This is a genomic window from Campylobacter sp. CNRCH_2013_0855 (assembly GCF_025773025.1).
In the GTDB taxonomy this organism is placed as follows: Bacteria; Campylobacterota; Campylobacteria; order Campylobacterales; family Campylobacteraceae; genus Campylobacter_D; species Campylobacter_D jejuni_C.
Genome location: NZ_JAKMTE010000002.1, coordinates 114,718 through 172,388, shown reverse-complemented (window position 1 = coordinate 172,388; position 57,671 = coordinate 114,718). Strand labels below are relative to the sequence as shown.

The window sequence follows — 57,671 nt, the reverse complement described above, 5'->3', positions numbered from 1 at the left end:
AATGATAAAATCAGTGCAAAAAAGATCAATGTTTTTACAACAAGGGCTGAGACTATTTATGGAGTGTCTTATATTGCTTTAGCGCCTGATCATGAAATAGTAAATGAATTAATTGATAAAAAATTACTAGATCAAGATACTATCATAAAAATTCAAAATATACAAAATCAAACACCACGTCAAAGACAAGCTGCACCAAAAGAAGGATATTTTTTAAATCTTTATGTAATCCATCCACTAAGTAAAGAAAAAATTCCTTTATGGACAGCTAATTTTGTTTTAAGTGATTATGGTAGTGGTGCTGTTATGAGTGTACCTGCTCATGATGAAAGAGATTATGAGTTTGCAAAAACTTATAATTTAGCTATAAAAAAAGTAATTTATAAAGATGAAAATGATGCGCAATGCTATACTTTAAAAGAAGGTGTTTTGATTAATAGTGGAGAATTTGATCAATTAGAATGCAATGAAGCTAGAGAAAAAATTAGTTTAAAAATTGAATCTTTGGGTATTGGTAAAAAGGTTACCAATTTTAAAATTCGTGATTGGGGTGTTTCTAGACAAAGATATTGGGGTGCTCCTATACCAATGATTAAGTGTAATTCTTGCGGTATAGTTCCTCAAAAAATAGAAAATTTACCTATTACCTTACCTGAGGATGTGGTGATAAATGGAGAAGGAAATCCACTAGATAAGCACGAAACATGGAAAGAATGCGTTTGTCCAAAATGTGGCAAAAAAGCACAAAAAGAAAGTGATACTTTAGATACTTTCTTTGAAAGTTCTTGGTATTTTGCACGTTTTGCAAGTGATGATAAAACATGGCAAGAAAAAGCTGTAGATGAAAAGAGTGTAAATTATTGGATGAATGTTGATGAGTATATTGGCGGGATTGAGCATGCGATATTACATTTACTTTATGCAAGATTTTTTCAAAAAGCACTTAGGGATTTGGGTTATTTAAAAGATGATGAGCCTTTTAATAGACTTTTAACCCAAGGAATGGTGACCAAAGATGGTGCTAAGATGAGTAAATCCAAGGGCAATGTAGTTGATCCTGATTATATTATAGAAAAATATGGAGCAGATAGTGCAAGATTGTTTATATTGTTTGCTGCACCACCTGCTAAAGAACTTGAATGGAATGATAGTGCGCTAGAGGGTGCGTTTAAATTTATCAATAGGCTTTATGAAAAGGCTATGAGTTTAGAATGTGGAAAATTGCAAGAAATTAATCATCAAAGTCTAAATAAAGAAGAAAAATATGCTAGATTAAAAGTTTATGAAGCTTTGAAAAAATCTTTCGAAGTTTATGAAGAAAGTTTTGCTTTTAATACCTTAATAGCTGCATGTATGGAAGCTTTAAATGCCTTAAATGCTATAAATCATAAAGAAGTTTCAAAAGAAGCTTTTTATATTATTTTAAATATTTTAGAGCCTATCATCCCTCATGTTTGTTTTGAGCTTAGTGAACATTTGTTTAAATGTGAAAATTTTAAAGTATTAAAAATAAAAGATGAAGTTTTTGTAAAAGATAGTTTTAATATAGCTATTAGTGTTAATGGTAAAAAAAGAGCTCAGATTGAAATAAATTCAGAAGCCAAAGAAGATGAGATTTTAGCTTTAGCTAAAGAAAATGTCGCAAAATGGCTAGAGGGTAAAACCATAGTAAAAGAAATTTATGTTGATAAAAAATTGGTTAATTTGGTGGTTAAATGAAAAAATATCTAGTATTGTTTTTTGCTTTTTTTATCATATCTTGCGGGTATATCCCATCATCTCAAATGGCAAGCAGAGTTTTGGGTGAAAATGTATTTTTGAAAATCAATATTAGCAAACAAGATCCTGAAAATAGTGTTTATATAACAGATGTTTTAAGAGAAGCTATGTTAAATAAACTTGGTAGAAAAATCACAGATGAGTATAATGCGGATAGTTCCATTGTTGTCACGATGAAAAGATTGGAATTTCTTCCTATGGTATACGATCAAAATGGTTATGTGATTAATTATAAAGCAGAGCTTTATTTAGAATTTATATTGCGTTATAAAAGCGGAAAAGAAGAAATTGTAAACACCAAAGGTAGTTATAATTTTGATATTAATCCAAATTCTATTATCAGTGATCAAGCTAGATTTGAAGCGATTAAAAATGCATCAAGTGAAGCTTTTGATGAGTTTATTTCTATTATAGCTATTAGGGGTTATAAATAATGGCGAGCCATATCAATGAGATTGCAAAAGAAACATTGATAAAACTAAAAGAACGTAAATTACATCCAACTCCCGAAAATTATAGCGAGGTGTTTGAAGAGTGCGCTAAAAAAGCAGGAGTTATGAGTTTTAATAAAGCAAGAATAGAAAAATACACCAATCTTTTAGATGATATTTATAAACAAGAACTGAAGAGAAAAAACATACGAACTATTGATGAGTTTTTGATGTTTTTGGTTTCTAGACTTAATAGGCAAGTAAGCAGAAAATATGAAGATGTCTATGCTTTACTCGGCTTAATTATTCAACAACTTAGTATTAGTAAAGATAAAAAAATTAAAGAGCTTGCACAAATTACTCAACACAGATTATCTCAAGCTATGGATTTAGAAACCATATATCTTTTAAGAGTCAAATGGAAAGAGCTTGAAAAATCTTATGAAGATCACGAGTTTTTAAAAAAATTAGAAGAATTTAATATTCGGGCATTTTTAGATTTTCATACTTTAATAGAAAAACTTATTGTTATGTTAAAAGAACGCTCTTATGAAAAGCAAGCTGAACTTTTACTAGCTTCTTTGGAGCCTTTATTTGGCGAGAGTAAAGAAGTGGAACAATTTAAACAAAATTTAAAAGATAATCCTAGATTGATTGCCAGAAAAGAATTTGCACATGAGTATTGTTTAATGTTGCAAAAAAAAGAAGCAATAGATAAATACTATATACAAAAAAATCTTTCTTTTTTTAATCAACATTTGGAAAACTTAAATGAAATGGTGTCAAAGCTTTATGATAATAGCCAAGAAGATGTGAAATTTATCAACGCTTTAACTAAAGATGAAAATGGTAATGTGCAGATTAATTTTGACACATTAAAAGATAAGCTTTTATACGTAAATGAGCAAATAGCTCAAATTAAAACTCAAATTCAAGCTACAAGTGATGATGAGCAAAGAGAACAGTGGAATTTAGCTCAAGAGCTTAAAAAACTTGATGAAAATTATAGACTTTATGCGGTCAATTATGCCCTATCTTTTTTTAAAATCAATAATATAGAACACATTATTAATACATATGGTCTTGATAGTTTTAAGACTATTAGTGAAAAATTTAAAAAAATACTTAAAGATTTATGTAAAAATTTGGCTGAAATTTGGATTTTAGATGAAAGTTCTTATTTAGTTATACTTCCAGGTAAAAATTTAGAAAACGCTCAAATTTTTACAGAAAAAGCTTTAAAACTTATAGATGATTATAAATTTATTTATAAAGAAGAAGTAGTTAAGCTTGTTTTATCATCTTCTTGTATAGAAAAAAAAGAATTTCCAGATGGCGATATTTTAAAAGAATTAATGCAAAAAGCTTAGTATGAAATTTCAACAAACGCTCTCACAAAAAACTATGTATGTGCAAAAAATTAGTAGATTTTTTATGTTTAGTATGTATGAAAAGTATAAAAAATTTATTCCAAAAACTAAAAATATCCAAATTATTGGCACTAATGGCAAAGGAAGCACGGGTAGATTTTTAGCACTTTTACTTTTAGAGCAAGGATATAAAGTAGGTCATTATACTAGTCCTCATATTTTTGAATTTAATGAAAGATTTTGGTTAAATGGTAAAATTGCAAGTAATGAGCTTTTGGAAAAGGCGCATGAAGAATTAGAAAGTGTTTTTTTAGATGATGTGAAAAAACTTAGTTATTTTGAGTATGCTACTTTTTTAGCTTTTTTTATTTTTAAAGATTGTGATTATGTGATTTTAGAAGCTGGAGTAGGTGGAGAATATGATGCTACAAGTGTTTTTGAAAGAGATTTTAGTGTTTTTACTAAAATAGGATTTGATCATCAAGACTTACTAGGTAAAAATTTAGAAGAAATAGCAAGAACAAAATTAAAAGCCATGAGTGCTAAAGTTTTAATTAATCATAAGCAAGAAACAAAAGTGTTAAATTTGGCTCAAAAAATAGCTAATTTAAAACAAGCTAGTTTAGATATTGGCGTGTTAGATGAAAACAAGACTATTTATCCTTATGTGCAAGAATATATTCAAAAATATAATTTAGCAATTTTTTTAAAAGATAATCTTTTTTTAGCTTTGGAAGCTTTTTCTAAAATTTGTGTTAAAAATGAAAAAGAATTAATTCAAAGCATTAATAATTTACCAAAACTTGATTTAAAAGGAAGATGTGAGCAAGTAAGCCAAAATATTTTTGTTGATGTAGGACATAATGAAATGGCGGCTTTAGCTTTAGCTGAAATTTTTAAGGAAAAAAAAGTTCATTTAGTTTATAATTGCTTTTTAGATAAAGATTCTTATAAAATTTTAAGGGCTTTACAGCCTATAATAAAAATAGTTGAAATTTATGAATATGAAAGCAAAGATAGGCCTTTGGCGGGTTCTGTTTTGCTAGAAAATTTAGAAAAATTAGATATTGTTTATCAAAAATTTGAACAAATAAAAAAAGATGAGTTGTATTTGGTTTTTGGTTCTTTTATATTGGTAGAAAATTTTTTAAGAGGCTATAATGAAAGATAAATTTACGCTAACTATCACGGATGTAAATGGTTCTAGACATTTTTTATTAAGTCAGATTATAAAAAAAGTAATAATTTATTTTACTTCTTTTGTTTTTGTTGTTATAGTTTTAGGTGCTTTGTATATCAATTATTTAGCAGATAAACGTTCAGAGCTTTTAAAAGAGCAAGAAGCATTATCTTCAAAAAATACTAAATTATTTTCTCAAAATGAAAGCATGCAAAAAAGTTTAGAGGAAAAAACAGCCTTATATGATGAACTCCAAACTCAACTTGCAGATATTGAAGAAAATTTAGGTTTAAAGCAAGATGAAAGTTTAGATATACCAGAAAGATTAGAAAAAGTTAAACTTACAAATGATCAAGCTTATTTATTTTTAACACAAATTCCAAATGGCCATGTGATAGAAGATAATGGAGTTACAGGTAATTTTGGATGGCGTCATCATCCTATACTGAATAAAAAAGAATTTCATCCAGGTATTGATTTAAGAGCGGCTTTAAATACTCCCATTTATGCACCGGCAAATGGAGTGGTTGAATATGCTGCATATAGCAATAACGGTTATGGCTATTCAGTGATTTTAATCCATAATTTTGGTTTTAAAACAGTATATGCACATATGATGCGTAAAGATGTTGTCAAAGCAGGGCAATTTGTAAAAAAAGGTGATTTATTGGGTTATACAGGAAATACAGGACTTTCTACAGGCCCACATTTACATTATGAGGTTAGATTTATTAATAAACTTTTAGATCCTAAGATTTTTATAGATTTAAACCGAAAAAATTATGAACAAATTTTTGAAAAAGAAAGGAGAGTTCCATGGCAATCTTTAATAAAGGCTCTATTGCTACAGTATCCGAAACTACAGTCATTTCAAACGGAGCAAAAATAGAAGGAAAATTTTATTTTGACTCTATGCTTCATTTAGATGGAGAAATCACAGGAGTGATTAATTCTTCTAATGTGATAGTAATAGGCAAAAGTGGTATTTTAAAAGGACAAGTTAAGGCAAGTAAGATAGTGATTAATGGGATTTTTGAAGGAGAAATGCAAGTTGATTCTTTAGAAATTTTATCCGGCGGTGTGCTTAATGGTAATATCATAGTTAAACAATTAAGCATTGAAAATGGTGGAAAATTTAATGGAAGTAGTAAAATAATTGAAAAAGATGAAGAACTTGCAACTATCGATGTGAGTATAGAAAATTCAGAAAATGCAAGCTAAATTATATGAATATTTACTAAGCAACAAAACTGAGTTAATAGTTTGTGAGAATGATAAAGAAGCAGACGAATTAGCTCAGGTTTGCTTATTTTTAAATTTCAAAACCTTTGTTTTACCTGATTTTAGAGCAGAATTTGGTAGCGATTTACGTTCTTTTTCTAAAGAACTTTTTGAAATATGTAAAGTATTAAATGCTTATCATAAAGAAGATGAAAATAAAATTTTAATATCCCCTATAAAAACAATTTTACAAAAACTCCCTGGAAAAAAGCATCTAAAAAACATTACTCTTAAAAGAAATTCACTTCTTGCTTTAGAGAAATTTAAAGAAGAAATTTTACATAGTGGGTATGAGTTTGTAGATATAGTTCAAGATAAGGGCGAAGTTTCAATACGTGGGGATATTATAGATATTTTTGCGATCAATGAAGAGCAACCTTTTAGAATTTTGCTTTTTTCAGATGAGATAGAAAGTATAAGATATTTTGATATTCATACGCAAAAATCAATCCCAAATGAACTTTCAAAGATTGAGATTTGTCCATTTTTGAGCGCTTTTAATCAAGATCAATATGAAAATTTACAAGAAAAGATTCAAAATTTTCAAAGTCAAAGCATTATTAATGATGTTAATTCTTTAGGTTTTTGGTGTATTGATGATTTTTGTGATTATTTGGATTTAAATTTTGTGAGTATAAAAAAATTTGATGTAAATGATTTTGAAGAAGATATTAGCAAAATCAATCAAAATATTTTACCTGAACCAAAATTTTATAAAGATTTAGTAAGCTCTTACAATCACGATTTTTTCACTTTTCATAAAGATAAGAAAATTACTATTTTAGCTAAAAATGAAGCTTTGTTTAAAACTTTAAATATACAAGAATTTCCAAATATTAAATTAAAAATATCCCAAGAAAGAATTAATTTAAGCACTCAAGATGAGCTTATCATCTCTTTAAATAAAAAAGAAAAAAATAAAAGAGTTAGAAAAGCAAGTTTGGTAATAGATGAGCTTAGGGTTGGGGATTTTGTTGTGCATGAAGATTATGGTATAGCTAAATTTTTAGGTCTTGAGATAATTGCAATAGCAGGAGCAAAAAAAGAATTTGTCGCTCTTGGGTATTTAAATAATGACAAGCTTTTATTGCCTGTTGAAAATTTATATATGATTGATAAATATATCGGCGCAAGTGGTGGTGTGCCTTTACTTGATAAGCTTGGAAAAGGAAGTTTTCTAAAAATCAAAGAAAGATTAAAAGAAAAATTATTTGCCATTGCTTCAAATATAGTTTCTTTAGCAGCAGCTAGAGCTTTGATAAAGGCAAAAGAATTAAAAATTTCTCAAGAATTACAAGATGAATTTATCAATAAGGCCGGATTTTTTTATACTAAAGATCAAAGTCAAGTTTGCCAAGAAATTACTCAGGATTTAAAAAGTATGCAGGTAATGGATAGGCTTTTAAGTGGTGATGTGGGTTTTGGTAAAACAGAAGTTGCTATGAACGCTATATTTACTTGTGTGAAAAGTGGTTATACGGCTTTATTTTTTGTGCCAACTACTTTGCTTTCAGCCCAGCATTTTAAAACCTTAAAACGAAGATTTGATTCTTTTAATATAGAGGTTTTTAAGCTAGATCGTTTTACTAGTGCTAAAGAAAAAAAACAAGTTTTGGCATTTTTAAAAGAAAATAAGCCTTGTGTAGTGGTTGGAACGCATTCTCTTTTAGGGGTTGAGTGTGAAAATTTGGGTTTAGTCGTGATAGATGAGGAGCATAAATTTGGTGTAAAACAAAAAGAAAAACTCAAGGAACTAAGTAAAAATTCACATATTCTATCTATGTCGGCAACGCCTATACCAAGAAGTTTAAATCAAGCTCTTAGCTCTTTAAAGTCATATAGTGTTTTACAAACTCCACCTGAGGATCGTTTGGATGTGCGTACCTTTGTTAGAGAAAGTAATGACGCTTTGATTAAAGAAGCTATTTCAAGAGAATTAAGAAGAGCAGGACAGATTTTTTATATACACAATCATATAGCAAGTATTGATGGGTGTAAAAAATATCTTTTAGATTTGTTTCCAAATTTAAAAATTTTAATCTTGCATTCTAAAATTGATGCAAAAACTACTGAAGAAGAAATGATTAAATTTGAAAATAAAGAATATGATTTATTGCTTTGTACTTCTATAGTTGAAAGTGGTATTGATTTGGCAAATGCAAATACTATTATAGTAGAAAATTCAGATCGCTTTGGTATGGCTGATTTGCACCAACTTAGAGGAAGAGTAGGGCGTAGCGCTAAGCAAGGATATTGTTATTTTTTGATTGAAGATAAGGAAAAAATCACAAAAGATTCTTTAAAAAGACTTACGAGCTTAGAGAGTAATTCTTATTTAGGCTCAGGAAGCGTGCTTGCTTATCATGATTTAGAAATTCGTGGGGGTGGAAATTTATTAGGCGTGGATCAAAGTGGGCATATAGAGCAAATTGGTTATAGTTTGTATCTTAAAATGTTAGAAGATGAGATTAATAAGCTAAGTAAAAAAGAAGAAATTAAAGAGAAAAAAATAGATTTAAAGCTTAATATCAATGCCTTTTTAAATAGTGAGTATATTAGCGAAGATCGTTTGAGATTAGAACTTTATAGAAGACTTAGTAAGTGTATGAGTGTTAATGAAGTTTATGAGATAGAAAGTGAGATGAATGATCGTTTTGGAAGGCCTGATGTTTTTACTAAGCAGTTTTTGGATTTAATCATCATAAAAATTTTAGCTAGCAAACATTATAAACTAGTGAGCAATTATGAGCAAAATATTTGTTTTGTAAAAGATGATGAGAACAAGGAAGTCATTAAGGCAAAAAGTAAAGATGATGATGATGTGATTGAGGCTATTTTGATGCATTTAAGAAAGAGTGAAAAAGCATGAGTGGATATGAAATTTTTAAAGCTTTAATTAATGCAAATATTGACTATAAAGATTTTGAGTGGCTAGAAAATAATACTTTAAGCGAGTTTGAAATTTTAATTTCTGTGGTTTTAACTCAAAATACAAACTGGAAAAATGTGTTAAAAGCTTTGACAAATTTAAAACAAGCAAATATTACCAAGATAGAAGATTTATCAAATTTAAACACTCAAGATTTAGCGCTTTTAATAAAGCCAAGTGGATTTTATAATACCAAAGCAAAATATATTAAAAATTTTACTCAAAAATATTTTCAAGATTTTAATTCTTTTGAACTTTTTAAAGAAGAAGTAGATAGAGAATGGCTTTTAGGTATTAAAGGCTTGGGTCAAGAAAGTGCAGATGGAATTTTAAATTATATATGTAAAAAAGAAGTTTTGGTAGTTGATACTTATAGTGCAAAAATAGCTAATTATTTAGGCTATGAGTGTCAAAGTTATGATGAATTGGCAGATTTTTTTAAAAAAGATATAGCTAAGAATCAGCAGGAATTGTGTGTTTTACTAAAAAAAGAATGTAAATTATACGAGCTTTATCAAATTTTTCATGCCTTAATTGTTTCTTTTTGTAAAATATATTTTCAAGGTAAAAAACTTTCAGTAGATGGTGTGCTTATTTTAGACCCTTTAAAATTTTAAATTTATTTTTTATTTAAAAAGTTAATTTTTTTACGATTAAAGTGCTATAATGTATTTAACTTCATAAAAAGGAGAAGTAATGAATACAAGTATAGTTGGAAAGCAATTTGAACTAACAGAGTCTATAAAAGAGTATGTGGAAAAAAGCTTTGATACTTTAAGTAAATATGGCTTAGATGTGATTTCTGCGCGTTGTGTTATAAGTGCTGATGAAAGGCATGGAAAGAAAGGGTTTTGGGCTGAATTTAGCATTAATCTGGCTGGCATTAATACAGTAGTGGTTAAACAAAAAGATAAAGATTTATATGCTGCTATAGATTTAGCTATCGATAGAATTTCTAAGGTTTTAAGAAGATTACATGATAAAAATATCACCCATAAGCATCAAGATGAGATAAAAGAAAATTTAGTATTACCAAGCGTGATCGAGGAAGATGAGATAGTTCCAACAGAACTTGAGTTATATAAACCTTTAGAAATTGAAGAAGCATTGGAAAAATTAAAAGCAAGTAAAGATATATTTTTAGTTTTTAATGATATAGATGCAAAAATGAGGGTGCTATATAAGAAAAAAGATGGTAAATTTGGTTTATTTTAAAAAATCTAGCCTTTTTTAAGGCTAGATGTATTAGAAGAGTTTGTTAAAGATTTTATCTATTGCTTGATCTACTTTTTTACCTGTATTTTTAGTGCCATCACTAGCATTACCACCTATTGTATTAACAATAGAATTTACCACACTTTTTGTATCAAGACTTACTTTAGGATCTTGTGTTGTTCCTTTTATAATTCCTTTGAAATTTGCTCTATCAATGACGATATTAAAAGGAATGTTTAATTTAGTGCTTTTTGTATCAACCTTACCTTTGCTAATATTTATATTGCTTCTATCAGCTATTAGGTTTAAATTTAAATCTATGAGATTTTTATCGATATTTATTTTGGCTTCACCATTGCGATATACATCTTGAGTAATATCCTTTTGTAAAAGTAGCATTAAGGCACTTGTGATGAGGTTTTTCTTAAGTTGTCCATCGGCTAAGTTTATTAACACTACACCGCTTTCTTTTAAAAGATTATAATCAATGCTTAAATTTGATTTTGCTTGGTAATAATCAGGTAAATCTAAACTTTGAGCTAAATTTGAAAGATCGGTATTTTGCATTTTAGCGTTAAAAATATTATTTTTTAAAGTGGCATCTAATGAACCATTGAATATATTTTTACTATTAATGCTTGCATCTATTAAAGCGTTTTTAAAATCAAATTTTCCTTCAAAATCAGCTTTGCCTTTTAAGTTTCTATCAACTAAAAATCCTAGCTTAGAAAAATCTTGCAATGATATATTATAAGTGCTTGCTAGAGCCATTTGATTAAGATCAAATTTACCTTTTAATGAATTAATATTCGCAAATGAGCTTAGAGCTTTAGCATTAAAATCAATGATTGATTTAGAAATTTTTCCATCAAGATTGATTTTTGCTGAAGTATTCTTTGGAAATTTTTTCTCTAAAAGCTTAGATAATTCTACCTCATTAAAAGAAGAATTAATAATTGCTTTAAAATCACCATTAATATTGTTAAAATCAAGTGATTTTAAGTCAATATCTGCATTTACATCTCCATAAGCTAAAACTTTTTGTCCTATCAAAGGAAAAAGTTGTTCTAATTTTATATTATCAACCTTTGCTTGTAAACTTTTTCCATTAGATTTTGCATTGATAAGCCCTTGCATGATTTTAATATTTGCATCAAGATTTTGAATTTGATTTGCCTTGAGATCAACTTTGGCATCTAAATTTAAAGGCCCATTGAGATCTTGTTTGATTAAAGGTTTTAATTTGTTAAGATTGTCTACAAAAGCACTAATTTGTGCATTTAAATCTTTGTTTGTAAGATTATATGAGCCTTTTAGTTGAGGTATTTTTGCTATGTTTGAATCAAGCAAAGCTTCATAATCAATTAAAGAATTTTTCGCATTTGCTTTAGCTTGTAAGTTAAAAGTTGTTTTTGGAAAATCAAGATTACTTAGTTTTTTAAATTCTATAACATTTATATTTGCATTATTTAACCTAGTATTTAGATTGAAATTTTTAAAATCAAGCCCTTGTGCTTTTAAATCTAAAACTAATTTAGAATTAATAAAAGTAGGCATAGAGATAGTCTTTAAAAGCTCTGCTACTTCTATATTAGTTGTATTGATATTAAGATTATTATTTTCTAAAACAGCTTTTAAGCTACCACCAAATCCAAGTAAGTTAGCATCTAATTTTTGCAATTGATTATTTGCAAAAAGTAAATTACCTTGAATTTGACTTTTACCTTGGAGTTTCATTTTGGCTAGAGATGAAAATTGATTAAAATCATCTATTTTGATATCAAAATCGCTAGTTAAGCTTTGTTTTGTTATATCATAAATACTTTTTTGTGTATAAAGTTTGAAGAAGTTGCTTAAAATTTCACTTTTAGAAATAACTTCATTGTTTTGGATTAAAGATCTTATCTCGCCTTTTATATAACTTTGTTTTGGCAAGCTTAGATTAAAATCTTTTTCGATTAGTGTATTGTTGATAGAACTTGTGTAAAAATTAATCAAAGCATTACCATTTGGTTTTAAATCTTTAGCTTGTATATCGCTTATAATACTAATTTTTCCTTGAGCGTATCTTGGTAGATTAGCAAAATCTAAAATTTGAGCTAAATCTATATTTTTTCCAATAAATTCAAGATTTATAGGAGAAAAATCAACGATTTTTGCATCTAAACTAAGATTAGAATCAAACAAAAATCCATTGCCTTTTACCGAAAAATCACTACTTTTACCTGCAACATTACCCTTGAATGTAAAATCTTTATCGCTTTTTAAGCCAAGATTTTGAATATAATTTTGTTTGAGTCCTAAAAGATAGTTTAAAGCAAACCCTAGTCTTAAAGGTGATATACCACCTTCTATATTAGCAAAAAATTTATCATCAATATTTGCTTTAATGTCAAGTTGTGAAAAACTAATTTTAAAATTTTCAAATTTAACATTCATACCGCTTTTTTGAGCAATAATCGTTTCGATTCTTGGTTTTAAAAAAGCATTACCTATACTTGTAAATAATAATGTATATATGGTTAGCAATACTACACATACTATACCTAAAAGAATGTAAAGAATTTTTTTCATAAGAAACCTTTATAATGATATATCATATAAATTTAGTGTAATAGACTAAACTTATATGATATATTTTACTTAATTTATTGACAATTAACTTTCTTTAATGTATAATTCTATCACTCAAAAACAAAGAGTGCTAAAAATAGCACATTTTAGAAAGGATAAAAAATGAATTTTCAACCTCTAGGAAAGCGTATTTTGGTAAAACGCTTAGAAGAAATGAAAACTACTGCTTCTGGGATTATTATACCAGATAATGCTAAAGAAAAACCATTAAATGGTGAAGTTGTTGCAGTAAGCAAAGAAATAGAAGATATTAAAGTAAATGATAAAGTAATGTTTGCAAAATACGGTGGAACTGAAATAAAACTTGACAATGAAGAGTATTTAGTTCTTAATGTTGAAGATGTTTTAGGGATTATTAAATAAAAAAGGATAAAAAATGGCAAAAGAAATATTTTTTTCAGATGAAGCAAGAAATAAACTTTATGAAGGTGTTAAAAAACTTAATGATGCAGTAAAAGTTACTATGGGGCCACGTGGTCGTAATGTATTAATCCAAAAAAGTTTTGGTGCTCCTACTATCACAAAAGATGGTGTGAGTGTGGCTAAAGAAGTAGAATTAAAAGATTCTTTAGAAAATATGGGTGCTTCTTTAGTTAGAGAAGTAGCTAGCAAAACAGCTGATCAAGCAGGTGATGGAACAACAACAGCAACAGTTTTAGCGCATGCGATTTTCAAAGAAGGTTTAAGAAATATCACAGCAGGTGCTAATCCTATCGAAGTAAAACGCGGTATGGATAAAGCTTGCGAAGCTATAGTAGCTGAACTTAAAAAACTTTCTCGTGAAGTTAAAGATAAAAAAGAAATTGCTCAAGTTGCAACAATTTCTGCAAATTCAGATGAGAAAATCGGAAATTTAATTGCCGATGCTATGGAAAAAGTTGGAAAAGATGGTGTTATCACTGTTGAAGAAGCAAAATCAATTAATGATGAATTAAATGTAGTTGAAGGTATGCAATTTGATAGAGGTTATTTAAGTCCATATTTCATTACAAATACTGAAAAAATGACAGCTGAATTGCAAAATCCATTTATTTTGTTATTTGATAAAAAAATTGCTAACTTAAAAGATTTATTACCAATTTTAGAACAAATTCAAAAAACAGGAAAACCACTTTTGATTATAGCTGAAGACATTGAAGGTGAAGCTTTAGCAACTTTAGTTGTAAATAAATTAAGAGGTGTTTTAAATATTTCAGCAGTTAAAGCTCCTGGATTTGGTGATAGAAGAAAAGCTATGCTTGAAGATATTGCTATTTTAACAGGCGGTGAAGTGATTTCTGAAGAGCTTGGAAGAACTTTAGAAAGCGCTGGTATCCAAGATTTAGGTCAAGCTTCAAGCGTGATTATTGATAAAGACAATACAACTATTGTAAATGGAGCAGGTGAAAAAGCAAATATTGATGCAAGAATTAACCAAATAAAAGCTCAAATTGCTGAAACAAGCTCAGATTATGATAGAGAAAAACTACAAGAAAGATTAGCTAAATTAAGCGGTGGTGTAGCGGTAATTAAAGTTGGTGCAGCTACTGAAACTGAAATGAAAGAGAAAAAAGATAGAGTTGATGATGCATTAAGCGCTACAAAGGCTGCTGTTGAAGAAGGTATAGTAATAGGTGGCGGTGCTGCATTAATTAAAGCAAAATCAAAAATCAGCTTGAATTTACAAGGAGATGAAGCTATTGGTGCAGCTATTGTAGAAAGAGCTTTAAGAGCACCTTTAAGACAAATTGCTGAAAATGCTGGATTTGATGCTGGTGTAGTTGTAAATACAGTAGAAAATAGTAAAGAAGAAAATACTGGTTTTGATGCTGCAAAAGGTGAATATGTAAATATGCTTGAAAGTGGTATTATCGATCCTGTTAAAGTAGAAAGAGTGGCTTTACTTAATGCAGTTTCAGTGGCTAGCATGCTTTTAACAACTGAAGCTACAATTAGTGAAATTAAGGAAGACAAACCTGCTATGCCTGATATGAGTGGCATGGGCGGTATGGGAGGCATGGGCGGTATGATGTAACCCATTCTTAATTTTTTAAAAGCAAGGATTTTCCTTGCTCTATTTGTATTATCTCTGAGGTTAAAATGCTTATTCAACCAAAACCTATTACAAGAAAGTATGAAGATATAATTAGAAATATAAATGAAGGTTTTTATCAAATTCCAAAATTTCAAAGGGATTTTGTATGGAAAAAAGAGCAGGTTGCTAAATTGATTGATAGCTTAATCAAGGGATTTCCTATAGGAAGTTTTATTTTGTGGAAAACCAAAGAAAGATTAAGATCATTAAAAAAAATTGGTAATTATTTTCTAAATGATATAAAAGAAGGTGATTTTGTTTTATATGTTTTAGATGGCCAACAAAGAATGACTTCGTTATATCTTGCCATAAATGGCGTTCAAATAGAAAAAGAAGATTACAAAGAACTCTATATTAATTTAGATAAACTTGAAACAAATGAAGAAATTTGCAGTATAGAAAAAGGCAAGGGAAATTATATAAGTTTTTATGATTTAATGAATGCTTCTATTGTGGATTTGGTAAATAATTTTAATAAAGACTTAGATAAAATACACAAAATAGAAAAAATAAGAGATTGGATAAAATCGTATGAATTTTCAACTATAGAGATTGATGATACTTCTATAGAAAGAATAACTGAAATTTTTACAAGAATTAATACAACGGGAAAAGATTTAACATTATTTGAAATAATGAATGCTAAAGTCTATGATGAAAATAAAAAATTTGATTTAGAAGATAGTTATAATAACCTCATAAGAGAATTAGAAATTAGTGCATATGAAACAATAGCCGAAAATAAAACTATTATTTTACAATTATTATCTTTAAATTTGATAAAAAATTCTAAAACAAGTGCAATTTTATCTATAAATAAAAATCAATTTATAGATGAATGGGATAATACAATTAAGGCATTAAAATTAGCGATTGATAAAATAAGAGATTATTTTAAAATAGAAGTATCAAAACTTTTACCTTATTATGTTTTAATAGTTCCAATTGCTTATTTTTATAGAATTAATGATTTTAAACCTCCAACTAATACTCAATTAAAACAAATTGAAAGATATTTTTTTAGATGTGCAATTAGTTGGAGGTTTTCTTCTTCTGTTGAAAGTAAATTAAATTCTGATATAAAAATAATTGAAAATATCAAAAACAATATAAATGTAAATTTTGATAAAGAATTACCATTGCAAAACAAACAAAAAGATTATTTTATTGAACTTTTAAAAGAAGATTTTTCATCATCAAATGCTTTTGATAAAGCAGTTCTTTGTATATTAGCTTATAATGAACCTAAAAAATTTAGCGACAATTCAAAAGTAAGATTAGATAATTCTTATCTCAGTATAGCTTCTTCTAAAAATTATCATCATTTTTTTCCAAAAGCATATTTGAAAAGAATAAACAACACCGATAATGCAAATGCATTAGCTAACATAACACTAGTGGATGATTATTTAAATAAAAGAATTATAAGGGATAGAAATCCTCAAGAGTATATAAAATATTTTGAAAAAGAAAATAGTAATATCGATGAGGCATTAAAATCTCATTTTATTATACACGATGATTTTGTAGACTATAATTTGTTTTTAGACAAAAGAGCTAATGCGTTAGCTGAAGAAATTTTAAAAAGAATTTAATTGCAAAAAGGTATCATAAAGTGAAAAATTTACAAGAAGAACAATTTTCCAACTCAAAATACATTAAACCTAAAAGATACACTTATATAGGTAAAGATAACAAAAAATACACTTGGGATTTTATAGAAGCAATGGATAGTGTTTCTGTTTTTTTATATCATACTCAAAAAGATTCTTTTGTTTTTGTAAAACAATTTCGAATTCCTTTGTGGGATTATCAAAAACGTAATTGTTTGCAAATTGCTGAGATGGGTTTTAGTATAGAACTTTGCTCAGGACTTGTTGATAAAAATTTAAGTTTTGAGGAAATAGCTCAAGAAGAATGTATTGAAGAATTAGGTTATGCGCCTAAACATGTAGAAAAAATAGGGGAATTTTATACAGGTTTTGGTTCAGGTGTAAGCAGACAGTTTTTATTCTATGCTGAAATTAATGAAGATGATAAAATTGGCCATGGTGGTGGAATTGATGGAGAAGATATTCAAGCAGTGTGGATAAAAAGAAAAGACTTTGAGCAATTTTCAAAAGAAAATCCTATTAAGACTCCTTTGCTTGAATATGCTTATTTATGGTTTAAAGGTAAGAAATAAATCTTACCTTCTATTTTTCATCTTTATTTTCAATGTTTGGATCTTTTTCATTAAGCATTTCTTGGAAAATTACAAATAGTTCTTCTGAAGCTTTTTCTGCGTTAGAGCATTTATCTAGAATTTGATTTTGAACTAGATTGTTATTGGTATCTTCACCATGAGCTAAGGCTATAGCATGGTTTATATTTTCGTGAACCTTTTGATGTGGTAAGTTAAGTTTGCCAAAAGCTCTTCCGCTAGAAAATCTTTCTTTACCAACTCCTGCAATCCATTTTGCAAGTCTACAACTTAAATGATCAGATAAAGTTTTACCAGAAGCATGAATAATTTCATTGTAGCCGTTGAGTTTAAAAGCAACGTGATCTAGTTTAGCTAAAGAAACAAAAATTTCAGAAGCAATGCGTTTAGCATGTGAGCTAGTTGAATTTGCATTTGAAATAAGCTGAGTAAATTTGCTAGAAAATTGCACTATATGCTCATTTGATTCTAATGAAACCTTTTCTACTTGTTCGCTTTGTCCATACATTTCATCCGCATTTTGTTTGAGTAGATTAATGTTTAATTCTACTTCTGATGTTGCTTTTTGTGTTTTTTCGGCAAGTTTTCTTACTTCATCTGCAACTACAGCAAAACCTCTTCCATGTTCACCTGCACGTGCAGCTTCAATAGCAGCATTTAGTGCTAATAGATTAGTTTGATCAGATACGTCTTTGATTAAGTTAATAACATTAGTAATCTCATCTACGCTACGATGTAAATTTCCTGCTGTATCTCTTGAGCGATTAGCCGATTCAATAATGCTCTGAAGTGAAGATATGATAGAGTGTGTGATAGAGTTTAGTTCTTGCATATCCGCCAAAGAAGAATCAGAGTATTGTGAAATCATCTCAGCTTTATTAACATTTTCCTGCATATCACCTTGGACATTTGATATACCTTTTAAAACACCATTTAAGAGCATTTCTAAAAGATGAGTTTCTAATTCAGTTTTGCCACAATTATCTTGTAATTTTTTTTCATAGTTTTCAATCAATTCTTGCTTTTCTAAAAGAAGTTTTTGATTTTCTTCTTCTAGTTCTTTGATTTTATTTTGTAGTTCTTCGCAATTTTTGCTTTGATTATTTTTACCAAACATATTTAATCCTTAGAAATAACCTAAAATATAATTAGAGAAAAATTATTTTTTGTAGTTTGATAGATAAATATTTAATTCATCTTTTAATCTTAATTTTTCCTTTTTTAAGTTTGCAATTTCTAAACTATCTAGATGAATTCTACCTTCTTCTGCATCTTTGATTTTATGATCAAGCGCATTATGCTCTTCAAATAGTTTGTCAAAGTGCATATCTTTACCTTTTAATTCGGTAATTAAATCTCTAAATTCATGTAGCATTTAAGCCTCCTTTTTAATTGATGTTTGATTATAACTTAAAATAAGTTAAATATATTTTAACTCATCTGGTTTTTGTTTGTTTTTAATAATTTTTTTAGCTATTTTTATACTGTCAGCTGTCCCTACTAATAACAGTTTAGCACCTGTACTTATTAAAGTATCACCTCTTGGCATAGGAGTAAATTTTTTATTTTCTAAAATTCCCACTATGCTTACATTTGCCATATCTCTTAAGTGAATTTCTTTTAATCTTTTAAATCTGACCCAAGATTCATCAGGAATTTTAACTTCTTCTAAATCAATAGGACTATTTTTTTTATAAAGATAGTTTTCTAATAAATTTTCCATATCCGGTCTTGCTGACATAGCGCTAAGTCTTTGTGCAACTAGTTTTGTTGCAGAAACTATTGAGTTTGCTCCAAGTTTTTTGAGTTTTTCTGTTTCATCTTCACTGTTTGAACTAGCTAATATAAAATAAGGATTAATTCTTTGTAATTCTTTTTCAAATAATCTTACTGAAGCAATGATGGCAATATTATCTGCTATGTTATTGCTAAGGGTTATTATACCTTTTGCACTAGAAAGATTAGTTTTTAAAAAAGCTGTGTTTGTATGAGGTGCGCTTTCTATATAGTAAGGATAATTATATTTTTCAGCTATTTCGCTAAAATTTTCAATTTCGTCAACAACGACAAAAGGAATATGATTTTCTCTAAATTGCTGTGCCAATTCTATAGTAAAATCATTATGATAGCATATTACAAAATGATTTTTTAATCTTGCAACTTTATGAAGCATTCTTCTTTCCTTGATGATTTTAGACAAAACACCTTTTTTTACTATTTCTATAACTAGACCCATGCAAAATGTAAAAATTGTAAAGGTTAATAACACATACACAACTGTAAAAATTCTACCAGCTGTTGGTATGGGATTTACTTCAGTGTAGCCTAAAGTAGTAAATGTCATTCCAGCTTGATAAATAGCATCATTAAGGTTGTAATTACTTGTGAGCATATAGCCAAAAGCCCCAATTAACGTCATAACAACAACAGCAATAAGTGGAATTCTTAAAAATTTAAGTTGCTCGTAAAGCTCATCATTAAGACTAATTGAGGGTTTTGGGGAAGGAGACCAATTGAGGAATTTTTGTAGCTTCTTCAAAAAAGACATAACAATTCCTCGTTTATATTAAGGATTATTTACTGCTTTGTTTTTTAAGCGTTCTTAAAGTTGAAGCAGCAACTCTAACTTTTCTAGTAGTTCCATCTTCTAAAGTAATACGAACTGTTCTTAAATTTGGCAAAAAGCGTCTTTTAGTTTTATTGTTAGCATGACTAACATTATTACCTACCATAGGTCCTTTTCCTGTAATTTGGCAAATTCTTGACATAAATTTTTCCTTATGAAATAAAAATATTTTTTAACATTATATCTAAAGCAAGCTTAAAAAAATCAAATATTATCAAAAATACATAAAGAAAATTTGATAATAAGTATGATAAAATTATTTTTTACTTTTATCGGAGATATAAAATGTATGTAGCACCAAGTTTATTGTCTGCAAATTTTTTAAATTTAGAAAATGAGATTAAAGAAGTATCGCAAGCAGGGGCTGATTTATTGCATATTGATGTGATGGATGGACATTTTGTGCCAAATCTTACTTTTGGTCCTTGTGTGATTGAAAATATTTCAAAAATTACTTCAGTGCCTCTAGATGTGCATTTAATGGTGCATAATGTTAGTAGCTTTGTAGATTTATTTATCCCAATAAAGCCAAAATTTATTAGCTTTCATTTGGAAGCTGAAAATCATCCTATTAGGGTATGTGAGTATATAAGAAAAAACGGCATTCATCCTGCTATTGTTTTAAATCCACATACTCCGGTTTCAAGTATAGAGTATATTTTAGAATTTGTAGATATGGTGCTTTTAATGAGTGTTAATCCAGGCTTTGGTGGGCAAAGTTTTTTACCTTTGGTGTATGATAAAATTCGACAGTTAAGGGAAATGATAGATAAAAAAAATCTTAAAGTTTTTATAGAAGTTGATGGCGGGGTAAATGGCTTAAATGCACCTGATTTAGATGAAGCAGGAGCTGATATTTTAGTCGCAGGTAGTTATATCTTTTCCTCGCAAGATAAAAAAACAGCAATCAATTCTTTAAAGCTTGAATTTTGAGCCAACAACAAATCGATGATTTAATCATCAAATTAAGTAAAGAAAACAAACCTTTTCCTTGGGTTTTAAAAGAACTTGCAAAAATAGAAGAATTAAATCATTATGAGTTTGATTTATATATTTTTGAACTTTTAGGGCTAGGGGTAGAGCTTAATGCGCAAAATTGTTTGTGTTTAAAAAGTAAAAATACAAAAATAAAAGATGAGATTTTTTGTGTAGTAGATATTGAAAGCACCGGTGGGATAAAAAGTGGTCAAATTTTAGAAATAGGTGCAGTGAAAATTCAAAACTATAAAGAAATTGATAGATTTGAGAGTTTTATAAAAGTAGAAAGCATACCTGAAAATATTACAGAATTAACAGGGATTAGTTTGGATATGGTAGAAAATGCTCCTTCTTTAAAAACTGTGCTAAATAATTTTAAATTGTTTTTAAAGGATAGTATTTTTGTAGCACACAATGTGCGTTTTGATTATCATTTTATATCTAAAGCTATGTATGAAAATGATTTTGGAGTGCTTTTAAATAGAAGGTTATGCACAATTGATTTAGCTAAAAAATGCATTGAAAGTCCTAAATATGGCCTTGATGCACTAAAAGAGTTTTTGTGTATTGAAAGTAAGCATCATAGGGCTTTAAGTGATGCTTTGGCTGCAAGTGAAATTTTAAAATACTGTCTTAAAAAAATTCCTTTTTACATTAAAACTACTGAAGAATTGTTACATTTTAGCAAGCAAGCTAAAAATCAATCTAAAAAATAAACTTTGTTTTAGATTTATCGCTATACTGCATTTGTATAAATGACGGGAGCTTGTGATACAGGCTGAGAGTAAGCTAAAAGCTTAGACCGCACCAGAACTAGATAATGCTAGCGTTGGGATAATTTATCAACTACTCACATACCCTTCATTTATCCAAATTTTATTTTAAGGATAAATTTAAATGAAAACTCAAATGTCTTATGCAAAAGAAGGAACTTTCACAAAACAAATGCAAATTGTTGCACAAAAAGAGCAAGTAAGTGAAGATTTTTTGCTTGAGAATATAGCATGTGGAAAAATCATTATTCCTGCAAATATCAACCATAAAGCACTAGACCCAAATGGTATTGGCTATGGACTTAAAACAAAGGTAAATGTTAATTTAGGTGTTTCAAATGATTGTGTAGATTATAGTGAAGAAATGAAAAAGGTGGAGTTAGCTCATAAATTTAATATAGAAGCTATTATGGATCTTAGTAATTATGGTAAAACTAGTCGTTTTAGAGATGAGTTAATTGCTACTTCAAAAGCTATGATAGGCACTGTGCCTGTTTATGATGCGGTTGGGTTTTTAGAAAAAGATTTAAAAGATATTAAGGCAAAAGATTTTTTAGATGTAGTATATCATCATGCTAAAAGTGGAGTGGATTTTATGACAATTCATGCAGGGATAAATTCTCGTGCTGTTAGGGTTTTTAAAGAGTGTGATAGGATTACTAATATAGTTTCAAGAGGAGGCTCAGTTCTTTATGCTTGGATGCAAATGAATGATGCTGAAAATCCATTCTATGAATATTATGATGATTTGCTTGCTATATGCAAGGAATTTGATGTGACGCTTTCTTTAGGCGATGCGCTAAGACCAGGTTGCACTCATGATGCAAGCGATGGGGCTCAAATTGCTGAACTTATAGAACTTTCGTTGTTAACTAAAAGAGCATGGGTTCAAGATGTGCAAGTGATGATAGAAGGACCTGGTCATATGGCTATTAATGAAATAGAAGCTAATATGCAACTTGAAAAAAGAATTTGCAATGGAGCTCCATTTTACGTTTTAGGACCATTAGTTACTGATATAGGTGCAGGGTATGATCATATAAGTGGGGCAATCGGCGGAGCAGTTGCAGCAGCAGCTGGTGCTGATATACTTTGTTATGTAACTCCTGCTGAACATTTAAGACTTCCAAATTTAGAAGATGTAAGAGATGGTATAGTAGCGACTAAAATAGCAGCTCATGCAGGAGATATAGCCAAACTTCCTAAAGAAAGAAAAATAGATGATACAATGAGTAAAGCTAGACAAGATATTGATTGGGAAAAAATGTTTAAATTAGCAATTGATGGAGAAAAGGCTAAGAAAATGTTTAATGAAAGAAAACCTGAAGAACTTAATTCTTGTTCAATGTGTGGAAAAATGTGTGCTATGAACACCATGAATAAAATTTTAAAAGGTGAGGATATAAGTTTGATAAAAGAATAAACCCTCGATTATGAGGGTTTATTTTGATTAATCTATTACTTTATAATTATAAGGTTTTAGATTTTTATCATCTTCAAGAAGTTTTGCTGGTGGATTACCATTTACTTCTTGATGTTTGTAGTAGCGATCTCCTGCTTTGTTACCATTTAGATCTACTTTATAGTGAATTTCACCTGGATTTAATTTTTGAATATCTTCAAAACCTAAATTTGAAGTTTTGAAATCTTTAATGCCATTTTTGGCCGCAATTTCTACTAATTTAGTTTGTCCTTGTCTTGACATATCAACTGATTGTAAAAGCATTCTTGAAGCTTCTCTGGGATTATGGAAACCTGTTGAGTTTTCAGCACCTACAAAGTCTGCTCTTACTTGAGATTTTCTATGAAGTTCTAATACTTCTTTTAATTCAGCTGAAATTTTAGCATCATCTGCCTTACCATCAGTTTGGAATTTTGGCATTTTTCCAAGCTCTGTGCGAATAGTTTCTACATCTTTAATCAAGCTTACTAAAGAATATTCAGCTGTTCTTAAATCATGGGCTACTGAATTTTGAATGTCTTTTACTTGTTTTGCTAAATAGCTTTCGCTTTGAGTGTGACAAGTTTTACAAGCTGAGTTGATATCAACTAAAGGTGAAGTGATGTTATGGTTAGTAACTTTTTTTGCACCTTTTCTAATATAAGGCATATGACAATCTGCACAACTTACACCATTTGCAGCATGTACTCCACCACTATAAAGTTCGCTTTCTGGATGTTGAATTTTTAGCATAGGCGCTTTGGTGATTTTATGAACCCAATCACTTGAGAAGTTCTCTCTGTTTTTTTCATAATAATCATCAAACATTTCTATTCTAAATGGCTCACCTTTTTTCCACTCACTCCAAGGAAATGCTAGTTCTATACCATCAACTTCGATTTCAACTGGCTTATTACCATCTCTCCAAGAATCAAACTCATCGTAAGTTTTTTGAGTACCATTCCACCATTTTTTAGAACTATCATTAGCTATACTTTCTCCGATAGTTTTTACTTTGGTACCTGTTGGTTTGAAGTAGTATTCAACGTGACATTGAGAGCATACTAAGGTTCTCATTTCGCTTCTTGAAGCTTTAATTCCTTGTTTTTCATCTGCTTCATAACCTCTTGAAATTAATGCTTTGATTAAAGCTGGTCTTGTAAGTCTTAAACTCATATCTGTTGGATTATGACAATCTGCACATGTTACACCCATTCTTTTTCCACCATGAGGTCCACTGTGCTCAGGTGAGTTTTCTTTAGCTCCATTTACTGCAGGAACTGTTTTAATCATAGTCCAATATTTTGCAGAGTTAAATGCAACCCAATCACCTTTTGCAGTGTTGTTTAAAAGCCAAGGGGTCCATCCGCTATGACAATTCATACAAGCTGTTGGTTGGCCACCAAATCCTGCAAAACCGTGTGCGTTCAAGAAATCTTTATTGTTTCTAGCTGTATCCATTTGATCTACTTGAACCCAAAAGTGACCTCTTTCTTCATTGGCATCAATACTGAATGGATAACCCGCCCAAAGAACAGTTAATTGTGGATAGCGAATTAGTTTTGAATAAGCTAAATTCCCGCCAAATTCTGTTGCATTAGGTGCTTGTTTTTCCACTGTTGTGTGCATATCTAAATAATCAGGAAAATTCTTTCCCCAATAATCAAAAGTAGGATTTTCATCACCAAGTTTTACGATTTCTTGAGAGATGATTCCACCTACTGAATCGTTTGTTTTGGCTGTGATATCTTGATTTAACCACAATACGCCTGCAATAGCTACTATAGTAGCACTAATAGCACTATATAAAATGCCTTTGTTATTCATTAAATACTCCTTTCATTTAAAATCCTCTCTTATGGCCAACACCTTGATGACAAGACACACAACTTAAAGCATTATCTTTATGTGGATCTAGAGTAGGGTTGATAGTGTTACTCGCAATTTCTTTGTGACATTCTATACAGTTATTTTGGACTATTTCTTTACTTTTTGCATTTGCACTCAAATGCGTAGGCAAAGAATCAAGTTTGAAAGTAAATGCATAAGCATGTCCTAAGCCACTTTGAGCTTTAGCAATCCATTTTTCAAAAAAGCTATGTGGCAAATGGCAATCATTACAGGTTGCTCTTGGTTTACCATCAACTTCTTTAGAGTGTGAAGCTTTTAAATAATCATTATAAACTTCGTTCATAATGTGACAATTATTACAGCTTTCACTGGCATCACTAAAATAAGAAGTGCCTTTAGCATTATGGAAAGTATACATTCCCACACCTGCTAAAATTACAAGTAAGAAGAGGAAAACAGCAAAAAGTTTTGAGTTTGCTTTTTTCAAAGTCTCTCCTTTGAATGAAGTTTAAGTTACAAGAACTTGTGTGCAATTATATAACACTATAAATTTTTAAAAGTAAATATATATTTATTAATTATTAATTATTTTTTTAATAAGAGAAAAAAAGTATTATTTTTTTATATGATTTTATTTACTATTATAAAAATAAAATAAATTTTAATAAAAGAAATACTAAAATATTAAATACTAGAAAATAAGGTAGGTGTATTATGCAAATTCAACCATCAATGTATATTAATAGAGAGCTTTCTTGGCTTGGATTTAATTCCCGTGTTTTGGATCAATGTTCTAAAGATCTTCCCTTACTTGAAAAACTTAAATTTATTGCTATATATTGTACAAATTTAGATGAGTTTTATATGATAAGAGTGGCAGGATTAAAACAGCTTTTTGTAGCAGGGATAAGCACAGCAAGTAATGATGAAATGACGCCACTTGCACAGCTTAAAGCCATTAGAAATTATTTACATGAAGAAAAATATGTAGTAGAGCAATACTTTACTAAAATTACCCAAGATTTAGAAAAAGAAAATTTATTTATTCGCTCATATGAAGAACTTGATGAGGATTTAAAACAGCAATGTAATGAGCATTTTTTTTCTAACATTTTTCCTGTGATAGTGCCTATTGCAGTTGATGCAACTCATCCTTTTCCGCATTTAAATAATCTTTCGTTTTCTTTGGCGGTAAAGCTTTGTGATCCTATGCATCCTGAACTTTTAAAATTTGGCATGATACGTATACCTAGGGTTTTACCAAGATTTTACCAAGTAAGTTCGAATATTTATGTGCCTATAGAAAGCATAGTGCGTCATCATACTGAGCATATTTTTCCTGGTTATAAACTTTTATCATCTGCTGCTTTTAGAGTAACTAGAAATGCAGATATGGAGATAGAAGAAGAAGAAGCTGATGATTTTATGTTGATTTTAGAGCAGGGTTTAAAACTTCGTAGAAAAGGTGCTTTTATACGCTTGCAAATAGAAAAGGGTGCAGATGAGCAGTTGATTGAATTTTTAAGCTCTCATATGAATATTTTTCATAAAGACATTTATGAATACAGTATACTTTTAAATTTGCCATCATTGTGGCAAATCATTTCTAATAAAGAATTTACGCATTTGTTAAATCCTATGTATACACCAAAAATTTTACCACCTTTTGGAGATAATGTATCCATTTTTAGTGCAATAGATAAACAAGATATATTAGCTATACAGCCTTATGAAAGTTTTGAGCCTGTGTATCAGTTTATCAAAGAGGCAAGCAAAGATCCTAAGGTTGTGTCTATAAGAATGACTCTTTATAGGGTAGAGAAAAATTCAAATATAGTCCAAGCTTTAATTGATGCAGCAAGTGATGGCAAGCAAGTGACTGTAATGGTAGAGTTAAAGGCGCGTTTTGATGAGGAAAATAACTTACATTGGGCAAAATCATTAGAAAATGCAGGGGCTCATGTAATATATGGAATTACAGGTTTTAAAGTGCATGCAAAAGTGGCTCAAGTGATTAGAAAAGAAGGGGAAAAATTAAAAATTTATAACCACTTAAGTACGGGTAATTATAATGCAAGTTCAGCTAAAATTTATACTGATGTAAGTTATTTTACTTCTAAAGAAGAATATTCTCAAGATACCACGACCTTTTTTCATATACTTTCAGGATATAGCAAAAGTCGTCGTTTAAAGACTTTATCAATGAGTCCAAAGCAAATCAAAGAAAGAATTTTAGATATGATAGCTACTGAAGCAAGTCATGGAAAAGATGGAGTAATCATAGCTAAAATGAATGCTTTAGTAGATGGTGATGTGATTAAGGCTTTATATGAGGCTTCAAATAAAGGTGTTAGAATAGATCTTATTGTGCGAGGAATTTGTTGTTTAAGACCTGGAGTAAAAGGGTATAGTGAAAATATAAAAGTTAGAAGTATAGTGGGAAAATATTTAGAGCATGCTAGAATTTTATACTTCAAACACACCGAGCCAAATTATTTTATTTCAAGTGCTGATTGGATGCCAAGAAATTTAGAAAGAAGACTAGAATTAATGACTCCTATTTTTGATGAGCATTCACGTGCAAAATTAGCTCAAATTTTAAAACTACAATTAAGCGATAATGATTTAGCTTATGAGTTAGATAGCGAAGGAAGATATCGTAAGATTGCTTTAAATGAGGCAGAAAAAATTAATAATTCTCAGCAAATCTTAGAAGAATATATTAGTAGAATTTTTAATACCTTGAAAAAAGATACCGATCATAGCAGAGCAACACACTTAGCAACGAAGCTTTTTAGGGATAGCTAATCCTTGCTTTTTAGCAAGGATTATTTCCAACCTTCTATGTAATTTTTAAGTTTTCTACCAACTTTTGGATGTTTGAGTTTTTTTATAGCTGAGCTTTCTATTTGTCTCACTCTTTCTCTTGTAACATTTAATTCTTTACCGATTTCTTCTAAGGTTCTATCGCTCTCATCATCCATCAGACCAAAACGCATTCTAATAACAGCTTTTTCTCTATCATTAAGCTGATCTAAAACTTCATCAATTTGCTCTTTTAAATCATCTTTTAAGATGTGATCCATAGGTGAAATTGAAGTTCTATCCTCTACAAAATCTCCAAATTTACCATCATCTTCATTGCTAATAGGCGCTTCTAGAGAAATTGGCTCTTTGGTGATTTTAATCACTTGTTTTACTTTATCTACGCTAAGTCCTACTTCTTTAGCAATAATACTTACATCAGGTTCTTTACCTTCTTTTTGTAAATATTCACGAATGATTTTATTGATTTGATTAATGGTTTCTATCATATGAATAGGAATTCTTATAGTTCTTGCTTGATCGGCAATTGCTCTTGAAATAGCTTGTCTAATCCACCAAGTTGCATAGGTTGAAAACTTATAACCGCGTTTATATTCAAATTTATCTACCGCTTTCATTAAACCTATATTACCTTCTTGGATTAAATCTAAAAATGGTAATCCGCGGTTAGTATATCTTTTAGCAATACTTACAACTAAGCGTAAATTTGATTTTGCCATTCTAGTTTTAGCCTCATCAGATATTTTTTTACCACGTTTGATTTGCTCTAGAATTTCTTTTAATTGATCTTTTTCTAAATCAAAAGAATTTTGGCTAGCTTCTTTGGTTTGAATGAGTTTTTTTATCTCCATATAAGTGCTTACCATGGTAGTTTCTAGGGCGCGTTCGGCAATTTCTTCTTTACTAAGTTTGGTAATATCTTTTAAAATATCTTGGTGTCTTTGTTTTAGTTCTTCTGAAAACATTGGTAAACGGTATTCTAAGCGTTTTAATTCTTTATCAAATTCCTCATCACTTTTTAAAGCTGTTTCCATGGATTTTACGATTTCAGAGATGAGTTTTGAGGTTGGACCTAGATCCATTAGTTTTTCTTTTAGTATATTTTTTTTAAAAGCAATTATGAGTTTATCTAATAATTCATCATCATTTTTTTCTGCATTAATAGTAGATATGGTTTTTAACCATTCTTTTTTTGCTTTTTCTAAAGCTTTAAAGCTTTCTATGACTTTTAAGGTTCTTTCATCTTCTTTTTTGCTTGTTTTTTTAGGTTTTTTTTCGCTTGAGTTTTCATTCTCTTCGTTTTCATTCTCTTCTTCAGAGTCTATTTCGTCATCACTTTTATCATCATCACTTTTATCATCATCTTCAAAGCTTTTAAATAGTTCTTTTACTCTTCTTTCTCTATTGATTAAAGGTTCTTTATAATCAAGTATAAAATCAATCAAATAAGGCACTGAACAAAAAGCATCGATGATAATATCTTCACCTAGTTCAATTTTTTTAGAAATTTCAATTTCTTCATCTTTATTTAAAAGTGCAATTTGCCCCATTTCTCTTAAATACATTCTTACAGGAGAGTCTGATCTACTCCATTCTAATAAATCATTTTCATTGGCTAAATCAAATTCATTTTCTAAACTTGTATCTTGTAATTTTTGTTTTTCTTCTTGTAGTTTTTTTGCTTCTTCTAAATTTCTTTTTTTGGCAATTTCGGCTGAAGAGATTAATTCTACTTTATATTTATCCATTAAATCACGGATTTTTTTTGCACTTGTTGCATTTGGAAGCTTTGCAAAATACTTGACAAGTTTTTCATATGTGATATAATCTTTGGAATTTTCTTTGAAAAGTTCTTCTAAAACATTGGTTTCATTAGCCATGGATACCCCTTGTATTTAAGTAATGAGTGTAAAACCAAATATTATGCCTAAAGATTAATTAAAAACAAATAAAAACATTTTGGAACATCTTTTGCTTTGTTAGTGAAAAATTAAGATTTTAGTTAGGAAAAACAATGCAAAATGGGTATTATCAGGCTACTGGTGCTATGGTTACGCAATTTAATCGCTTAGATGTTGTAACTAACAACCTAGCAAATGTAAATACAAGTGGCTATAAAAGAGATAATGTTGTTATTGCAGATTTTAAAAGGATTTTTAAAGAAACTCAAGATGAGTTGCCTATACAAAATCACACAAGAGATGCTGCAAGATTTGTAAACACAACTATAGATAGAGTTCCGCAGGTTAATCATGTCTATACAAATTTTAGCGTAGGCTCTATGAAAATGACACATAATCCTTTGGATTTAGCTCTTACTCGTGAAGATACTTTTTATTTGATTAAAACAAATAATGGTGAAGTAAGATTAAGCCAAGATGGAAATTTCCAGCTTGATGATGAGGGTTATTTAGTCAATCGTCAAGGATATAGAGTTTTAAGTAGTGATTATTTTAATAATCCTGAAAATGATGGCATACGCATAGGAGATTCTACTTCTTTTATTAATGTGGATAAAAATGGAATCATTAGTGCATCTAATCAAGATATAGCAAGATTATTCGTCGCACAAGTTGATGATTTAAGAGATTTACAAAAAGATGGCGATAATATGTATAAAATCGATAATTTAAACAAAATCAGAGATTTGCCAAATTCAAATGCCATAAAGCAGGGTTTTACTCAAGGATCAAATGTTAATCCAGTTACAGAAATGGTAGGATTAATCGAAGCAAATAGAATGGTTGAGATGTATCAAAAAGTTATGACATCTCATATGGATGATTTAAATCAAGAAGCTATTAATAAATTAGCAAGTACTAAATAAAACTAAGGATAGATAAAATGTTAAGATCATTATACACAGCAGCATCAGGGATGGTATCACAACAAACACAAATTGATGTAACATCAAATAATATTTCAAATGTTAATACAGTAGGTTATAAAAAATCGCGTGTAGAATTTGCAGATTTAATGTATCAAACAATGAAGTATGCAGGTACTTCAACCTCAAGTACTACAAAACACCCAAGCGGTATAGAAGTAGGTCTTGGCTCAAGAGTGACAGCTGTTAGTAAAATTTTTAGCGAAGGTAGTTTAAAACAAACTTCAACTTCAGGTCTTGATATGGCAATTGCTGGTAATAATGGATTTTTCCAAATTCAAATGCCTGATGGAACTATAGCTTATACTAGAAATGGTCAATTTACCAAAGATGCTGAAGGAAATATAGTGAATTCAGATGGCTATAGACTTTTACCAGAAATGACTATACCTGAAGATGCTACAGCTATTAACGTAGCAAGCGATGGAACGGTTTCAGTAATGCAACCAGGAAATACAGCAGAAACTCAAATAGGTCAAATTGAGCTTGTTAATTTTATTAACCCTGCAGGTTTACATGCTTTAGGAGATAATCTTTTAGTAGAAACAGATGCAAGTGGCGCGCCGATTGCAGGTATAGCAGGTGAGAATGGATTTTCTGTAATCAAACATGGTTTTGTAGAGCTTAGTAATGTTCAACTTGTAGAGGAAATGACAGATCTTATTACAGGACAAAGAGCTTATGAAGCTGGTTCAAAAGCAATCACTACAAGTGATGATATGCTTGGTATTGTAAATCAATTAAAACGCTAGAATTAACTAGCGTTTTATAATATGCAATAATTTTTAAAAAACACTAAAAAACTCCAATTTATAAATACTTTTAAAATATTCCTTTTTATAATTTATATTTAAAACTAATCATAGTAATATTGTATCTATGTATTTTTATTTTATACATAAATAAACAATAACGAGGGATATAATGAACAGAAGAGACTTCATTAAAAATACCGCTATTGCTAGTGCTTGTGGTGTTGCAGGTCTTAGTGTTCCAAGTAGTGTACTTGCAAATACTGAGAATAAATGGCGTTGGGATAAGGCTGTTTGTAGATTTTGTGGTACAGGCTGTGGAATTTTAGTTGCAAGTTTAGATGGTAAAATTGTTGCTGTAAAAGGAGATCCAGCAGCTCCAGTAAATCGTGGGTTAAATTGTATTAAAGGTTATTTTAATGCAAAAATTATGTATGGAGAAGATCGTTTAGTAACACCTTTGCTTCGCGTAAATGCAAAAGGTGAGTTTGATAAAAAAGGAAAATTCCAACAAGTTTCTTGGCAAAGAGCTTTTGATGAAATGGAAAAACAATTTAAAAAAGCTTACAAAGAAAAAGGTGTTGAGGGAATTGGAATTTTTGCAAGTGGTCAATACACTATACAAGAAGGATATGCTGCTGCAAAATTAGTAAAAGCTGGTTTTAGATCAAATAATATAGACCCAAATGCACGCCATTGTATGGCTAGTGCCGTTGTTGGTTTTATGCAAACTTTTGGGGTTGATGAGCCTTCTGGTTGTTATGATGATATAGAGCTTACTGATACTATTATTACTTGGGGTGCAAATATGGCAGAAATGCATCCAATTTTATGGTCAAGGGTAAGTGATAGAAAATTAAGCAATTTAGATAAAGTTAAAATCATAAATTTATCTACTTTTTCTAATAGAACTTCTCATATAGCAGATACTGAAATCATTTTCAAACCAAATACTGATTTAGCTATTTGGAATTATATCGCTAGAGAGATTGTTTATAATCATCCTGAAGCTATGGATAAAGAATTTATTGAAAAACATTGTATTTTTACAACAGGTTATGCTGATATTGGTTATGGAATGAGAAATAATCCAAACCATCCTAAATTTAAAGCAAGTGAAAAAGATACTGTAGCAAAACAAAATGCTATTATTGTAGATGAAGAAGAAGCGGTATCTTTGGCTTATTTGGGGGTAAAAGCAGGCGATAAATTCGAAATGAAACACCAAAGTACTCCTGATGCGCATTGGGAAATTTCATTTGAAGATTTCAAAAAAGCTTTAGAACCTTATACGCTTGATTATGTTGCTAAAGTTGCTAAGGGTAATGAAGATGAAAGTATAGAAGAATTTAAGAAAAAACTTCAAGAATTAGCAAATTTATATATAGAAAAAAATAGAAAAGTTGTAAGTTTTTGGACTATGGGCTTTAATCAACACACAAGAGGTACTTGGGTGAACGAGCAAGCTTATATGGTACATTTTTTACTTGGTAAACAAGCAAAACCAGGAAATGGTGCGTTTTCATTAACAGGACAACCAAGTGCTTGTGGAACTGCAAGAGAAGTAGGGACTTTTTCACACCGTTTGCCTGCTGATATGGTTGTTGCAAATCCTAAACACAGAGAAATTAGTGAAAAAATTTGGAAAGTTCCGGCAAAAACAATCAATCCAAAACCAGGTGCTCCATACTTAAAAATCATGAGGGATTTAGAAGATGGAAATATCAAATTTGCTTGGGTGCAAGTAAATAATCCTTGGCAAAATACAGCTAATGCAAATCACTGGATAGCAGCAGCTAGAGAAATGGATAATTTTATCGTTGTGAGTGATTGTTACCCAGGAATTAGTGCTAAGGTGGCAGATTTAATTTTACCAAGTGCTATGATTTATGAAAAATGGGGTGCTTATGGTAATGCTGAAAGAAGAACTCAACACTGGAAGCAACAAGTTTTACCCGTAGGTGAGGCTATGAGTGATACTTGGCAAATTATGGAATTTGCAAAACGCTTTAAATTAAAAGAAGTTTGGGGTGAAACTAAGGTAAATGATAAACTTACTCTGCCAAGTGTTTTAGAAGAAGCCAAAGCTATGGGTTATAGCGAAGATGATACTTTATATGATGTATTATTTGCAAACAAAGAAGCAAAATCTTTCAAAGCTAAAGATAATATTACAAAAGGATTTGATAATTCTGAAGTATTTGGCGATGAGAGAAAAGTTATAGGTAGTGATGGTAAAGAATTTAATGGATATGGATTTTTTGTACAAAAATATCTATGGGAAGAATACCGTAAATTTGGTTTAGGTCATGGACATGATTTAGCTGATTTTGATACTTACCATAAAGTAAGAGGTTTAAGATGGCCTGTGGTAAATGGTAAGGAAACTCAATGGAGATTTAATACTAAATTTGATTATTATGCTAAAAAAGCTGCTCCAAATTCAGACTTTGCATTTTATGGAGATTTTGCTAAAGAATTACCAAAAGGAGATTTACTAGCTCCACAAACTAAAGAAAAATATAGTTTAAAAAATAAGGTAAAAATTTTCTTTAGACCATTTATGAAAGCACCTGAAAGACCAAGCAAAGAATATCCATTCTGGTTATGCACTGGTAGGGTTTTAGAGCATTGGCATAGTGGAACTATGACTATGAGAGTTCCTGAGCTTTTCCGTGCGGTACCTGAAGCACTTTGCTATATGAATGAAGATGATGCTAAGGCTATGAAAATCAATCAAGGCGACATCGTATGGGTAGAGTCACGCCGTGGTAAAGTAAAAGCTAGAGTAGATTTTCGTGGTAGAAATAAACCTTCTAAAGGCCTTGTGTATGTGCCTTGGTTTGATGAGAATGTATATATAAACAAAGTTACATTAGATGCAACTTGTCCATTGTCTAATCAAACAGATTTCAAAAAATGTGCCGTAAAAATTACTAAAGCATAAAAATGAAAAATAGAAGAGAATTTTTGGCCTTTACCTTTAAGCTTTTATGTATAGGAAGCGGAAGTGCATTTTTAGCAAGTTTAGCATTTAGCTCAAATCAGGAGTATTTTTTAAGACCTCCTGGAGCAGATAATGAAAAAGAGTTTTTGTCAAAATGCATACGATGTGGACTTTGTGTAAAAGCTTGTCCTTATGATGTTTTGAAGCTAGCAAATTTAGAAAATAGTGCTAAAAATGGCACACCTTTTTTTGTAGCAAGAGAAAATCCTTGTAGATTATGTGAGGATATACCTTGTATAAGAGATTGTCCTACAAATGCACTAGATCATAAATATCTAGAGCAACAAGATGGAATTTATAAAACAAAAATGGGTATAGCTATAATTGATAGTGCAAGTTGTGTTGCTTATTGGGGAATTCAATGTGATGCTTGCTATAGGGCTTGTCCTTTAATAGATAAAGCATTAAAACTTGAAACAAAACGTAATGAAAGAACCGCAAAGCATGCATTTTTACTACCTGTGGTAGATCATGAAGTATGTGTTGGATGTGGGATTTGTGAAAAAGCCTGTATAACGCAAAAAGCAGCTATTAGAGTTTTACCTAGAGAATTTGTTTTAGGAAAAGCTGGAGATAATTACATCAAAGGTTGGGATGAAAAAGATGAAAAGCGTTTACAAGATGTAAATACGGATAAAAATTTCAATAAAAACAAGGCTAAAGATTATCTTAATGATGGAGAATTGCTATGAAATATCTTATTTTAAGAAGAATAGTGCAATTGTCTATTTTGACTTTTTTTTCTTTTGGTGTATTTAATTTTATATTAAAAGGAAATTTAAGCTCTTCGGTTTTATTTTCTTCGGTGCCGCTAAGTGATCCTTTTGCGTTTATTCAACTTGCTTTAGCAAGTTTGCAAGTAGATTTAATGGCTTTAAGTGGTGCTTTGATAGTATTTTTATTTTATGCTATTTTTGCCGGAAGGGCGTTTTGTGCTTGGGTTTGTCCTGTGAATATCATTACTGATTTTGCCTATTTTATTAGAAATAAATTAGGTTTTAATCAAGCAAGAGTTTTTAATGTAAATAAAAATTTACGTTATTATGTTTTAGCTTTTGTTTTGATTTTTTCCTTTCTTTTTTCTTTTCCTGTTTTTGAGGAATTTTCTTATATAGGAATAATCCAAAGAGGGATTATTTTTGGTGGTATTTCTTGGCTTTTTGTAGCTTTGATTATTTTTTGTATAGATACATTTTTTAGTCCAAGATTTACTTGTTCACATTTTTGTCCTTTAGGAGCTTTTTGGGCTTTAAGCTCGCATTTTTCATTACTAAAAGTAAGATATAACTTGCAAAAATGCACTAAGTGTTACAAATGCCTTGGGGTATGTCCTGAAAAGCAAGTACTTTGGATGGTAGGTAAAGAAAATCAAGATGTAAAATCAGGTGAGTGTATAAGATGTGGAAAATGTATTGATGTTTGCGGTGATGATGCTTTAGGTTTTAGTATAATAAATTTAAGGAGAGAAAATGAAAAATAAAATCTTTTTATCCTTAGCAGCAGCTGTTTTAATAAGTGCTTGCGGGCTTGCTGTTAAAAGTGTTGATTCAAAAGATATAGGTTTAAGAAAAACAAGTTTGGAAAGTGAAAATGTAGAGTTGTTGGATGCTAAATACTCTCAAACTTTGGCTGGTGAATCTGTTTTGATTGAGAGATCATTTGAAAATGCTCCACCATTGATTCCACACACTTTAGAGGATATGCTTCCAATTACTAAAGATAATAATATTTGCTTAAGTTGCCATGATAAAGCAGTAGCAAAAGACTTAGCTGCGACAGCACTTCCAAGCAGCCATTATTTTGATTTAAGAAAAAATAAATCTACTAAAGATATGGTAAGTGATGCAAGATTTAATTGTACGCAATGCCATGTGCCACAAAGTGATGCTAAACCTTTAGTGGGAAATAGCTTTGAAGCTAAATTTAAAAGCGAGGAATCAAAGAAAAAGTCTAATTTCTTAGATGTTTTAAATGAAGGTGTGAAATAAAATCATGAAAAAAATATTTTTAATCTTACTAATGAGTATATATGCATTTAGCTATGAGCTTAAACTTGATTCAAATTTAAATGCTTTGAAAATTGTTGATGATAGTTTGTTTATAGGACTTGATAATGGAGAAATAAATCAATACTTTATTAAAGATAAAAAAATGCAAAAAATCACTCAACTCGATAAGATTAAAAATTTTTATGAAGAAAATCTTAGCCCTAGAATTTATAGTATTGATTACTTAAATGGGGCTATTTTGATTTTAAGTGAAGGTGATTTTGGAAGCAAAAAATTACATGTTTATAAAAATAAACAACTTTTAAGCTATGATTTAGCTAATGATGGGGTGAAAAAGGCTTTGTTTTTAGATGATAATACTATTTTATTAGCCTTGCTAGGTTCTAATATAGAGCTTTTTGATCTAAAAACAAAAAGTGTTGTAAAAAATTTTACTTTTTCTAGCTCTAGCTTAAGTGATGTGGTTTTAAATGAAACTAAAACTCAATTAGTGGCAGGTTTTGAAAGCGGGGAAATAATACTTTTTGATGTGAAAAAGTGGCAAAAAATAAAAAATTATAAGAGCATTCATAAGGATAATATCTATCAACTTGATTTTAAAAACACAGTTATTGTAAGCTGTAGTACTGATAGAAAATTAGGTATAGTGCAAAATGATCAAGAAAAAAATATAGAAAGAGATTTTTTGATTTATACTTGTGCTTTAAATAAAGATGGATCGATAGCAGTTTTTGGAGATAATGAAAAAAATATCATAGAACTTATAGATATTAAAAATTTAAAAACAATAAAAAAATTCCAAAATAAAGATTTTTTGCTAGAATATCTTATATTTTTAAACGAGCATGAGTTTATTAGTGCAGGTTATGAAAACAAAATTATATTTTGGAGTATAGATGAATCTTTCTAGTGTGTTGATTTTAACTAAAGAAGAAAAATTAGAAACACTCAAAAAGCAAATTCAACAAACACCTTGTTGTAGCGTGGAATTAGCTCAGGATGAAAAAATTATAGTAGTAATAGAAAGTGAAAATTTAGATGATGAGTTAAAAGCATATAAACAATTAGAACAGCTTGATGGGGTAGTGAGTATTAATATGGTTTTTTCTTATCAGGATTTAGATGAAGAGAGAGAAAAAATTTTAAAAGCAAATTTTGAAGCAAATGCTTTTGATGAGAATTTAAAAAAAGATAATATAGAATACTATGGCAATATTTTTAGAAAGTATTGATTATGATTTTTTTAATACCTTTAATTGTGATTATTTCTTCTATTTTTATCATTGATCACTTTTATTTTTCCAAAGAGAATGAAGTTGTAAAAGAAAAAAAACAAGTAGTGCAAAAAAACACCGATTCTGATAAACAAAGATATCTTGAAAATATATTAAATCAAAAATAATCATGCATACACAAATTTCATATAAAAAATTCTTTTGGATTAATATTTTAGTTGTAATTACCCTTGCTTTAAATTTAAGAGCACCTATAACTTCCATAGGTCCTATGATAGAATATATCCAAGAATATTACAATATCAACTCCACTTTAGCAGGTATGCTAACAACCTTACCTTTAATAGCTTTTGGTCTTATATCGTTTTTTGTAGCGTATTTTTCGCAAATTAAAGCTTTGTTTTTTGCCTTAATTTTGATTGTTTTTGGAGAGTTTATTAGAAGTTATGGGGGTAATATAGGTTTATTTTCTGGAGTTTTTCTAATCGGAGCAAGCATTGCAATAGCTAATGTTTTATTACCTTCTTTTATAAAAGAAAAATTTGCAAAAAACGCTTATAAAATAATGGGTTTATATGGATCAATTATAGGTTTATCTTCAATTGCTGGAGTGGCCTTATCACTTCCTTTGCTTAAAATTTTTGAAGTGCCTCAAGCTATGTTTTTTTGGGTTGTATTAGCTTTGATTGCTTTGATTTTTTATTTTCCGCATTTAAAAAATAAAAGATTATTGCGTCCTAAAAAGAAAAATATCAATAAAATAAATCTTTTTTTAAATTTAACAGCTTGGAAAGTTACTATTGTAATGGGACTACAAAGTTTTTTATCTTATAGTCTTTTTGCTTGGCTTAGTGTGATGATAAGTGAAAAAGGTTTTGGAATTGATTTTGGTTCTAATGTTTTATTGCTTTCTCAAATCATAGGTATGCCTGTGGCATTTTTATTGCCTATTGTTTTAGGAAAACTAAGAGTTCATGCTAAGGGTTTTGTTATTGTGCTGTTAGGATTTTTGTATGTTTTAAGTTTTATCTTGGTGTTTTTTTGTGATGTAAAATTAGTGTTATTGTTAGCGGCTATTTTTTTAGGTTTTGCATCTAGTGGAGTTTTTACAATTTCATTATTATTTATTGCCATAAAAAGTTCAAATTCTTTTATAGCAGCTAAACTTTCTGCTATGTCACAAGGCATAGGGTATTTAATAGCAGCTCAAGCACCTTGGATTATAGGTATGCTCCATGATAGCTTTGGAAATTTTACTTTAGGCTTTACCATGCTTATTACAGTAGCTATAATACTTAATATTTTTGTATTTTTAGCATATAAAGCTCCTGTGATTAAGTAAAAATTAAAATAAATTAAAGTCTTTTTTGTTAGAATTTTGACATTTTATTTTTTGTGAGTTAATAATGCGATATACAGTAACAGAAGCTTCTATTTATGAGGCACAAGGTTTAAAAGATGAAGCTTTGGAGATTTATAAAAATATATTAAAACAAGATCCGCAAAATAAAAATGCCATTGATGCTATAAGGCGTTTAAGTGGTTTGCGTTCTAATCATGAAGATTTAAATTATGATATGCTTGATTTTTTTGTTAATATGAAAAGCGAAGAAGAAGTTAATGAATTTAAAAGGTGGTTAATAAAACTATGAATATAGAAGATTTAGCAAAAATGGCCATAAGTGAAGTTAATTCAGAATTAGATAACAAAAAAAGTAAAAATGATGAATTTGCTCCTATGGTAGAAGAAATTACCCAGGAAAAAAGCGTTGATGCTCAAGAGAAAAAAATCAAAGAAGAAATTAGCAAGGTTGCGCAAGAGCTAATTCAAGAATTAGATGATTTAGAAGTAAAAGTAAAAGATGATAAGCAAAATGTTGCTATTAAGGTTGAAGCTTTAGAAGAAAAAGAAGAAAGTATTATAAACAATGAAGAATTTTTCTTAAAAAATCTTAGAGAGCGTATTTTGGTTTTATTTGAAGGATTAAAAAATACTAAAGATGAGCATATAGAAAAAAGACTAGATATGACCATTACCTTTTTAGAGTTTTTACTTGCAAAGATTGAAGATAGACTTAAAAAATAATCAAGATTTTTTAAGTATTAAAAATATGCTTAAACCTTACACGCAAAGAGCTTATCTAGTAGGCGGTTGTGTAAGGAATTCTTTTTTAGATTTATCTAGCGATGATTATGATATAGAAATTTATGATATTGAGCCTAAGCTTTTTGATGAGCTTATGCAAAAACTTGGTGCAAATGGAGTAGGAAAAAGTTTTTTTGTATATAAATACAAAAAATTTGATTTAGCTCTAGCGCGTTATGAAAATAAAATTTCTACAGGCCATAGAGGTTTTGAGGTTAAAGTTTGCAATGATGAGCAAGAAGGTGCTAAAAGAAGGGATTTTACTATTAATGCATTGATGGTAAATATTTTTGATTTTGAATTTTTAGATTTTTTTAATGGTTTGCAAGATTTGCAAGCAAAGATTATAAGGCATATTGATGATAAAAGTTTTATTGAAGATAGTTTAAGGGTGCTTCGTGGAATTTCTTTTGCGTGCAGGTTTGATTTAACAATTACAAAAGAAAGTTTAAAATTAATGCAAACTATGGATATAGGCGATTTATCTAAAGAGCGTATTAATAATGAACTTTATAAAATTTTTAGAACTTCAAGACTAAATAAAGCTTATGAGTATTTCAAAATTTTAAATTTAGAAGAAAAAATATTTTTTTATCAAAGCTGTAATGAAGAATTTGAAAGGTTATTAGAGCATAGTCAAAAATTGATTTATGATGAGGCTTTGTATTTATATTTGTATTTGAATTTTTTTCATATCAATAAAGAGATTTTTTTTAAAAAAACAAAATTAAAAAAAGAACTATTAAAAAAATGTGAACAAGAATTTATTTTAGGTAAAATTGATGATTTTAATTTAGCTAAAATTGCTTTGAAAATGCCACTTTGTAAATGGCTTGGGCTTTGGGATAATGAGCGTATAGCACAAGCAAAGAAATTAAATTTATATCATCATACTTTTGAAAGTAAAATTGGTGCTAATGATTTACTAAAGGAAGGATTTAGTGGGAAAGAGCTTGGGATTGAGCTTGAAAAAAGAAGATTACAAGAATTAAAAAACTATATAAAGGAGCAAAAATGAATGAATATATTTTAAAAATTTCAAGTAGCGATGAAAAAGGATTGATTTATAGAATTTCAGATGTTATTTTTAAATATAGAATCAATATTATAAAAAATGATGAATTTGTTGGAGAAAATCGTTTTTTCTTTAGGGCGCATTTAGAAGGTGAGCTTGATATAAAAGCTTTTAAAGGAACACTTGAAGCAATGCTTCCTGATAATGCGCAAATTGAAATTACACCAAAGAGAAAAAAAGATATTATTGTTTTAGCTACCAAAGAAACTCATTGTTTAGGCGAATTACTTATCCGCCAATTTAGTGGGGAATTTAATGCAAATATTAAGGCAGTTATTGCAAATTATGAGATATTAAAACCTTTGGTGGATAAATTTAACATACCTTTTCATACTATTTTAGCACAGGACTTAAGTAGACAAGAGCATGAAAAAAAATTACTAGAGTGTTTAAAACAATATGAGTTTGATTATATTGTTTTAGCAAAATATATGAGAATATTATCTCCATCTTTTGTGGAGTATTTTGAAGGAAAGATTATTAATATCCACCATTCTTTTTTACCTGCATTTATAGGAGCTAATCCTTATAAGCAAGCTTATGAAAGAGGAGTTAAAATTATAGGTGCAACAGCACATTTTGTAAATAATAACTTAGATGAGGGGCCAATTATTACTCAAGATGTTATACCGGTTACTCATGAATATTCTTGGCAGGCTATGCAACAAGCAGGACGTAATGTGGAAAAAAATGTTTTTTCTAAGGCTTTGGATTTGGTGTTTGATGATAGGATTTTTATACACGAAAATAAAACAATAGTATTTTAAATTTTTTGATGCCTTTTTGGCATCAAAAATTAGCAAGAATAACAAGTTTTAAATTCATATGCAGTTGGTCTAGCTTCTACAGGCCATACTTGGGTTTCAAATTTCATATGTTGATAATCATCAATAAACACATCACTCATAACAGGTTTTAAGAAGGCATTTTTTCTAATGAGTGCTTCTAAAGATCCTCTTAAAGTGTGAGGTAATTGCTCTATACCTTTTTCTCTAATCTCATCTAGAGTTAGTGCGAATAAATTTTCATCCATAGGGCCAACCGGTATGGTTTTATTTTTAATACCATCAAGCCCTGCCATAAGCAAGCTTGTAAAAGCTAGGTAAGGATTAGAAGTGCTATCAGGAAATCTGATTTCTACTCTTGCACTTTTTTCATTAATACCATAAGGCACGCGACAACTTGCAGAGCGATTTTGGCAAGAATAGGTTAATATACAAGGTGCTTCAAAACCTGGAACTATTCTTTTATAAGAGTTTGAACTAGGATTAGTAAATGCTGCAACACTTCTTGCATTAGCTAAAATCCCACCGATGTAATTAATCGCACATTCACTTAATTTTCCATAACCTTCTTTATCATAAAATAAATTTACCCCATCTTTCCAAAGGCTCATATGTACATGCATACCACTTCCATTATCTCCATAGAGTGGTTTTGGCATAAAGGTTGCGGTTTTTCCATTTAAATGTGCTACCATTTTTACTACATATTTATAAATTTGTACATTATCGGCAGCTTCAACTAAATTTCCAAATTCTACACCAATCTCAGCTTGTCCTTGTGCTACTTCATGATGATGTACGAAAGTTTTTAAGCCTACTCTTTCTAAAACTTGTACCATTTCAGCTCTAATATCTACACTAGAATCAATAGGACTTACAGGAAAATATCCACCTTTATTTCTTGGGCGATGTCCGCTGTTATAGCTATCTGTGAAATCTTTATTATCATTCCACTCACCTTCTTCAGTATCTACTTCATATTTTGCACAATGAGAAGAATCAACTATTTTTACATTATCAAAAATAAAAAATTCATTTTCAGGACCAAAATAAGCAGTGTCGGCGATATTACTCGTGCTTAAGTGTTGCATTGCTTTTTTAGCAATACTTCTTGGGCATTTTTCATACATTTGTTCTTTGTAAATATCATATACATCACAAATTACTATGATGGTAGGATCTGCTGTAAAAGGATCTAAAAACGCACTTTCTACATCGGGTTTTAAAATCATATCCGATTTTTCTATCGGTTGCCAACCGTGTAAAGAACTTGCATCAAAAGGAATTCCATTTTCAAAAGTATTATCATCAACTGCTTTTATATTGTAAGTGATATGGTGCCAAGTACCTATCATATCGGTAAATCTAAAATCAACAAACATTACTTCATGTTCTTGACAATAGCTAAAAAACTCATCAATATTATTTACAAACTTACCCATTTTTTCTCCTTTTAAATAGGTTTTTAATTTTATTTTTTAAGATTGTAGTATATTTTTTTTAAATTAAGTTTAAATTAATATATTTTTTATTATCAAGTTTGAAAAAATATATTTATATATTAAAAAAATAATTAATTTTAAAAATTAATGTTGAATTATATTTTTTTATAATATAATCACGATTAGTTTTTTATTATATAAAAAAGGTGCAATGATGACTCAAGAAGAATTAGATGCTTTAATGAATGGCTCTGAAGATTTAGATCTTGACTCTGTAGAAGATGAAGATTTAAAAAAACCAGAAACAGATTATGAGGATGAAGAAAAAAATAAAAAAATTGTCGATGAGATGATAAATGGCGATTATAAAGCTAGAGCAGATATGGCTTGGCCACCACCACCACCTAGTAAAGAGCATAAAGTTGTACATCAGCTTGATGATGTTACAAGAGATAGTGAAATTAAAGCAACTGAAATGATGGAGAAGTTGGAAGCTATTAACGATTTTTTTGCAAATTCAGAAAATGAGCTTTGTGTAATCAGTGATGCTTTAAATAAAAATATAGATATCTTTGAAAAGTTAAATGCGAAATTTCCAAATGTAGCGAGTTTTAAAGAAGCTATTGAAATAAATAATAATGCTAAAAATATTATAGATGAGATTACAGGTTGTTTACAAACTGGGCAAGATGAGGTTATGATGGCAATGGATGCTATGCAATATCAAGATATTCATCGTCAAAAAATCGAGCGTGTTATTAATGTTATGAGAGCTTTAAGTAGATATATGAGTAGTTTATTTGAAGGCAAAATTGATGATGAAAAACGTGTTGGTTCAGCTGTTCATATTCAAGGGGATTCCACTACAGATGTTGTAAGTAATGATGATATTGAGGCATTAATTGCAAGCTTAGGGAAAAAATGATTATTCCTGAAATAGTTGCTCCTGCAGGAAATTTTGCAAAATTAAAAATAGCATTGGCTTATGGAGCTGATGCTGTCTATGCAGGAGTGAGTAATTTTTCATTAAGAGCAAGAACTGCTAGAGATTTTAATTATGAAACTTTTAAGGAAGCTATTGATTATACTCATGCAAGAGGAAAAAAAATTTATGTAACTATCAATGGGTTTCATTTTAGTTCGCAAATTGAAGGTTTGAAAAGGCATATTTTAAAATTAAAAGAAATGAAACCTGATGCTTTTATAGTAGCATCTGTAGGTGCTATGCGTTTAGTTAAAGAACTTGCGCCTGAAATTAATCTTCATGTGTCCACCCAAGCTAATATTTTAAACTATTTAGACGCTCAAGTTTATAAAGATATGGGTGCAAAGCGTGTTGTTATAGCAAGGGAACTTGGCTTAAAAGATGCAAAAGATTTAAAAAATAATTGTGATATCGAGCTTGAAAGTTTTGTCCATGGTTCTATGTGCTTTGCGTATTCTGGTAGATGTTTAATAAGTTCAGTACAAAGTGGACGCATGAGCAATCGTGGCTCTTGTGCAAATGATTGCAGATTTAATTATGAACTTTATGCGAAAAATCCAGAAACAAATACGCTTTTTAGATTAGAAGAAGATGAAAATGGCACACATGTATTTAATTCTAAAGATTTAAATCTAAGCTCATATATTCAAAAAATTATGCAAGAAAATTGTATTCATGCCTTTAAAATAGAAGGCAGAACAAAAAGTGAGTATTATGTAGCTTTGACTACAAGAACTTATAAAATGGCAGTGCAAGATGTATTGCAAAATACTTTTGATGCTGCTAAATATGAAAAAGAAATCTATACTTTAAAACACAGAGGTTTTACAGATGGATATTTAGTTTCAAGAGCTTATGAAAAAACAGATTCTATTAATCATGATACAAGCATAGAAGAAGGAACTCATCAAGTGCATGCTATTAGCGAAGATGGTGAGTTTTTTAAATGTAAAGGCAAAATAGAATTAAACAAAGAATATGAAATTTTAGCCCCGGTTAATTCTAATATAGAATTAGGAGAAAATAAATTAGGCTTAATTTATGAAAATGAAGGAAAAAAATTCATAGTGTTTAAACAATTATTAGCAAAAAACAATAAAGAATTTAGTGAAATTCATAGTGGCAATGAAAATGAAATTACTTTGCCGTTTAAGCTTCCAGAATTTAGCTTTTTAAGAAGGAGTGTTGAATGAAATTTGTTTCTATATTGATGGGGAGTAAGAGTGATTATGATGTAGTAAAAGAAGCTTTGGAAATTTTGGAAAAATTTGATGTTAAATATGAAATCTTAATCACTTCAGCACATAGAAGTCCTCAAAGAACTCAAGAATACATTAAAAACGCAGAAGAAAAAGGTGCAAAAGTATTTATTGCTGCAGCGGGTATGGCAGCACATTTAGCAGGAGCTGTTGCAGCACATACAACAAAACCTGTTTTAGGTATACCTATGCCAGGAAGCAATTTAGCAAGTATGGATTCTTTATTTTCTACTGTTCAAATGCCAAGTGGGATTCCTGTAGCAACTGTAGCTATAGGTAAAGCAGGAGCTATTAACGCAGCTTATTTAGCTGTGCAAATTTTAGCAATAGATGATGAATCTTTAGCACAAAAATTATTAGAAGATAGAAAAAAACAACAAGAAAAACTTATTCAAGATTCTAGTGCAATTGAAGTTTTTCTTTAAGGAGCATATATGCAAACTTACTTGGAATTAAAAGAATTTTGTCAATTAGTGCATTTATCTGAAGATGTTGTAAAAGGAATGATGGCAAATGGTGCTTTAAATTTCAAAGAAGAAGAGGGTAAAATTTATATAGAAGCTAACCAAGGAACTTTTAGTGTAGTGCCTATGAGTTCAAAACAACCTGCTGTGGTAAATTCTATGACCTTAGCAGGAGAAAGTTTTGTAGAAAAAACCATAGGAACTATTTTAAATTTGCATGAAAAGGTTCTTGATGCTAAGGATGAAACCTTAGAGGCTTTAAAGGGTGAGAATAAATTTTTAAAAGATGCTCTTTATTCTATGCAAGAACTTTATGATGAGGATAGAAAAACCATAGAAAATCTTAACGAACAGCTTAAATATGCGCGTAATGAAGTAGAATTTCTAAAAAGAAAATATAAAATGATGTGGAATAAAACAGTGGAATTGTATGCAAATTCACCTGAAAAGCCAGAAGAAATAAAGGAAGAAAAATGACCTTTTCTCAAATGATATTAAATTTACAAGAATTTTGGCAAAAGCAAGGTTGTGCTATTATGCAACCTTATGATTTTCCAGCAGGTGCAGGGACTTTTCACCCAGCAACTTTTTTAAGAAGTTTAGGAAAAAAGCCATGGGCGACTGCTTATGTAGCACCAAGTAGAAGGCCAACTGATGGAAGATATGGTGAAAATCCTAATAGGTTAGGTGCTTATTATCAATTTCAAGTTTTAATTAAACCAAGTCCTGATAATATCCAAGAATTATACTTAAAAAGTTTAGAAAATTTAGGTTTTGATTTAAAATCGCATGATATTCGTTTTGTTGAAGATAACTGGGAAAGCCCAAGTTTAGGTGCTTGGGGTTTAGGCTGGGAAGTTTGGCTTGATGGTATGGAAGTGACACAATTTACTTATTTTCAGCAAGTTGGTGGTATAAGCGTAGATTTAGTAAGTGCTGAAATTACCTATGGTTTAGAAAGACTTGCAATGTATTTACAAGATGTAGATAATGTATATGACATAGTTTGGAATGAATTTAATGGTGAAAAAATTACTTATAAAGATGTTCATAAGCAAGGTGAGTTTGAATTTAGTAAATATAATTTTGAAGTAAGTGATGTAAAAACTTTAAATATGCAATTTGAAAATGCTTACAATGAGTGTAAAAATGCCCTAGAAGCAAAACTTGCCTTACCTGCATATGATTATTGTATGTTAGCAGCACATACTTTTAATTTGCTTGATGCAAGGGGTGCTATTTCTGTCACACAAAGACAGGATTTTATGCTTAAAATTAGAGAATTATCTAAAAACTGTGCTTTGGTATATAAAGAAAATTTAGATGAAAATTAAAGAAATTTATGATTATTTAGACGCTATTAGCCCATTTAGTACGCAAAGTTCATGGGATAATAGTGGTTTGTTGCTTGGAAATTTTGATCAAGACATAAATAAAATTTATCTTGCTCTTGATGTGGATATGCATTTAATTGAAAATGCAAGTGAAAATTCACTTTTTATAGTTCATCACCCTTTAATTTTTAAAGGTTTGAAAAACTTAAGTGGAGTGTTTTACCCACAAAATCTTCTTGCTAAAATGATACAAAAAAATATAGCCTTAATTGCTATGCATACAAATTTTGATTTAAGTCATTTAAATGCTTATTTTTCTAATGAAATTTTGGGTTTTAAAATCAAAGAGCAAAATGAATTTTTGATTTATTGTGATGTTGATTTTAAATTTAATGATTTAATTACTCACGTGAAAAAAAGTTTAAAGCTTGATTGTATAAGAGTTGTAAATGCAGGTAAAGAGAAAATCAAAACTATAGCAATTTGTACGGGTAGTGGAGGGGATTTAGTTTCTAGCGTTAGGGCAGATTGCTTTTTAAGTGGAGATTTTAAATATCACCAAGCTTTGGAAAGTTATCACAATAAACTTAGTTTGATTGATATAGGGCATTATGAAAGCGAATCTTGTTTTAGTGAAATTTTAGCAAAAGATTTGCAAAAATTTCATTTAGAAGTTATAATATCAGTTTCAAAAAATCCATTTCAATATTTTTAAGGAAAAATTCAATGAATAAATACCTAGAACAACTTATAACTTTATCACAAATTGATAAAGAACTTGATGGTTTTACAAATAAAGTAGAAGATGCTACAAAAGATTTAAAAGAAAAGCGTAATTTGCTCGATAAAACTGAAGAGGAAATTGCCAGTTTTGAAAAAGATATCAAAGATATAGAAAATCAAAAAATACAAAATAATAATCATATTGCAGAATTTAGTGTAAAAATCAAAGAAATAGCTAAAAAAAGTGCTGCAGTAAAAACTGAAAAAGAAGCAAATGCTTTAAAAATTGAAGAAGATATAGCTAAAGAGCAACTTGATGCAGCAAATGAAGAAATAGAAAGATTAGATAAAATTTTAGAAAATAAAGAAAAATTCATACAAGAATTACAAGCTAAAAGAAGCGAACTTGAAAATGAAGTGGACCAAATTGATGCTCAAACTAAAGCTGTATTAGTAGATATTGAAAAAGATAGATTACAAATTTATGATAAAAAAGTTAAACTAATGGGTGAAATAAATCAAAAAGTTTTAACTTTTTATGAAAAAATCAGAAAATGGGCGGGAAATAGCGCTGTAGTTCCTGTAAAAAAACATGCTTGTTATGGCTGTTTTATGAGAATTTATGACAAAACTTATTTAGCAGTTTTAAAAGGCGATGAAATAGTAACTTGCCCACATTGTGGAAGAATTTTATATAAAGAAAAAGAAGAAAATCAAAATTGATTTTTTTTTATTATATTTTTGCTGTGATTGTATATGTAATCACAGCTCCTTTTTTATTGATTTTAAGTTTTTGCAAGGAAAAATATAAAATATCATTAAAATCAAGATTTTTTCTTTACAAAAATTTAAAACAAAAACAAGGTGATGTATATTTTCATGCTTGTTCTTTTGGTGAGATTAAAAGCCTTATTCCTTTAATAAAACTTTTTCCAACTTGTAAAATTTCAACCATCACTCAAACCGGTTTTAGCGAAGCTTTAAAATATTCTAAAAAAGTAAATTTTTTCCCATTTGAAATTTTCGTGCCTTTTTGGATAAGACCTTGTAAAGTTTTGGTTATTTTTGAAGCAGAGCTTTGGCTTATGCTCGTGTTTATGGCTAAATTTTACAATGCAAAAGTGATTTTGTTAAATGCTAGAATTAGTGATAGATCTTTAAAAAATTACAAGCGTTTTAGTTTTTTTTATCGTTTGATTTTTAAATATATTGATGTTGTATTTGCACAAAGTCAAAAAGACAAAGAAAGATTAGAGTGTCTGGGCGCTAAAAATGTTATAGCATATAAAAATATCAAAGCTAATATAAAACAAGAGCAAGTGAAAAGCTATGCTAAACCTAAAGCTAGAATTATTATATTTGCTAGCACACATGAAAATGAAGAGCGATTATTGCTTAATGAAATTAAATTAGAAGAAAATGATAAATTGATTATTGCCCCAAGACATCCGGAGCGCTTTGGTGAAGTTGAGGAAATTTTAAAAGATTTTTGTCAAAAAAATCACTATAATATGCAAAAATTTTCAGACTTTACTTTAAGTGAAAATGATTTTGCAAATTTTTTTAATGCTAAATGTTTATTATTAGATACTTTAGGTGAGCTAGAAAGTTTTTATAAGATTAGCGATGTGGTTTTTTTATGTGGCTCTTTTATAAACAATATAGGTGGACATAATCCTATAGAAGCAGCTAGATGGAATAATATTATTATTTCAGGGAAATATTTTTTTAATCAAGAAAGTTTATATCAAGAAGTTGATGGTTTGTATATTTGTGAGAATGTAAAAGATATAAATGTTTTTTTAAAGCAAAAATTATTACAAGCGCAAGTCAAAGAACAAAGTGATTTAAGTGAAGTTATATTAAATATAAAAGAAGGTTTAGATGCAAGAAAAAGCTTATAAATTGCTTGCAATGCAAGAAAAGATTTCTAATAATACAGCAAAAGATTTGATTGACAAAGGCTGTGTTTTTGCTATGGGTAAAAAGGTTGTTATAGCTAGAGCTTTGATGAGCTCAAAAACAAGATTTGTTGTACAAAAAATAAAAAAAGCAAAAATACTTTTTGAAGACGATAAAATCATAGCCTTAAATAAGCCTTATGGAGAGATTAGCGAGAATTTAGAAGGTGTTTATAAGGCTAAATTAATCAATAGGCTTGATAAAGAAACAAGTGGGGTTTTACTTTTAAGCAAAGATGAGGAGTTTAGATTAAAATGCATTCAAGAGTATAAAAAACAAAATGTTTATAAAAGCTATTTAGCTATTGTTGATGGAGTAATTGCTGAAGAACTTGAAATTTGTGAAAAAATAACTACTATAAAAAACAAATCTGGAGCCTTTAGTAAAATCGATAAATTTGGCTTAGAAGCTCATACCCAAGTTATACCTTTAATGGTAAATGCAAAAAAAACTTTAATAAAAGCAGTCATTAAAACAGGTAGAACGCATCAAATCAGAGTACATTTAAATCATATAAAACATGGTATTATTGGTGATGAAAAATATGCAAAAATTAGCTCTTCTAGAATGTATTTGCACTCTTATGAAACGCATATTTTTGATTATCAATTTAAAGCCTTGCTTGATGAGAGTTTTAATGCTTATGGTTTTGAAATAAAAAATTTAAATTTTTAAAGGCGTTTAAAGCTAAAAGGGTTTATAATTTAGCTTTTTAAAATTTTAATAAAGGGAAAATAAAGTGTTTGAAATAGTTAGTGAGTCATTTAAATCCGCAGTTAATAAACTTCGTTTTGTTGATGATGAAAAAGCTTTAAAAAATGCTCTTGACACTTTAAAAAAAGCCCTTTTAAAAGCAGATGTACATCATAAAGTTACTAAAGAATTACTTACTTTAGTAGAAAATGATGTAAAAACTAATGGTATAGGCCAAAAGCAATTTTTAGACTCAATTAAGAAAAATTTAGAAGAAATTCTTAGTGTTAAAGGTAAAAATCAAGGTTTTGTATTTGCTAGTAAGCCACCTACGGTTGTTTTGATGTGTGGTTTGCAAGGTGGTGGTAAAACTACTACTACGGTAAAAATTGCTAATTATTTAAAGCTAAGAAATAAAAAAGTATTAATTGCTGCATGTGACTTGCAAAGATTAGCTGCGGTAGAGCAATTAAGACAACTCACTCAAGCTAATGAGCTTGATTTATTTTTCATAGAAAATGAAAGTAATCCTTTAAATGTAGCTAAACAAGCTTTAGAAAAAGCAAAAAATTCTATGTATGATGTTTTACTTGTAGATACTGCTGGTCGCTTGGCGATCGATACAGCTTTGATGAATGAGCTTAAAGAAGTAAAAGCTATTTTAAATCCTGATGAAGTATTTTATGTAGCTGATGCTATGAGTGGTCAAGATGGAGTTAAGACAGCAAGTAGTTTCAATGAAGCTTTAGAAATTACAGGGGTTATTTTAAGTAAATTTGATGCAGATACCAAAGGTGGTGTTGCACTAGGTATAGCTAAACAAGTTGGTGTGCCTTTAAGATTTATTGGTGTTGGTGAGAAAGTAGCTGATTTAGAAGTATTTATCCCTGATAGAATTGTTAATCGTATCATGGGTGAGGGTGATTTAGCGACTTTGGCTGAAAAAACTGCAGCGATCATTGATGAAAAAGAAGCAAAAAAACTAAATAAGAAAATCAAAAAAGGCGAATTTAATTTTAATGACTTTTTAAATCAAATGGAAAGCGTTAAAAAGCTTGGTAGTATGAAATCAATCATTGGTATGATACCTGGTTTATCATCTATGGCAGCAAATATTAAAGATATTGACTTAGATAATTCTAAAGAAATTATTCATATTAAGGCAATGATTTCATCAATGACACCAAAAGAAAGAGAGAATCCTGATTTATTAAACAATGCAAGAAAGCGACGTATTGCAGAGGGTGCTGGTTTATCTCAAATGGAAGTAAATCGCTTTTTAAAACAATTTAGTAATGCAGCTAAGCTGGCAAAGAAATTTTCAAATAAAAAAGGAATGGAAAATTTTATGAATATGTTGCAGCAAGCTAAAAGACCACAATAATTAAAGCTTTTTTATGGATATATGAGTTAAAATATCTATAACAAAATTTTAATTTTTTTAGGAGTATTAAAATGACAGTAATCAGACTTACAAAAATGGGACGTAAAAAAAGACCATTTTATCGTATAGTTGTAACTGATAGTAGAAAAAGACGTGATGGTAGCTGGATAGAAAGCATTGGATATTACAATCCTATGGTTGAGCCTGAAGTGGTAAAATTTGATGCTGAGCGTTTAGCTTATTGGAAAAGCGTAGGTGCAAAATTAAGCGATAGAGTAGCAGCTATTACAAGCAAATAAAAATGGTTGAAAATTTTTTAAGAGAATACGCAAAATTAATTGTTGATTTTCCTGAAAAAGTTGATATACAAAGACAAAATTTAGAAAACAATTTTGCTGAAATTATCATTTATGTCGATCCATCTGATACTGGTAAGTTGATCGGAAAAAATGGAAAATTAATCAACGCAATAAAAACAGTCATTATGGCTTACAAAGTTAAAGATGCAACTTCATATCGTATAACGGTAAAAGCCATTGAAGAATGATTTAGTCCAAGTTGCTAAACTTGGGAAAAGTGTTGGTTTAAAAGGTTATGTAAAATTACATAATCTTAGTGATTTTTATGAGCAGTTTAAAATAGGTGCTAAATTTTTTGATATTAATCAGAAAATTTACACCATAAAGGCTTTTGATAAAACTAGATCTTTAGTTTTATTTGAAGGCTTTGAGAGTGTTGAGGCTGCTAAAACCTTAACTAATATTACTCTTTTTCAAACTATTGAAGCTACAAAAGAAACTTGTAAATTAAAAAAAGATGAGTATTTTTATTTTGACATAATTGGATGTGATGTTATTGAAAATGAGCAAAAATTAGGTGTAGTTGAAGACATTTTAGAAAATGGAGCGGGGTTTTTATTTTGTATAAAATGTGATGAAAAACTACAAACAAAGGTTAAAAATTTTTATATTCCTTATGTTGATAAATATATTCAAAAAGTTGATGTAGAAAATAAAAAGATATTCACACAATCTGCTTTAGATATTTTAGAAAATTCATGAAATATACTTTTGTAAGTTTATTCCCAGAGCTTATTGAACCTTATTTTCAAACTTCTATTTTGGCAAGGGCAAAAGAAAAGGGGATATTAGAATTTGCTTTTGTTAATCCTAGAAATTTTACCACAAACAAGCACTTTAAAGTAGATGATTATAAAATAGGAGGAGGTGCAGGGCTTTTGCTACAAGCTCAGCCTTTGTATGATTGCTTAATGCATATTAAAAAGCAAGATAAAAATGTTCATTTTGTTTTTCTTTTGCCTTGTGCTAAGACTTTTAAGCAAATTGATGCTAAAAGATTAAGCAAGAAAGATCATATTTGTTTTGTAAGTAGTAGATATGAGGGGTTGGATGAGCGCATTGTGGAAGAATTTGCTAATGAAGTATTTTCTATAGGTGATTTTATACTTACAGGTGGAGAATTAGCGTCTTTGGTGATGTGTGATGCTATTAGCAGAAATATTCAAGATGTTCTTGGAAATAGTGAAAGCTTAAGTGAGGAAAGTTTTGAAAATGACTTATTAGAAGCTCCATCGTTTTCTAAACCTTTTATTTTTGAAAAGGAAAATAAAAAATTTTATGTGCCTTCAGAGTTTTTAAAGGGAAATCACGCTAAAATCACAGCTTTAAAAACTACTTTGGCGTCTTGCAAAACGAAATATTTTCGTCCTGATTTGTATCAAAAGCATGAACGCAAATTTTAAGGAATATCGTTATGAAAAATAAATACATTGAGCAATTTGAGCAAAAACAAATTGAAGGTAAAAATGTTCCAGAATTTCGTGCTGGAGATACTTTAAGACTTGCTATTCGCATTAAAGAAGGCGATAAAACAAGAATTCAAAATTTTGAAGGTATTTGTATAGCACGTAGAGGAAATGGTGTAGATGAAACTTTCATTGTACGCAAAATCGGCGCTAATAATGTAGGTGTTGAAAGAATTTTCCCTATTTATAGTGAAAGTTTAGAAAGTATTACAGTATTAAGAAGAGGTCGTGTACGTCGTGCTAGATTATTCTACCTAAGAGATAGAAGAGGCAAGGCTGCTCGTATTAAAGAACTTAAAAAATAAAAGTGAAATTTAGAACTCAAATATATGAAGTAATTTCTTGGGAACAAGAAATTCAAAATGGCATAAATATATCTAAGAAAATAGAAAATGCTTATGCTAAAGAAATCTGCATAACTATGTCAAAAGATAGCTTTATGAAAGATCATAAAGCACCTTTTGATATTACCATACAAGTGTTAAAAGGCTCCATTGATTTTGGAGTTTTAAATCAACAAATTCTACTTAAAACGCTAGATAGTATAAGTTTAAAGGCTCATGAAATCCATAATCTTTTAGCACTAGAAGATTCCATAGTGCGCTTAAGTTTATATAAGCAAGATAGTCTTGAACGCGTTGAAAGTGTTTTAAAATCTTAATTTAAGTCTCATTTTGTATAATTTTAGCTTACTAAAATGAGGAAGTTAAGCTATGAAATGGACTAAAGATTCTTGGAAAAATTATAAAATTCAGCAACAGCCACAATATCCTGATGAAAATGAATTACAAGATGTTGTTAAAAAATTAGAAAAATTACCACCGCTTGTTTTTGCAGGTGAGGTGGATAAGTTAAAAAAATCCCTTGTTAAGGTTGTAAATTCTCAAGCATTTTTACTCCAAGGAGGAGATTGTGCTGAGAGTTTTGTAAATTTTGGCGCTGATAATATAAGAGATATGTTTAAAGTTATGCTTCAAATGGCTATAGTACTTACTTTTGCAGGATCTTGTCCTATCGTTAAAGTAGGGCGCGTTGCAGGGCAGTTTGCAAAGCCAAGAAGTAGTGATTTTGAAGAGGTTGATGGGGTAAAGCTTCCAAGTTATCGTGGGGATATTATCAATGGTTTTGAATTTAATGAAAAATCAAGAATAGCTGATCCTAAAAGAATGTTAGAAGCATACTATCAAAGTGCTACAACTTTAAATTTATTAAGAGCTTTTTCAAGAGGTGGTTTAGCGGATTTAAGAGTAGTGCATAAGTGGAATTTGGGTTTTTTAAAAAAAGCAGAGCTTGGGAAAAAATATGATGAACTTAGTGAAAAAATCACTCAAGCTTTAGCCTTTATGCAAGCTTGCGGTATTACCGATACTCCAAATCTTTCTCAAACAGCCTTTTATACTTCTCATGAAGCCTTGCTTTTGCCTTATGAGGAAGCTTTAACTAGGGTAGATAGTTTAAGCGGGGAAATTTATGATTGTTCGGCACATATGCTTTGGATAGGTGAGCGTACTAGAAAGGCAGATGAAGCACATGTGCATTTTTTAAGTGGAGTAAAAAATCCACTTGGTGTTAAGCTTAGTGCTAATTATGATTTAGATGAGATAAAAAAGCTAGTAAGTATTTTAAATCCGCATAATGAAGCAGGAAGATTAAATTTCATCATCCGTATGGGATGTGATAAGATAGAAAATGCCTTGCCAAAATTATTTAAAGAGTTAAAACAAGAAGGGTTTAATATACTTTATAGTATTGATCCTATGCATGCAAATACGGTTAAATCAGGTAGTTTTAAAACAAGAGAATTTGATAAAATCATTCAAGAAGTGCGTGCGTTTTTTGAGATAGCTATGAATGAAGGAGTGTATCCTGGTGGGGTACATTTGGAAATGACAGGGCAAAATGTAACAGAATGTGTAGGAGGTTCTTTAAATATTACTCAAGAAGAACTTTCTAAACGCTATGAAACACAATGTGATCCAAGATTAAATGCTGACCAAGCTTTAGAATTAGCATTTATTATAGCAGACTTAGTTAAAAAGGCAAGAAAATGTTAAAATTTTATGGTATTAAAAATTGTAATAGTGTTAAAAAAGCCATGGATTATTTAAATTCTAAGCAAGTTGAATTTGAATTTTTAGACATTAAAAAGCTAGATGAAGAAACTTTGGATTTTTGGCTTAGTAAAAGGAGTGTTTTAGAGCTTGTAAATACAGCGGGTATGAGTGCTAGAAAATTAGGGTTAAATAAAGAAAAACTCCAAAATTTAAGCCAAGATGAGATTAAAGTGATGATTTTACAAAATCCAACGCTTATAAAACGCCCATTAATTGTAAAAGATGATGAAGTTTTTATAGCTAAAGAATATGAGAGCTTTTAAAATGCTAGAGTTTTTACTCTAGCATCTAAGGAGTTCTTAAAATTTTTAGAATTTATATTTAAAACCTACTTGACCACTTACATAAGTTTCATTTTTACCATCTGTTTTACCAGCTAGTATTTGTTTAGCTCCAATACCTGCATTTAAGCTAAATTGTTCATTAATATCAACATTACCACCTACAATGATTTGTCCATAAGTTTTTTTCTTATCATCACTTTTTACACTAGGTAATGCTACACCGTTTAAACTTGCTACAAAATCATCTCCATTATTCATTACATATTGTTCTATTTTTGGAGTGATAAATAGATATGATTCTTCATTCATATATTTTCTAAGTTCAGCGCCAAGTTCCAATGAAATAGAATTGTTGCTAGCGCTATTGACATCTTTTCCTGCTATGCCATTTTCTTTATAGCTTGGAGTATGTGCATAGTAGTAGTTTGCTCCAGCGAAAGGCTTGATAAATAAAGTATTATCACTAAAATCAAAAACATATCCCATATTAGCACTCAAACCGAAGAATTTTCTATTAAAATCAGCACTATTTGTAGTGTTAAATCCTCTATTTACAATATCTTGATCTGTAGGAGAAATTTGAGCATAGGCCTTAACATTAACTTCTACTTTTGGACTTATATAGATATTAGAATAAGCTCCAAATTGGAAGTTATCTGATTTTTGGGTTAAAAGATTATCTTTTATTTCAGCATTTGCATAAGTAAAATAAGCTCCAATAATAACATCATCATTGACTTTTCTATCCATACCTATAGTGGCTCCATATAAAGCACCGCTATCCCCATCTATGATGTTTGCACCACCTATTACATTACCCCAAATGCTGTTATTATAATTATCAACATAATTTCCTCTGTAATCATTAGTAGCAAATCTTATTTGAGATAATTTTGTAGCATAATTTCCATAAGGATTATTTAACATAGCTACACGAGAACCTATAGATACATCATTTGATACATTGATAGTCGAGTTTATACCTGATGAGGCTTGATTTACATTTGAGATAGATTTAGCTGAATCTTTTATATCATTTGCTACTTGTTCCCCGACTTTATCAAATTTAATACTACCTATTGCATTAAAATCTTTACCGAGTGCAAGTCCATCTAAAATTTTAGAAACAAAGTCTTTGTTAGAAGTTGAAACACTAGAATCGTTTTTAATATAATCATCATTAGAGATTTCTCCATTTCCAGCATTGCTAATCATATCTTGAATTTGTTTTATTTGTTCATCAATTTTTGCAATGGCTTCGTCTATTTTTTCTATATTAACACCTTCTTCATCTTTGGCATCTTCTAAATCAGTTTTAATTAATTCTAGATATTTTTTATCACTTTCTAAAACCATCTTGTTGTTATTTACATTTTCATTTGCACCACCACTAATTAAAAGCTTATTATCTTTTGTAGAAAGTTCATAATCAACAAAATCTTTTACATCTATAGCTCTTACAATTTCATAACTAAGTCCTAAATCTTTGCTGCTCATACCTACAATGTTTTCAAAATTTTTACTTATGTTTGCACTAGCTTTGTTTGAGCTTGTTATATCTTCATTAAATCCTTCGCTTGCACCCATGAAAACATAATTATTTAAAGCTAAATCACCAAAGCTTGTTGTTCCTATGGAAAAGTTTGAATTTGTGATATTTGCTTTACCATTTATTTGTATGTGGTTTTGACTTTTATTGCCACCTATGGTAAATA

General features: G+C 29.5%; 59 protein-coding genes, 1 pseudogene and 1 riboswitch (2 of these 61 only partly in view). Of the genes and pseudogenes, 49 read left to right on the top strand and 11 right to left on the bottom strand.

Annotated features, from left to right (window positions below; genetic code table 11):
• The 9 genes from leuS to hpf all read left to right on the top strand — a co-directional run.
• Positions 1 to 1,719 carry the 3' portion of a leucine--tRNA ligase gene (gene leuS, locus L8X40_RS02215; protein ID WP_263667198.1) on the top strand. 711 nt of this gene lie to the left of the window's left edge, so only the last 1,719 of its 2,430 coding nucleotides appear in the window; its start codon lies off the left edge, out of view; the stop codon is at positions 1,717 to 1,719.
• Positions 1,716 to 2,213, top strand: coding sequence for an LPS assembly lipoprotein LptE (lptE, locus tag L8X40_RS02210; protein WP_263667197.1), 498 nt, complete (start codon positions 1,716 to 1,718; stop codon positions 2,211 to 2,213). The genes leuS and lptE overlap by 4 nt, the downstream gene beginning before the upstream one ends.
• Entirely contained in the window at positions 2,213 to 3,580 is a 1,368-nt protein-coding gene (locus L8X40_RS02205; RefSeq protein ID WP_263667196.1) for a hypothetical protein, read from the top strand. The genes lptE and L8X40_RS02205 overlap by 1 nt, the downstream gene beginning before the upstream one ends.
• 1 nt (position 3,581) lies before the next feature.
• Positions 3,582 to 4,751 (top strand): Mur ligase family protein, encoded by a 1,170-nt coding sequence (locus L8X40_RS02200; RefSeq protein WP_263667195.1) that lies wholly within the window; start codon positions 3,582 to 3,584, stop codon positions 4,749 to 4,751.
• Positions 4,738 to 5,649: a M23 family metallopeptidase gene (locus tag L8X40_RS02195; protein ID WP_251813763.1), complete on the top strand. Its 912-nt coding sequence runs from the start codon at positions 4,738 to 4,740 to the stop codon at positions 5,647 to 5,649. Before L8X40_RS02200 ends, L8X40_RS02195 begins: the two co-directional genes overlap by 14 nt.
• Positions 5,577 to 5,981, top strand: coding sequence for a bactofilin family protein (locus L8X40_RS02190; protein ID WP_263667194.1), 405 nt, complete (start codon positions 5,577 to 5,579; stop codon positions 5,979 to 5,981). The genes L8X40_RS02195 and L8X40_RS02190 overlap by 73 nt, the downstream gene beginning before the upstream one ends.
• Complete coding sequence (locus L8X40_RS02185) at positions 5,971 to 8,910, top strand: DEAD/DEAH box helicase (RefSeq protein WP_263667193.1); 2,940 nt, start codon at positions 5,971 to 5,973, stop codon at positions 8,908 to 8,910. The genes L8X40_RS02190 and L8X40_RS02185 overlap by 11 nt, the downstream gene beginning before the upstream one ends.
• The gene (locus L8X40_RS02180; protein WP_214125435.1) at positions 8,907 to 9,587 is read left to right on the top strand and encodes an endonuclease III domain-containing protein; all 681 of its coding nucleotides are present in this window, start codon (positions 8,907 to 8,909) and stop codon (positions 9,585 to 9,587) included. Before L8X40_RS02185 ends, L8X40_RS02180 begins: the two co-directional genes overlap by 4 nt.
• A 79-nt stretch (positions 9,588 to 9,666) precedes the next feature.
• On the top strand, positions 9,667 to 10,185 hold the full coding sequence (gene hpf / locus L8X40_RS02175) for a ribosome hibernation-promoting factor, HPF/YfiA family (RefSeq protein ID WP_087700774.1): 519 nt from the start codon (positions 9,667 to 9,669) through the stop codon (positions 10,183 to 10,185).
• A gap of 30 nt (positions 10,186 to 10,215) precedes the next feature.
• Here the strand turns inward: hpf and L8X40_RS02170 are convergent, their stop codons facing one another.
• Positions 10,216 to 12,759: a hypothetical protein gene (locus tag L8X40_RS02170; RefSeq protein WP_263667192.1), complete on the bottom strand. Its 2,544-nt coding sequence runs from the start codon at positions 12,757 to 12,759 to the stop codon at positions 10,216 to 10,218.
• Between the two features lie 162 nt (positions 12,760 to 12,921).
• Between L8X40_RS02170 and groES the strand changes: the two genes are divergently transcribed.
• The 4 genes from groES (at position 12,922) to L8X40_RS02150 (ending at position 17,078) form a co-directional block, all read left to right on the top strand.
• Positions 12,922 to 13,182: a co-chaperone GroES gene (gene groES, locus L8X40_RS02165; protein ID WP_039626536.1), complete on the top strand. Its 261-nt coding sequence runs from the start codon at positions 12,922 to 12,924 to the stop codon at positions 13,180 to 13,182.
• Between the two features lie 13 nt (positions 13,183 to 13,195).
• Positions 13,196 to 14,833 carry a chaperonin GroEL gene (gene groL, locus L8X40_RS02160; protein WP_263667191.1) on the top strand — a complete coding sequence of 546 codons (1,638 nt, stop codon included), beginning with the start codon at positions 13,196 to 13,198 and terminating at the stop codon, positions 14,831 to 14,833.
• 65 nt (positions 14,834 to 14,898) lie between these two features.
• Positions 14,899 to 16,488: a DUF262 domain-containing protein gene (locus tag L8X40_RS02155; protein WP_263667190.1), complete on the top strand. Its 1,590-nt coding sequence runs from the start codon at positions 14,899 to 14,901 to the stop codon at positions 16,486 to 16,488.
• A gap of 20 nt (positions 16,489 to 16,508) precedes the next feature.
• Entirely contained in the window at positions 16,509 to 17,078 is a 570-nt protein-coding gene (locus L8X40_RS02150; RefSeq protein ID WP_214100321.1) for an NUDIX domain-containing protein, read from the top strand.
• A gap of 10 nt (positions 17,079 to 17,088) precedes the next feature.
• On the opposite strand, the gene L8X40_RS08560 is transcribed toward L8X40_RS02150, so the two are convergent.
• The 5 genes and pseudogenes from L8X40_RS08560 to rpmB form a co-directional block, all read right to left on the bottom strand.
• Positions 17,089 to 17,547, bottom strand: coding sequence for a CZB domain-containing protein (locus tag L8X40_RS08560; protein ID WP_391527387.1), 459 nt, complete (start codon positions 17,545 to 17,547; stop codon positions 17,089 to 17,091).
• Positions 17,533 to 17,820, bottom strand: a pseudogene (locus L8X40_RS08555) (methyl-accepting chemotaxis protein); the annotation flags it as partial. The pseudogene L8X40_RS08555 and the gene L8X40_RS08560, both read right to left, overlap by 15 nt.
• Before the next feature lie 435 nt (positions 17,821 to 18,255).
• Positions 18,256 to 18,471 carry a YdcH family protein gene (locus L8X40_RS02140; protein ID WP_087700778.1) on the bottom strand — a complete coding sequence of 72 codons (216 nt, stop codon included), beginning with the start codon at positions 18,469 to 18,471 and terminating at the stop codon, positions 18,256 to 18,258.
• A gap of 45 nt (positions 18,472 to 18,516) precedes the next feature.
• Positions 18,517 to 19,644: a potassium channel family protein gene (locus L8X40_RS02135; protein WP_087700779.1), complete on the bottom strand. Its 1,128-nt coding sequence runs from the start codon at positions 19,642 to 19,644 to the stop codon at positions 18,517 to 18,519.
• A gap of 25 nt (positions 19,645 to 19,669) precedes the next feature.
• Positions 19,670 to 19,864, bottom strand: coding sequence for a 50S ribosomal protein L28 (gene rpmB, locus L8X40_RS02130; RefSeq protein WP_012661734.1), 195 nt, complete (start codon positions 19,862 to 19,864; stop codon positions 19,670 to 19,672).
• Between the two features lie 143 nt (positions 19,865 to 20,007).
• Between rpmB and rpe the strand changes: the two genes are divergently transcribed.
• From rpe to thiC, 3 genes are all read left to right on the top strand, one after another.
• Positions 20,008 to 20,655 carry a ribulose-phosphate 3-epimerase gene (rpe, locus tag L8X40_RS02125; RefSeq protein WP_087700780.1) on the top strand — a complete coding sequence of 216 codons (648 nt, stop codon included), beginning with the start codon at positions 20,008 to 20,010 and terminating at the stop codon, positions 20,653 to 20,655.
• The gene (locus L8X40_RS02120; RefSeq protein ID WP_087700781.1) at positions 20,652 to 21,416 is read left to right on the top strand and encodes a 3'-5' exonuclease; all 765 of its coding nucleotides are present in this window, start codon (positions 20,652 to 20,654) and stop codon (positions 21,414 to 21,416) included. Before rpe ends, L8X40_RS02120 begins: the two co-directional genes overlap by 4 nt.
• 32 nt (positions 21,417 to 21,448) lie before the next feature.
• Positions 21,449 to 21,553, top strand: a riboswitch (TPP riboswitch).
• Between the two features lie 44 nt (positions 21,554 to 21,597).
• Entirely contained in the window at positions 21,598 to 22,896 is a 1,299-nt protein-coding gene (thiC, locus tag L8X40_RS02115) for a phosphomethylpyrimidine synthase ThiC (protein ID WP_087700782.1), read from the top strand.
• 27 nt (positions 22,897 to 22,923) lie between these two features.
• On the opposite strand, the gene L8X40_RS02110 is transcribed toward thiC, so the two are convergent.
• Positions 22,924 to 24,741: an ammonia-forming cytochrome c nitrite reductase subunit c552 gene (locus tag L8X40_RS02110; RefSeq protein ID WP_087700783.1), complete on the bottom strand. Its 1,818-nt coding sequence runs from the start codon at positions 24,739 to 24,741 to the stop codon at positions 22,924 to 22,926.
• A gap of 16 nt (positions 24,742 to 24,757) precedes the next feature.
• On the bottom strand, positions 24,758 to 25,252 hold the full coding sequence (nrfH, locus tag L8X40_RS02105; RefSeq protein WP_039618639.1) for a cytochrome c nitrite reductase small subunit: 495 nt from the start codon (positions 25,250 to 25,252) through the stop codon (positions 24,758 to 24,760).
• 227 nt (positions 25,253 to 25,479) lie between these two features.
• On the opposite strand from nrfH, the gene L8X40_RS02100 reads away from it, so the two are divergent.
• Entirely contained in the window at positions 25,480 to 27,573 is a 2,094-nt protein-coding gene (locus tag L8X40_RS02100) for an RNA degradosome polyphosphate kinase (protein WP_214125439.1), read from the top strand.
• Positions 27,574 to 27,593: 20 nt separating this feature from the next.
• Here L8X40_RS02100 and rpoD read toward each other — a convergent pair whose 3' ends face one another.
• A complete protein-coding gene (gene rpoD, locus L8X40_RS02095; protein ID WP_087699309.1) occupies positions 27,594 to 29,471 on the bottom strand; it encodes an RNA polymerase sigma factor RpoD in 1,878 nt (625 codons plus the stop codon).
• A gap of 134 nt (positions 29,472 to 29,605) precedes the next feature.
• Between rpoD and L8X40_RS02090 the strand changes: the two genes are divergently transcribed.
• The 14 genes from L8X40_RS02090 to purU all read left to right on the top strand — a co-directional run bounded on the left by L8X40_RS02090 (position 29,606) and on the right by purU (position 41,469).
• On the top strand, positions 29,606 to 30,418 hold the full coding sequence (locus L8X40_RS02090; RefSeq protein WP_039618632.1) for a flagellar hook-basal body protein: 813 nt from the start codon (positions 29,606 to 29,608) through the stop codon (positions 30,416 to 30,418).
• 17 nt (positions 30,419 to 30,435) lie between these two features.
• The gene (gene flgG / locus L8X40_RS02085) at positions 30,436 to 31,230 is read left to right on the top strand and encodes a flagellar basal-body rod protein FlgG (RefSeq protein ID WP_087699313.1); all 795 of its coding nucleotides are present in this window, start codon (positions 30,436 to 30,438) and stop codon (positions 31,228 to 31,230) included.
• A 172-nt stretch (positions 31,231 to 31,402) separates the two neighbouring features.
• Positions 31,403 to 34,177, top strand: a complete 2,775-nt coding sequence (napA, locus tag L8X40_RS02080; protein WP_214135907.1) for a periplasmic nitrate reductase subunit alpha — start codon at positions 31,403 to 31,405, stop codon at positions 34,175 to 34,177.
• Between the two features lie 2 nt (positions 34,178 to 34,179).
• On the top strand, positions 34,180 to 34,929 hold the full coding sequence (napG, locus tag L8X40_RS02075; RefSeq protein ID WP_263667189.1) for a ferredoxin-type protein NapG: 750 nt from the start codon (positions 34,180 to 34,182) through the stop codon (positions 34,927 to 34,929).
• Positions 34,926 to 35,717: a quinol dehydrogenase ferredoxin subunit NapH gene (gene napH / locus L8X40_RS02070; protein WP_087699319.1), complete on the top strand. Its 792-nt coding sequence runs from the start codon at positions 34,926 to 34,928 to the stop codon at positions 35,715 to 35,717. Before napG ends, napH begins: the two co-directional genes overlap by 4 nt.
• Entirely contained in the window at positions 35,707 to 36,225 is a 519-nt protein-coding gene (locus L8X40_RS02065) for a nitrate reductase cytochrome c-type subunit (RefSeq protein WP_087699321.1), read from the top strand. The genes napH and L8X40_RS02065 overlap by 11 nt, the downstream gene beginning before the upstream one ends.
• Positions 36,226 to 36,229: 4 nt before the next feature.
• Complete coding sequence (locus L8X40_RS02060; protein ID WP_263667188.1) at positions 36,230 to 37,156, top strand: WD40 repeat domain-containing protein; 927 nt, start codon at positions 36,230 to 36,232, stop codon at positions 37,154 to 37,156.
• Positions 37,143 to 37,478, top strand: a complete 336-nt coding sequence (locus tag L8X40_RS02055) for a chaperone NapD (protein WP_263667187.1) — start codon at positions 37,143 to 37,145, stop codon at positions 37,476 to 37,478. The genes L8X40_RS02060 and L8X40_RS02055 overlap by 14 nt, the downstream gene beginning before the upstream one ends.
• 2 nt (positions 37,479 to 37,480) lie before the next feature.
• A complete protein-coding gene (locus L8X40_RS02050) occupies positions 37,481 to 37,648 on the top strand; it encodes a hypothetical protein (protein ID WP_087699327.1) in 168 nt (55 codons plus the stop codon).
• A gap of 2 nt (positions 37,649 to 37,650) precedes the next feature.
• Positions 37,651 to 38,823, top strand: coding sequence for an MFS transporter (locus L8X40_RS02045; RefSeq protein ID WP_261529663.1), 1,173 nt, complete (start codon positions 37,651 to 37,653; stop codon positions 38,821 to 38,823).
• A 61-nt stretch (positions 38,824 to 38,884) separates the two neighbouring features.
• Positions 38,885 to 39,133, top strand: a complete 249-nt coding sequence (locus L8X40_RS02040; RefSeq protein WP_087699331.1) for a hypothetical protein — start codon at positions 38,885 to 38,887, stop codon at positions 39,131 to 39,133.
• Entirely contained in the window at positions 39,130 to 39,567 is a 438-nt protein-coding gene (ciaD, locus tag L8X40_RS02035; RefSeq protein ID WP_214125443.1) for an effector protein CiaD, read from the top strand. Before L8X40_RS02040 ends, ciaD begins: the two co-directional genes overlap by 4 nt.
• A complete protein-coding gene (locus L8X40_RS02030) occupies positions 39,536 to 40,645 on the top strand; it encodes a CCA tRNA nucleotidyltransferase (protein ID WP_250325597.1) in 1,110 nt (369 codons plus the stop codon). Before ciaD ends, L8X40_RS02030 begins: the two co-directional genes overlap by 32 nt.
• Positions 40,642 to 41,469 (top strand): formyltetrahydrofolate deformylase, encoded by an 828-nt coding sequence (gene purU, locus L8X40_RS02025; protein ID WP_087699334.1) that lies wholly within the window; start codon positions 40,642 to 40,644, stop codon positions 41,467 to 41,469. The genes L8X40_RS02030 and purU overlap by 4 nt, the downstream gene beginning before the upstream one ends.
• 29 nt (positions 41,470 to 41,498) lie before the next feature.
• Here the strand turns inward: purU and glnA are convergent, their stop codons facing one another.
• Complete coding sequence (gene glnA / locus L8X40_RS02020) at positions 41,499 to 42,929, bottom strand: type I glutamate--ammonia ligase (protein WP_214100334.1); 1,431 nt, start codon at positions 42,927 to 42,929, stop codon at positions 41,499 to 41,501.
• 214 nt (positions 42,930 to 43,143) lie between these two features.
• Here glnA and L8X40_RS02015 point away from each other — a divergent pair, with 214 nt between their 5' ends.
• From L8X40_RS02015 to L8X40_RS01930, 18 genes are all read left to right on the top strand, one after another.
• Positions 43,144 to 43,854: a chemotaxis protein gene (locus L8X40_RS02015; protein ID WP_214100335.1), complete on the top strand. Its 711-nt coding sequence runs from the start codon at positions 43,144 to 43,146 to the stop codon at positions 43,852 to 43,854.
• Positions 43,851 to 45,107 carry a peptidase U32 family protein gene (locus L8X40_RS02010; RefSeq protein ID WP_214100336.1) on the top strand — a complete coding sequence of 419 codons (1,257 nt, stop codon included), beginning with the start codon at positions 43,851 to 43,853 and terminating at the stop codon, positions 45,105 to 45,107. Before L8X40_RS02015 ends, L8X40_RS02010 begins: the two co-directional genes overlap by 4 nt.
• Complete coding sequence (purE, locus tag L8X40_RS02005) at positions 45,104 to 45,598, top strand: 5-(carboxyamino)imidazole ribonucleotide mutase (protein WP_214125445.1); 495 nt, start codon at positions 45,104 to 45,106, stop codon at positions 45,596 to 45,598. Before L8X40_RS02010 ends, purE begins: the two co-directional genes overlap by 4 nt.
• A 9-nt stretch (positions 45,599 to 45,607) precedes the next feature.
• A complete protein-coding gene (locus tag L8X40_RS02000) occupies positions 45,608 to 46,114 on the top strand; it encodes a DUF3972 domain-containing protein (RefSeq protein WP_214135909.1) in 507 nt (168 codons plus the stop codon).
• The gene (gene glyQ, locus L8X40_RS01995; protein ID WP_087700222.1) at positions 46,111 to 46,971 is read left to right on the top strand and encodes a glycine--tRNA ligase subunit alpha; all 861 of its coding nucleotides are present in this window, start codon (positions 46,111 to 46,113) and stop codon (positions 46,969 to 46,971) included. The genes L8X40_RS02000 and glyQ overlap by 4 nt, the downstream gene beginning before the upstream one ends.
• Positions 46,961 to 47,686 (top strand): Nif3-like dinuclear metal center hexameric protein, encoded by a 726-nt coding sequence (locus L8X40_RS01990; RefSeq protein ID WP_214135910.1) that lies wholly within the window; start codon positions 46,961 to 46,963, stop codon positions 47,684 to 47,686. Before glyQ ends, L8X40_RS01990 begins: the two co-directional genes overlap by 11 nt.
• Positions 47,687 to 47,697: 11 nt before the next feature.
• Positions 47,698 to 48,417: a zinc ribbon domain-containing protein gene (locus L8X40_RS01985; protein WP_087700219.1), complete on the top strand. Its 720-nt coding sequence runs from the start codon at positions 47,698 to 47,700 to the stop codon at positions 48,415 to 48,417.
• Entirely contained in the window at positions 48,414 to 49,598 is a 1,185-nt protein-coding gene (waaA, locus tag L8X40_RS01980; protein WP_087700217.1) for a lipid IV(A) 3-deoxy-D-manno-octulosonic acid transferase, read from the top strand. The genes L8X40_RS01985 and waaA overlap by 4 nt, the downstream gene beginning before the upstream one ends.
• Positions 49,579 to 50,331 (top strand): pseudouridine synthase family protein, encoded by a 753-nt coding sequence (locus L8X40_RS01975; protein ID WP_087700215.1) that lies wholly within the window; start codon positions 49,579 to 49,581, stop codon positions 50,329 to 50,331. The genes waaA and L8X40_RS01975 overlap by 20 nt, the downstream gene beginning before the upstream one ends.
• A 64-nt stretch (positions 50,332 to 50,395) precedes the next feature.
• The gene (gene ffh, locus L8X40_RS01970) at positions 50,396 to 51,733 is read left to right on the top strand and encodes a signal recognition particle protein (RefSeq protein ID WP_214100338.1); all 1,338 of its coding nucleotides are present in this window, start codon (positions 50,396 to 50,398) and stop codon (positions 51,731 to 51,733) included.
• A 71-nt stretch (positions 51,734 to 51,804) separates the two neighbouring features.
• Positions 51,805 to 52,032 (top strand): 30S ribosomal protein S16, encoded by a 228-nt coding sequence (rpsP, locus tag L8X40_RS01965; protein ID WP_012661702.1) that lies wholly within the window; start codon positions 51,805 to 51,807, stop codon positions 52,030 to 52,032.
• 2 nt (positions 52,033 to 52,034) lie between these two features.
• A complete protein-coding gene (locus tag L8X40_RS01960; protein ID WP_012661701.1) occupies positions 52,035 to 52,280 on the top strand; it encodes a KH domain-containing protein in 246 nt (81 codons plus the stop codon).
• Positions 52,270 to 52,794, top strand: a complete 525-nt coding sequence (rimM, locus tag L8X40_RS01955; protein ID WP_039618592.1) for a ribosome maturation factor RimM — start codon at positions 52,270 to 52,272, stop codon at positions 52,792 to 52,794. The genes L8X40_RS01960 and rimM overlap by 11 nt, the downstream gene beginning before the upstream one ends.
• On the top strand, positions 52,791 to 53,495 hold the full coding sequence (gene trmD / locus L8X40_RS01950; protein ID WP_087700210.1) for a tRNA (guanosine(37)-N1)-methyltransferase TrmD: 705 nt from the start codon (positions 52,791 to 52,793) through the stop codon (positions 53,493 to 53,495). The genes rimM and trmD overlap by 4 nt, the downstream gene beginning before the upstream one ends.
• 11 nt (positions 53,496 to 53,506) lie before the next feature.
• Positions 53,507 to 53,863 carry a 50S ribosomal protein L19 gene (rplS, locus tag L8X40_RS01945; RefSeq protein ID WP_012661698.1) on the top strand — a complete coding sequence of 119 codons (357 nt, stop codon included), beginning with the start codon at positions 53,507 to 53,509 and terminating at the stop codon, positions 53,861 to 53,863.
• 2 nt (positions 53,864 to 53,865) lie between these two features.
• Positions 53,866 to 54,219, top strand: a complete 354-nt coding sequence (locus L8X40_RS01940; protein ID WP_250324976.1) for a cupin domain-containing protein — start codon at positions 53,866 to 53,868, stop codon at positions 54,217 to 54,219.
• A 52-nt stretch (positions 54,220 to 54,271) separates the two neighbouring features.
• Positions 54,272 to 55,612 (top strand): class II 3-deoxy-7-phosphoheptulonate synthase, encoded by a 1,341-nt coding sequence (locus L8X40_RS01935; RefSeq protein WP_214100339.1) that lies wholly within the window; start codon positions 54,272 to 54,274, stop codon positions 55,610 to 55,612.
• A complete protein-coding gene (locus tag L8X40_RS01930) occupies positions 55,606 to 55,935 on the top strand; it encodes a Spx/MgsR family RNA polymerase-binding regulatory protein (RefSeq protein WP_087700206.1) in 330 nt (109 codons plus the stop codon). The genes L8X40_RS01935 and L8X40_RS01930 overlap by 7 nt, the downstream gene beginning before the upstream one ends.
• A 45-nt stretch (positions 55,936 to 55,980) precedes the next feature.
• On the opposite strand, the gene L8X40_RS01925 is transcribed toward L8X40_RS01930, so the two are convergent.
• On the bottom strand, positions 55,981 to 57,671 hold the 3' portion of the coding sequence (locus L8X40_RS01925; RefSeq protein ID WP_263667186.1) for an autotransporter outer membrane beta-barrel domain-containing protein. Its footprint extends 538 nt past the window's final position; 1,691 of the gene's 2,229 nt are visible here — the last part of the coding sequence; its start codon lies off the right edge, out of view; its stop codon occupies positions 55,981 to 55,983.

Coding starts and splice junctions, on each gene's coding strand:
- lptE (WP_263667197.1), top strand. CDS start 1,716: ATGAAAAAATATCTAGTATTGTTTTTTGCTTTTTTTATCATATCTTGC.
- L8X40_RS02205 (WP_263667196.1), top strand. CDS start 2,213: ATGGCGAGCCATATCAATGAGATTGCAAAAGAAACATTGATAAAACTA.
- L8X40_RS02200 (WP_263667195.1), top strand. CDS start 3,582: ATGAAATTTCAACAAACGCTCTCACAAAAAACTATGTATGTGCAAAAA.
- L8X40_RS02190 (WP_263667194.1), top strand. CDS start 5,577: ATGGCAATCTTTAATAAAGGCTCTATTGCTACAGTATCCGAAACTACA.
- L8X40_RS02185 (WP_263667193.1), top strand. CDS start 5,971: ATGCAAGCTAAATTATATGAATATTTACTAAGCAACAAAACTGAGTTA.
- L8X40_RS02180 (WP_214125435.1), top strand. CDS start 8,907: ATGAGTGGATATGAAATTTTTAAAGCTTTAATTAATGCAAATATTGAC.
- hpf (WP_087700774.1), top strand. CDS start 9,667: ATGAATACAAGTATAGTTGGAAAGCAATTTGAACTAACAGAGTCTATA.
- L8X40_RS02170 (WP_263667192.1), bottom strand. CDS start 12,759: ATGAAAAAAATTCTTTACATTCTTTTAGGTATAGTATGTGTAGTATTG.
- groES (WP_039626536.1), top strand. CDS start 12,922: ATGAATTTTCAACCTCTAGGAAAGCGTATTTTGGTAAAACGCTTAGAA.
- groL (WP_263667191.1), top strand. CDS start 13,196: ATGGCAAAAGAAATATTTTTTTCAGATGAAGCAAGAAATAAACTTTAT.
- L8X40_RS02155 (WP_263667190.1), top strand. CDS start 14,899: ATGCTTATTCAACCAAAACCTATTACAAGAAAGTATGAAGATATAATT.
- L8X40_RS02140 (WP_087700778.1), bottom strand. CDS start 18,471: ATGCTACATGAATTTAGAGATTTAATTACCGAATTAAAAGGTAAAGAT.
- L8X40_RS02135 (WP_087700779.1), bottom strand. CDS start 19,644: ATGTCTTTTTTGAAGAAGCTACAAAAATTCCTCAATTGGTCTCCTTCC.
- rpmB (WP_012661734.1), bottom strand. CDS start 19,864: ATGTCAAGAATTTGCCAAATTACAGGAAAAGGACCTATGGTAGGTAAT.
- rpe (WP_087700780.1), top strand. CDS start 20,008: ATGTATGTAGCACCAAGTTTATTGTCTGCAAATTTTTTAAATTTAGAA.
- thiC (WP_087700782.1), top strand. CDS start 21,598: ATGAAAACTCAAATGTCTTATGCAAAAGAAGGAACTTTCACAAAACAA.
- L8X40_RS02110 (WP_087700783.1), bottom strand. CDS start 24,741: ATGAATAACAAAGGCATTTTATATAGTGCTATTAGTGCTACTATAGTA.
- L8X40_RS02100 (WP_214125439.1), top strand. CDS start 25,480: ATGCAAATTCAACCATCAATGTATATTAATAGAGAGCTTTCTTGGCTT.
- rpoD (WP_087699309.1), bottom strand. CDS start 29,471: ATGGCTAATGAAACCAATGTTTTAGAAGAACTTTTCAAAGAAAATTCC.
- L8X40_RS02090 (WP_039618632.1), top strand. CDS start 29,606: ATGCAAAATGGGTATTATCAGGCTACTGGTGCTATGGTTACGCAATTT.
- flgG (WP_087699313.1), top strand. CDS start 30,436: ATGTTAAGATCATTATACACAGCAGCATCAGGGATGGTATCACAACAA.
- napA (WP_214135907.1), top strand. CDS start 31,403: ATGAACAGAAGAGACTTCATTAAAAATACCGCTATTGCTAGTGCTTGT.
- napG (WP_263667189.1), top strand. CDS start 34,180: ATGAAAAATAGAAGAGAATTTTTGGCCTTTACCTTTAAGCTTTTATGT.
- napH (WP_087699319.1), top strand. CDS start 34,926: ATGAAATATCTTATTTTAAGAAGAATAGTGCAATTGTCTATTTTGACT.
- L8X40_RS02065 (WP_087699321.1), top strand. CDS start 35,707: ATGAAAAATAAAATCTTTTTATCCTTAGCAGCAGCTGTTTTAATAAGT.
- L8X40_RS02060 (WP_263667188.1), top strand. CDS start 36,230: ATGAAAAAAATATTTTTAATCTTACTAATGAGTATATATGCATTTAGC.
- L8X40_RS02055 (WP_263667187.1), top strand. CDS start 37,143: ATGAATCTTTCTAGTGTGTTGATTTTAACTAAAGAAGAAAAATTAGAA.
- L8X40_RS02050 (WP_087699327.1), top strand. CDS start 37,481: ATGATTTTTTTAATACCTTTAATTGTGATTATTTCTTCTATTTTTATC.
- L8X40_RS02045 (WP_261529663.1), top strand. CDS start 37,651: ATGCATACACAAATTTCATATAAAAAATTCTTTTGGATTAATATTTTA.
- ciaD (WP_214125443.1), top strand. CDS start 39,130: ATGAATATAGAAGATTTAGCAAAAATGGCCATAAGTGAAGTTAATTCA.
- purU (WP_087699334.1), top strand. CDS start 40,642: ATGAATGAATATATTTTAAAAATTTCAAGTAGCGATGAAAAAGGATTG.
- glnA (WP_214100334.1), bottom strand. CDS start 42,929: ATGGGTAAGTTTGTAAATAATATTGATGAGTTTTTTAGCTATTGTCAA.
- L8X40_RS02015 (WP_214100335.1), top strand. CDS start 43,144: ATGACTCAAGAAGAATTAGATGCTTTAATGAATGGCTCTGAAGATTTA.
- L8X40_RS02010 (WP_214100336.1), top strand. CDS start 43,851: ATGATTATTCCTGAAATAGTTGCTCCTGCAGGAAATTTTGCAAAATTA.
- purE (WP_214125445.1), top strand. CDS start 45,104: ATGAAATTTGTTTCTATATTGATGGGGAGTAAGAGTGATTATGATGTA.
- L8X40_RS02000 (WP_214135909.1), top strand. CDS start 45,608: ATGCAAACTTACTTGGAATTAAAAGAATTTTGTCAATTAGTGCATTTA.
- glyQ (WP_087700222.1), top strand. CDS start 46,111: ATGACCTTTTCTCAAATGATATTAAATTTACAAGAATTTTGGCAAAAG.
- L8X40_RS01990 (WP_214135910.1), top strand. CDS start 46,961: ATGAAAATTAAAGAAATTTATGATTATTTAGACGCTATTAGCCCATTT.
- L8X40_RS01985 (WP_087700219.1), top strand. CDS start 47,698: ATGAATAAATACCTAGAACAACTTATAACTTTATCACAAATTGATAAA.
- L8X40_RS01975 (WP_087700215.1), top strand. CDS start 49,579: ATGCAAGAAAAAGCTTATAAATTGCTTGCAATGCAAGAAAAGATTTCT.
- rpsP (WP_012661702.1), top strand. CDS start 51,805: ATGACAGTAATCAGACTTACAAAAATGGGACGTAAAAAAAGACCATTT.
- L8X40_RS01960 (WP_012661701.1), top strand. CDS start 52,035: ATGGTTGAAAATTTTTTAAGAGAATACGCAAAATTAATTGTTGATTTT.
- trmD (WP_087700210.1), top strand. CDS start 52,791: ATGAAATATACTTTTGTAAGTTTATTCCCAGAGCTTATTGAACCTTAT.
- rplS (WP_012661698.1), top strand. CDS start 53,507: ATGAAAAATAAATACATTGAGCAATTTGAGCAAAAACAAATTGAAGGT.
- L8X40_RS01935 (WP_214100339.1), top strand. CDS start 54,272: ATGAAATGGACTAAAGATTCTTGGAAAAATTATAAAATTCAGCAACAG.
- L8X40_RS01930 (WP_087700206.1), top strand. CDS start 55,606: ATGTTAAAATTTTATGGTATTAAAAATTGTAATAGTGTTAAAAAAGCC.